The following is a 57,671-nucleotide window of genomic DNA, read 5'->3' on the forward strand; positions in this document are numbered from 1 at the left end:
ACCAATCTATCAATGAACTTTTCCCTGTTTTGCGGGGTGCAAATGTAACACCCGTTTTCAAATCTCACAAGCTTTTTTGAATCTTTTTTTGAAAAAAATTTTTCAGTATCTATTCGTATGCTTGTCAGTATTTCGAAGAACGCCTGTCGCTGTTGCGGGTGCAAAAGTAACACCTTTATTTACATTTCAAAGACTTTTTATTATAAAATTTCAACCTTTTTTAAAAGTTTTTCTTAACTCACTCATAACGCAAAACTTAGCTTTTGAAGTTTTTTATTATTTATAGGAATTTTCTGTAGTCTTATGCTTGTCTCAATTCAATCATTCTCTAAGCTGCCGTTTTTGCAGACTTCGCACAGCAAAGGTTTCTTTTATGTGAACTTTTAAATATAACTTTAAAGCTGCTCTTTGGAGTATTTAACTTCTTCTTATTGATATATTGCATAATATGTTTTGACCTCAAAGGAGCACAAAGCTTCTTTAGCAATATATATAAGAAGGAATCTCTTTTGAAAACTAATGCCATAGCCCCGATAGAAACGAAAATCCTTTTGTGCCGGCGTTCGGCGCAAAAGATTGAAGTGTATAGCGGGAATAAGCTCCTCATTATTCTTTGATAAAAACTACTCTTATATATTATAGTGGAATCTCTACTTATTATATAATGGGTAAAAAAACAGACCCGACAGTTGTTAATCTGTCGGGTTTAAGATAGTATATTATTTATTCGCTTATTTCTTAACCGGAAACTTCCAATCAAATTCATCTTTATCATTAATGATGGCTCCAATTTCAAATTTTACCACTTCATCAAATTCAGTTTGCAAAATAAACCAATTATCTTCATTAAAGTAGTTTTCGAAAGTATCAAAAGTTTCCTGAGTAAATTTGGTCAATCCTTTAGTTACTAAATCTTTTTTTACATCTGCAATTTTTCTCCCGATTAGTTTGAATCCGAAAACTTCTAAATCATTGCTTGAAGCTACTGCATAACCTAACTTTAAATCTTCTTCCTGGTAAAAAGTCAATCTGATTTTTTGTGCATTATAAACAAAAATCACATTGTCATCTTCGTCTGTATAATTTTTATCAGGTTTACCCAAAACTGCTGTGACATCTTTTTGCTTCATTCCAAAAAGCAATTTATCAATTCCCGATTTTAAATTTATTTTCATGTGTGTTTCGATATTATTTATGAGGCAAATTTCGTGAAGTTTTTGTAAACTCCATTAGATTTGCAGTTTTATTACTGCTGATAATTCTTTTCATTAGGTTTTCTGCTCATGTAAAAAGTAATTTTTCCGCCATTTATCAAATCCGAATGCTTCAGGAAAGGTTTGTTCAATTGTTTTCCGTTTAAAAATACTTTACTCACAAATACATTTTTATCAGATTGATTTATTGTTTCTACTACAAATTTCTTTCCGTTTTCTAAATTAAAAACGGCATTTTTTACTAACGGACTTCCTAAAGCATATTCTTCTGAACCTGGTGCAACGGGATAAAAGCCTAAACTGCTAAAAATATACCAGGCACTCATTTGTCCAAAATCATCGTTACCACCTAAGCCATCGGCACCGTTTTGGTACATTTTTTTCAAAATCATTCTAATTTTATCCTGTGCTTTAGAAGGCGAATTTGTCCAATCATACAAATATACTATGTGATGTGACGGTTCGTTTCCGTGTACATAGTTGCCTATGATTCCTTCTCTGGTAATATCTTCAGTGTTTTCAAAATATTTATCCGGTAAGTGCATACTGAATAACGAATCTAAACGAACATTAAATTTGTCATTACCTCCCATTATTTTAATCATTTCTGCAGGATCCTGAGGTACATATAAACTGTAATTCCATGAATTTCCTTCAATAAAACCTTGCCCATGCGTGTCTAAAGGGTCAAATTCTTTTTTGAAAGTTCCATCATTTAATTTTGGACGCATAAAACCTGTTTTGGCATCATAAACGTTTTTATAATTTTTAGATCTTTCAAGGAATTCATTATAAATATCGGTTTTACCTAATTTCTTAGCAGCCTGAGCAATTGCCCAATCATCATAAGCGTATTCTAAAGTTTTTGAAACAGAAGCACCATTTTTATCTTCAGGAACATAGCCCTTTTTCATATAATATTCCAATCCGTCATAATAAGGTACTTTTGCAGTATTGACACAAGCCTGCAGCGCTTTTTCGGGATCGAAATTGGTGTTTCCTTTTACTATCGCATCTGCAATTACAGAAACCGAATGGTACCCAATCATGCACCAATTTTCATTGGCATAATGTGCCCAGACAGGTAGCATTTTATGCACACTTTGATCAGAATGTGCCAACATTGAATTAATCATATCTGAGTTTCGTTTTGGCTGTACAATATTAAAAAACGGATGTAAAGCTCTGTAAGTATCCCATAAAGAATAACTGGTGTAATTTGTGAAATTTTCAGCTTTATGCGTGTTCATATCTAAACCTTTGTAATTGCCATCTAAATCCATGTATTCTGTTGGACCTAAAAAAGCGTGATACATTGAGGTATAAAAATTCACCAAATCTTCTTTCTGAATAGTTTCGACCTGAATTTTATTCAATTCGTTGTTCCAAACTTCCTGACTTTGCTTTTTTACTTTTTCAAAATCCCAACCCGGAATTTCTTTCTTCATATTCGCTAAAGCTCCGGCAGAACTTACTGGTGATAAAGCCATTTTAATTTTGATTTTTTCTCCTTCTTCAGTATTAAAATCAAAAAATAATTTCAAGTTTTGACCTGCCATTTCTGGGAAGTTTTTCGTTTGATCGAATTTTCCCCAAAAACCTCGGTACACACTTTTTTCCTGTGCTGCTTGTCCGTAATTTTTAATAGGTTTACTGAATGTCATTGCAAAATAAACCGTTCTTGTTCTTGCCCAGCCATTTGTCTGACGATAACCCGTAATCAAAGTATCGTTTTCTACTCTTACAAATGTCCATATATTTTTTTTATCATAATTGTAAATTCCAGAAGTTAAATCAAGAATTATATGAGCCTCATCTGACTTTGGAAAAGTATATTGATGCATTCCAACCCGAGTTGTTGCTGTCAGTTCTGCTTTGATATTATGATCTTCCAAAAGAACACTATAATACGCTGGTTCTGCTTTTTCTGTCGAATGAGAAAATGCTGATCTATATCCTAATAATGGTTTTGAAGCTACACCAGGATTCAATTGTACTTTCCCGGTTGTTGGCATGATCAAAAAATCTCCTAAATCGGAATGTCCAGTTCCACTAAAATGTGTATGACTAAAACCTACAATTGTTTTGTCTTCGTATTGGTATCCGGCACAATATTTATAAACGTCACCATTGTATTTTCCGTTAGAACTATAAGCAATCGTGTCAGTTTCCGGGCTTAATTGCACGCTTCCAAAAGGCACAGTGGCGCCAGGATAAGTATGCCCCATTTTGGAAGTACCAATCATAGGATCTACGTATTGAATTAAGTCTCGTTTTTCAGATTTTGTCTTTTTTTGTTGCGCCTGACTTGTAAGTCCAAAGGCAAAAATCAAAATAAATAAAGGCTCTTTTTTGTAATATGTTTTTTTCAAAATGATATTTATTTTATAATAATTTATTTTTAAGGTTCGTTTTTATTTCATCAAACCATTCGTTTCTTAGAATACTTAGCACAATAGAGTCACGGCGTAAGTCACCTTCTCCATTTGGCATATTACTTCTTAAAATACCTTCGACTTTGCAGCCGATACTTTTCATAGCAGCAATACTTCGTTCATTATTACTATCGGCGCGAAATTCTACACGTTCCATTCCGAGCGTTTCAAAAGCAAATTGAAGTAATAAAAATTTACAATGCTTATTCAGTCCTGTTCCTCTAAAAACTGAGCCGTACCATGTAAAACCCAATTGCAAGGTTTTAAATTCGAGATTCATATCATAAAAACGAGTTGAACCTGCATACTTTTGTAATTTTTTATCAAAAACGATAAATGGAAATTCTTTGTGATTTTCTCTCGCTTTTATAGCCGATTGAATATACTTTATCAAATTTTCTTTTCCATCTGCACCAACCAAAGAATATTTCCATGTGTCAGGTTCATTTATAGAAATTTCAAGTAAATTTTCAACGTCTGATTCTTGTAGATTACGTAGTACTACAACCTCATCTTCGAGAATTATATCAGATGAAAAGTGAAATGACATTGGATAGGTTTTAGAGAATCATTTTGTGATACAAATACGAATATAAAATCGCCACGGTTATCGATATAAAATTACCAAATAAGTAAAAATCATTATACAAGGATTCTTTTGCTTTATCACCTTCACTGTCTCGTTTTAATCGGGTTGCTAATTTTAAAGTTCCAAACAAAGTCAAAGCATGCGGGTAATCGTGAATCAGGGAAATTAAAAGAAACATTCGTTCTACAAAGCCTTTTAGAAGGGATTTATAATCGATAATTTTATCTTTTCGAATAGATTTTGGAGTGATAAAATAATAAAAAATACCTAAAAGACATTCGCTGACAATTAACAATACTATAAATTTTAAGTAGTCCATGCTTGCTTATTTTTCAGTTATTAATTGAATTATATTTTTTGTAGCGTTATATGACTCTATGTTTAATGTTTTTTCGCGTTTCCAGATTTGCGATCTAGTTTTACCCAATTTTTCTGCGACTATTTTGTAATCATCAAATTGTATAAAATTCGAAACCAATTCATAATCACTTTCTAAATTCCACTTTTGAGTAATGTTTTCAAAAATTTTAAAAGCGTTGCTTAAAATACTATTTTTTAATTTATTCTCTATTGAAATTGCAAATTTTGACTTTTCAGTTTTTAAATTATTCAGTTTTTGCCTGGCTTTAGTCAATCCTGAACCGAGCATTTCGTAGGCAATATCAGCATTTATAGGCGTATCTATTTCACCTTGATGCAAACTATAACGTAACTGAAAATTAAGTTTTTCATGAATAATATTTTCTTCTAAAGATAAAATAATATTAATTGCAGTTGGTAAATCTTTTGGAATACCTTGAAATTCATCACCTAAAGTAATGGTCAAAGGAGAGAGGATATCGCTTTGATATGATTGATTTATTTCATGTACAATATTTTTAAAATCAAGCATAAGCTGATTTTGTTTTTTTTTGCCACTCGAAATAATATCTGCCATCAGAATAAATTGTTTCATTTTTAGTGAAATTATTTAATTTATTTCAAATATACTGAAACAATTTTAATAATTTCACTTTTTATGAAATAAATTTCACTCACTCATTTCATCATAGCGTTCTGGAACTTGTGGATCGTAAAGGGGGCATTTAAATTCTGCCAGCAAATCTACTAGCTTGTCCATAGTTTTACCTTCAGTTCCGTAGCAATCGATTTTGATACTTTGTGGTGTAGTAATAACTTGAAAAGCACCTTTTCCAGTAGTATTTTGCCAACTGTTGTCGTCTACTTTTTCCCATTTTGAGAAAACAGAAGTAATTCTGTTCATAATTACCGAAACTGGTAAAACTTCTAAACCTTCCACTTCTTCTTTTTCAAGAACTGCTTCGTAAACTTCATGGTGGTTTAGGTATACTTCCTCTATATATTTCCAAAAAAGTAATTCGTACATAGTTGGTCATTTTTTAGCCCCGATAGAAGCGACATCCTTTTGTGGCGGTGTTCGCCACAAAAGATATAGCGGATAGCGGGATTAGCTCCTGAAAAAGCTAATTATTAATAAAAAAGGTTCTGGTAAACTCCAGCATAAAAACCTTTGTAACTCAGAACCCTTGAAATTTTATCACTCAAAAAATTAATATTCGAAAGTACCGTATTTGCTAGTGATTGTAAGCTTTTTTGAATCTGCAGCTTCTACCCTACCAATTATTTGTGCCTCCACATTGAATGATTTTGAAATCTCGATAATATCCTGAGCAATATTTTCAGGAACATAAATTTCCATGCGGTGGCCACAGTTGAAAACCTGATACATTTCTTTCCAATCGGTTTTTGATTGCACCTGAATCAGTTTGAACAATGGCGGAACCGGGAATAAATTGTCTTTTATAATGTGTAAATTCTGAACGAAATGTAAAATTTTAGTCTGCGCTCCTCCACTGCAATGCACCATTCCGTGAATTTCGTTTGGTGTATAGGTATCTAAAATTTTCTTGATAATTGGCGCATACGTTCTCGTTGGAGAAAGTACCAACTGACCTGCGTTTATTGGACTGTTTTCTACGGCATCGGTTAAATTAACCTGGCCTGAGTAAATTAATTCTTCAGGAACGGCTGCATCAAAACTTTCAGGATATTTTTTAGCCAAATATTTCCCGAAAACATCGTGACGGGCAGAAGTTAAGCCGTTACTTCCCATTCCGCCGTTGTAGCCTTTTTCGTAAGTTGCCTGACCGAAAGAAGCCAAACCAACAATTACATCGCCAGCTTTAATGTTTGCATTATCTACAACATCAGAGCGTTTCATTCGAGCGGTTACAGTTGAATCAACAATTATAGTACGAACTACATCTCCCACATCGGCAGTTTCTCCACCTGTTGAATGAATCGTTACTCCAAAAGATTTTAATTCGTTGATTAATTCTTCGGTTCCGTTAATGATTGCTGAAATAACTTCGGCCGGGATTAGGTTTTTATTTCTTCCAATTGTGGATGAAAGCAAGATGTTATCGGTTGCACCAACACATAATAAATCGTCAATATTCATGATTAAAGCATCTTGAGCAATTCCTTTCCAAACTGAAATATCGCCAGTTTCTTTCCAGTACATATATGCTAAAGAAGATTTTGTACCTGCTCCGTCAGCATGCATAATCAGGCAATAATCTTCATCCTGAGTTAAATAATCAGGAACAATTTTGCAGAATGCCTGAGGAAATAAACCTTTATCAATATTTTTTATGGCGTTGTGTACGTCTTCCTTTGATGCCGAAACACCTCTTTGTGCGTACCTTTTGCTAGAATCTGAACTCATGAAACTTAGTTTGTGTTGATGTAGTGCAAAGATAATCGGTTTTTTTAATTCTTTGGTGATTCATAAGTTTGATTCACAAAAAAAAATCTAATCTAACTTAAATTTATTACCACTCAATTTTTTTAAGTCCTTTTGATTTCAGGAAAGCATTAGTCTGACTAAAATGTTTATTTCCGAACCAAAATCCTCTGTTGGCACTTAAAGGAGAAGGATGCCCTGATTTTAAAATATGGTGTTTTGAAGCATCAATTAATACCGCTTTTTTTTGGGCGAAACCTCCCCAAAGTAAAAAGACAACATTTTCTTTTTCAGCTGAAATTTGCTTTATGACTGCGTCTGTAAATTTTTCCCAGCCTTTTCCCTGATGGCTTCCTGCTTCAGATTGTCGGACTGTTAATGTAGCATTTAAAAGAAACACACCCTGATCTGCCCAACGCTCCAGATTTCCTGTTTTTGGTAACGGTATATTTAAATCGGTTTCGATTTCTTTAAAAATATTCTGCAGCGATGGCGGGAACGGAATTCCGTCATTGACAGAAAAACACAAACCATTTGCCTGATTAGGTCCGTGGTATGGATCCTGCCCGATAATCACAACTTTTACCTGATCGAAATGACTGTGGTCAAAAGCCGAAAAAATCTGGCTTCCTTTTGGGTAACAAACTTTGGCAGTATATTCAGATTTTACAAAATCAATTAATTCCCTGAAATATGGTTTTTCAAATTCTTCATTTAAAACGGGTTTCCACGAAGAATGCATTTTTACGTCCATAATTTTTTTATGCGAATTTCAGAAATTTTTAAGTAAAATCATATTTACCCACTCATAAAATTTAGATTAGAAGTTAGTAGAATTCAATGCTACTATTTTCGTACTTTTGCGTGTACTTTTTTAAAGAAATTAAATGATTAGCATTACCGAAAAAACATTACAAGATTTACAATTTCCAACAGTGCTCGAAACCATTTCGGCTGGCTGCAACACAGATATAGGAAAAGAAAAAGCTTTACACATAACACCATTTAGAGATAAAGAAACTTTGATGCAGGCTTTGAGGCAGACATCGGAATATGTTTCGTCTTTTGAAAATAACAACGCCATTCCGAATCACGGATTTGACGCTATCACGCATGAAATTAAGTTTTTAGCAATAGAAGATAGTTTTCTGGAGGTTGGGAGTTTTAGAAAAATTGCTACGCTTTCGTCAACATCAAATTTCTTGTTGAATTTCCTGAAAAAGTTCGATGATTATTATCCGAATTTAAATGCAAGGGCTTCAAGAGTTGAATATACCAAAGATATTGTTACGACCATTGATGCCATTGTAGATAAATATGGAGAGATAAAAGACAATGCTTCTCCTGCTCTTTTGAGTATTCGTCAGAATATGAATATTGTTCGCGGCAAAGTCAATCAAAGTTTTGGAGTTGCCCTAACACACAATAACAGTCTTGGATATTTAGATGATATCAAGGAAAGTTTTGTTCAAAATCGTCGTGTTTTGGCAGTTTTAGCCATGTATCGCAGAAAAGTAAAAGGTTCTATTTTGGGAAGTTCCAAAACCGGAAGCATCGCCTACATTGAACCTGAAGCAACTTTACAATATTCCAGAGAACTGGCTAATTTAGAATATGAAGAAAAAGAGGAAATTACCCGAATTTTAAAGCAATTATCAAATCAGATTCGGCCGTATTTGCCTTTGCTAATTGAATATCAGGAATTTTTAAGTGATATTGATCTGGTTGCCGGAAAAGCAAAATACGCCAACAGAATCAACGGAATTCTTCCAACTATTACAGAAGAAAGAAGATTGTTTTTCAGAGAAGCGTATCATCCGATTTTATATTTGAACAACAAGCAAAAAAACGAGATTACGCATCCTCAAACCATTGAATTAAAACAGGACAACAGAATTATTGTCATTTCCGGACCCAATGCGGGAGGAAAAACAATTTCGCTTAAAACGGTTGGTTTATTGCAATTGATGCTGCAATCAGGAATGCTGATTCCGGTTCACGAACGCAGTGAAACTTTCTTGTTTGACAGAATCTTAACGGATATTGGTGATAATCAGTCTATCGAGAATCATTTGAGTACTTATAGTTATCGTCTAAAAAACATGAATTATTTCCTGAAAAAGTGTAATAAGAAAACCATGTTTTTGATTGATGAATTTGGTACGGGTTCTGATCCGGAATTAGGCGGTGCTTTGGCGGAGATTTTTCTGGAAGAATTTTACCATCGTGAAGCTTTCGGAATTATTACAACGCATTATTCGAATTTGAAAATTCTGGCGAACGAATTGCCTTTTGCTACGAACGCCAATATGATGTTTGACGAAAAATCATTGGAGCCGATGTACAAACTGGCTTTAGGTCAGGCCGGAAGTTCGTTTACTTTTGAAGTTGCCTTGAAAAATGGAATTCCGTTTGGATTGATTAATCGTGCTAAAAAGAAAATAGAAGTTGGCAAAGTACGTTTTGATAAAACCATTGCTACACTTCAGAAAGAACGTTCGAAACTGGAAAAAACTTCTATTAATTTAAAAGAAGAAGAAACCAGAGCGCGTGAAGAGAGTAAAAAGATGGAAAATATCAATGTAAAAATCAAGCAAAAACTGGAAAGCTATCAGGAATTATACGACAGCAACCAAAAGACGATTTACATTGGACACAAAATAGAAGATATCTCGGAGAAATATTTCAACAATAAAAACAAAAAAGAACTTATTGGAGAGTTTTTGAAAATCATAGAAATAGAAAATTCAAAGCGTAAAAAAGCAACTCCAAAAGAAGCCAAGGCTATAATCGAAAAGAAAAAAGAAGTGATTGCCGAAGTTTCTGTTCAGGTGGAAGAAATCCGGAAGGAGAAAAAAGAGAAAAAACTGAAACCGGTTGTAGAAAAACCAAAGCCTGTTTTGAAAGTTGGTGACCGGGTAAGAATGCTGGACGGAAGGTCTGTGGGAAGTATTGATTCTATTGAAAAAAATAAAGCCACAGTGAATTACGGGATTTTTACTTCGAAGGTGAGTTTGGATGAACTGGAATTGGTTGAGGCAGCGAAGAAATAATTTTTTATACAATCAAAGTCATTGCGATGAACGAAGCAAACACGTTTTCTATTTAAATTGCTGGACTTGCTAATGTTAGTGTGATTGCTTAGTTCCTCGCAATGACAGAACAATTAAAAAAACTAAAATATGAAACCAGGATTTGTTTACATCATTACTAATAAATATCAAACAGTAGTTTATACTGGTGTAACTTCAAATCTTCCACAAAGAATTTTAGAGCATAAAGAGAAAAAATATCCAAATTCATTCTCAGCAAAATATAATCTACATATTTTAGTTTATTATGAGCAATTTCAATTTATTGGAGATGCAATAACTAGAGAAAAACAAATTAAGGCTGGTTCAAGAAATACGAAAAATGAATTAATTCGTTCAGTAAATCCAATTTGGAAAGATTTGTTTGAAGAAATTGAAAATATAATGATTGAGTAATATCTAAATTGAGGATTAACTGGATGTGATTGCTTCGTTCCTCGCAAGACTAACAAGATGGAAATACATAGTGAGATTGCTTCGTTCCTCGCAATGACAGGGCAAAATAAAAAAATAATTCTCTTTGACGGGGTTTGCAATTTATGCGATAGTTCTGTTCAGTTTATTATAAAACATGATAAAAAAGATATATTTAGATTTGTGGCTCTGCAAACGGAATTGGGAATTGAAATTTGTAATTATATTGGTGTAGACCGAACAAAAATTGATAGTATTATTTTGTACAATCCCGGAGTTGCTTATTATAATAAATCTTCTGCAGTTTTGGAAATTGGTGCTGAATTAGGCGGGATTTATAGTTTGGTCTCTGTTTTTAAAATTCTTCCGGAGAAACTTCGAAATTATATCTACGATTACATTGCCAAAAATCGTTACAAATGGTACGGTAAAAAAGAAAGCTGTATGATTCCTACTCCGGAATTGAAAGCTAAGTTTTTGTAAATCCCAAATACCAATCTAGAAAGCTTGTTAATTCTACAAACTTCATTCCGAGGAACGAGGAGTCACACTAATAATTCCGTTGCTAAAAGTTCCAATCTTTGTCGAGTTTCGAATGCGATTTCTCCTCCGTCGAAATGACAAAAAAAATCCCAAATTCCACTATAATTGGAATTTGGAATTTTATAAATTGGAATTTCGAAAAGAAATTATCTAATCAATTTCTTGTATTTCAAACGTTTTGGCGTTAAATCACCCCCTAAACGTTTCTTTTTATTTTCTTCGTAGTCAGAGAATCCACCTTCGAAATAATACACTTCTGAATCTCCTTCGAAAGCAAGGATGTGTGTACAAATTCTGTCTAAGAACCATCTGTCGTGCGAAATCACTACAGCACAACCTGCAAAGTTTTCCAAACCTTCCTCAAGTGCACGAAGCGTATTTACGTCCAAATCATTCGTTGGCTCATCCAGTAAAAGAACATTTCCTTCCTCTTTCAATGTCATGGCTAAGTGCAAACGGTTACGTTCTCCACCCGAAAGCATGGATACTTTTTTGTTTTGTTCGCCGCCTCCAAAGTTGAAACGGGACAAATAAGCTCTTGAGTTTACCTGTTTTCCGCCCATCATGATCAATTCCTGACCATCTGCAAAGTTTTCCCAGATGGATTTATTCGGATCAATATTCGAGTGCGACTGATCTACGTAAGCGATTTTTACAGTTTCTCCAACAGAAAATTCTCCACTGTCGGTTTTTTGCTCGCCCATGATCATTTTGAAAATGGTCGATTTACCCGCCCCGTTTGGTCCGATGATTCCAACAATTCCGGCTTGAGGTAAAGTAAAGTTTAAGTTATCATACAATAATTTATCTCCAAAAGCTTTGGCTACATTTTTAGCCTCGATAACATTGGTTCCTAAACGTGGACCGTTCGGGATATAGATTTCAAGATTTTCATCCAGCTGTTTTTGGTCTTCGTTTAATAATTTATCGTAGTTCTGCAAACGTGCTTTTTGTTTCGTTTGACGGCCTTTAGCTCCCTGACGAACCCAGTCCAGCTCACGCTCTAAGTTTTTACGGCGTTTAGAAGCTACTTTTTCTTCAAGAGCCATTCTGCTTGATTTTTGGTCTAACCATGAAGAATAATTCCCTTTCCACGGAATACCTTCTCCTCTATCCAACTCTAAAATCCAACCAGCAACATTATCAAGGAAATATCTGTCGTGCGTTACCGCAATTACAGTTCCTGCATATTGTGCCAAATGCTGTTCTAACCAAAGTACTGATTCAGCATCCAAGTGGTTGGTAGGCTCATCCAAAAGCAAAACGTCTGGCTGTTGCAACAACAAACGACATAATGCTACACGACGGCGTTCTCCTCCTGAAAGGTTTTTAATTGGCGTATCACCATCAGGCGTACGCAAAGCGTCCATTGCTATTTCTAACTTAGTATCGATTTCCCAGGCACCAAGAGCATCAATTTTGTCTTGCAAAGCAGCCTGACGATCCATCAACTTGTCCATTTTGTCTGGATCAGAGTAGTTTTCTTCAAGACCAAACAAATCGTTGATTTGGTTGTACTCTTCTAAAACGGCCATTGTTTCAGCGGCTCCTTCACGAACAATTTCTAAAACCGTTTTCGAATCATCAAGAATTGGCTCTTGTTCTAAATAACCTACAGTGTAACCTGGCTGAAAAACAACATCTCCCTGGTAGTTTTTATCAACTCCTGCAATAATCTTTAAAAGTGAAGATTTTCCCGAACCATTAAGACCCAAAATACCAATTTTAGCTCCATAGAAGAAACTCAAATAAATATTTTTAAGTACTGGTTTGTCTGCTCCCTGATAGGTTTTACTCAATTTTTGCATTGAGAAAATTACTTTCTTATCGTCTGACATTTGTTATATTTTTATTTATTATTTTTTAATTATTTATTGAAATTTGATATTAATATTGAGTTTTGCAATTGTTATTGATTTTGTTAAACCCTACCTTTCAAAGCATTAAAAACCCAGGCATTGGCTAAAAAACCAACGCCTGTAGCTGCAAAACCATATCCTGAAACGTCACTATATCTAAAAGCGCCAAGACCTATAAGTAACAATCCCATAAGTGACATTATAAAAGTAGCCCATCCTAAAACGGTGTTTTTATTCATTCCCATAATTGTGTAATTAATTTAAAGTGGTATTATTTTAGAAGTGCAAATATCGTGAATTTTCACGGCTTAATTAAAAATTTTGTACAGCATTTCTTTTAACAAATCAGATTGTGGTAATGCATTTGCTCCAACACCTTTACTTTTTACGTCAACATCCCTTAATGCTCCGACAATCTGACTCACTTTTCGCATTGGATAATTCTTAACCGCTAAATCATATTCTTTTAAAAAATAAGGATTTACACCAATCGCTGCTGCAACATTCTTTGGGTTTTTATCTTTAAGTCCATGGTATTTTAAAAGCTGAACAAAAAACCCAAAAACTAATCCGGTAGTCATCACTAATGGATATTCTTTTGGATTATGAGCGAAGTTTTCAGCAATTTTATAAGCTCTCAGTTGGTTGCGTTCACCAATAGCTTTACGAAGTTCAAAAACATTATAATCTTTACTGAAACCAATATTTTCTTCAATATGCTGTGGCGTAATCAAAGTTCCCTGAGGCAAAATAATCTGCAGTTTTTCCAACTCATTATTGATTTTACTCAAATCTGTTCCTAAAAATTCAACCAGCATAGCATTTGCTTTAGGGTCAATGGTGTATTTTTTTCCGGCAAGTACACGTTTTATCCAATCCCCAACCTGATTTTCGTATAGTTTTTTACTTTCGTAAACGATTCCGTTTTGAGCTAATAATTTAGTTACTTTTTTACGTTTATCAAGTGTTTTATATTTATAACAAAAGACCAGAACTGTTGTTTCCATAGGATTATTAACGTAAGATTCTATTTTATCAATAGTTCTTGATAAATCTTGCGCTTCCTTAACAATGACCACCTGACGATCAGCCATCATTGGATAACGCTTTGCTGTTGAAACAATATCCTCTACAGAAACATCCCTTCCGTATAAAACCGTTTGATTGAATCCTTTTTCTTCTTCCGAAAGGACATTTTGCTCAATATATTCCGATAATTTATCAATATAATAAGGTTCTTCTCCCATTAAAAAATAAATTGGTTTTATATTTCCTGCTTTGATATCGTTAACAATTTTTACAACTTCGTCCATTCAAAATTTTGTTTCAAGTTTAAAGTTTCAAGTTTAAACCTGAAACCTGAAACTATTTTATATTTTTGCTTTATGCAGCGATTAAATTTCCCAATCTATAATTTCCGATTCAAAAATAGCGAAAATAAAGTGTCTATTTTTGATGAAATTAGAAAAAAATTTATAATTCTTACCCCCGAAGAATGGGTTCGTCAACATGTTGTTCATTATTTAATTAATGAAAAAAAATATCCAAAATCGCTCATAAATGTAGAGAAAGTTTTAACGGTCAACGGTTTACGAAAGCGTTATGATATTGTAGTGTTCAATTCGGATGGTTCTATCCATATATTGGTAGAATGCAAGGCACCGGAAGTAAAAATATCGCAGGCAACTTTTGATCAGATTGCACGTTACAATATGACAATGCAGGCACGGTTTTTGAAAGTAACAAATGGTCTGAATCATTTTTATTGTCAGATGGATTTTGAAAACGAAAAATATGAGTTTTTAAAATCGTTGCCAGATTATAAAGAGATTTATTAAATAATAAAAAGATTACTTTTGGATAAAATTGCAGTTGTCATTTTAAATTGGAATGGAATAAAATTGTTAGAGCAATTTTTGCCATCTGTAATTCAATTTTCTCAAGATGCTACTATATATGTAGCAGATAATGCTTCAACAGATGATTCTGTAAATTTCGTTCAGCAGAACTTCCCAACAGTTAAAATCATCAAAAATACTGGCAACCATGGTTTCGCAAAAGGTTACAATGATGCTTTAAAAGGTGTTAATACTGAAATTTATGCGTTAATCAATTCGGATATTGAAGTAACAGAGAATTGGCTAAAACCGATTATTGAAAATTTTGAGAGCGAAAAGAACACAGGAATAATTCAGCCTAAAATTCTTAATTTCAAAAATAAAGAATATTTTGAATATGCTGGTGCTGCGGGTGGATTTATAGATAAATATGGTTATCCGTTTTGCAGAGGCAGAATTTTTGATACTATAGAAAAAGACAAAGGCCAATATGATGACAATTGTGAAATATTCTGGGCATCAGGTGCCTGTTTTTTTATCAGAAAAGAAATTTACGATGAATTAGAAGGATTTGATGAGTCTTTTTTTGCACATCAGGAAGAAATTGATTTGTGCTGGCGTGCGTTGAACGATGGACATACTATAAAATATAATTCGCAGTCAGTTGTTTATCATGTGGGAGGCGCAACTCTGCAACAAGGGAATCCTAAAAAGACTTATCTGAATTTTAGAAATTCATTATTGATGATGGTTAAAAATCTTCCAAAAAAAGGACTGTTTTTTATTATATTCTTCAGAATGATCTTGGATGGTATTGCGGCAATCCGGTTTTGTATACAAGGAAAATGGAAACATACCTTTGCTGTATTACATGCCCATTTTTCATTTTATTGTATCTCAATAGTCTATCTAAGAAAGAGAAAAAATTTTCAAATGCAAAAATACTATACCCTAAAAAGTATCGTTTTCACATATTATATAAAGAAATTGAGTCTTTTTAAAGAAATCTTTAACACTAATCAAAATATTAAAAACTAAATTTGTAAACAACCTTTAATTAAATTTAACATTTATGAGAAAAATAGTAATCGCACTATCAGTATTAATGGCTTTAACATCATGTGTATCTAAAAAACAATACGCTGAATTAGAAGCTAAAAACAAAGAAACTCAAGATTTATTAAATTCTTGTACTGTAAAATTAAATGCTTGTCTGGAAGAAAAAGCTGGATTAGCCGCTACAGCAGCAAGTTATAAAGAGCACAATCAAGACTTAATAAACAGTTCTAAAGATCTAACAGTATTAACTACTAAAGGAGCTGAAAACCTTGAAAAATCTTTAGAAAGCTTAAAAGAGAAAGATTTAAAAATATCAAGACTTCAAGACGCCCTTACTAAAAAAGACAGTGTAACATTAGCTTTAGTTACAAGTTTAAAAGGTGCAGTTGGAATCAATGATCCGGATATCGAAATCAACGTTGAAAAAGGAGTTGTATTTATTTCTATCGCTGACAAATTATTATTTAAAAGTGGCAGCTATGATGTAAGTGATAAAGCAAAATCTGTTTTAGCAAAAGTAGCAAAAGTAGTTAACGACAAGCCTGATTTTGAATGTATGGTTGAAGGTCACACAGATGACGTACCTTACAAAAGTAATGGTGTAATTTTAGACAACTGGGATTTAAGTGTTAAACGCTCAACATCAATTGTTCGTGTTTTAACAAACGATCTTGGTGTTAATCCTGCAAAATTAATTGCTGCCGGTAGAAGTTCTTATGTACCATTAGTACCTAATGATTCTGCAGAAAACAAATCCCGTAACAGAAGAACTCGTATTGTTGTTATGCCAAAAATCGATCAGTTCTATGATATGATTGAAAAAGAAATGAAAAAACAAGCGAAGTAATCAAGTTTTTAAAGCTTAAATATAAAAAGCAGGTCAATTGACCTGCTTTTTATTATCCTAATAAAAAAGGATAACTATTTTATAACTAACTAAACTTAACTAATATTAAAGTTAGGTAATATTTTTTTAAAAATTACGATGTTTAAGTATTTTTTTACAAAATATCCACATTACCCTTTCCTTCTCTTACAATTACGGGTTCATGTTCAGAAAGATCTATAATAGTCGAACCTACATTATCGCCATAACCACCATCAATTACCATATCAACAAGATTTTGCCATTTTTCAAAAATCAATTCGGGATCTGTGGTATATTCAATTACATCATCTTCATCACGAATAGAAGTTGATACAATAGGATTTCCTAGTTGTCGAACAATTTCTAATGCAATACTGTTATCAGGTATACGAATACCAACTGTAGTTTTCTTTTTAAACTCTTTTGGTAAATTATTATTACCAGGTAAAATAAAGGTATATGGTCCTGGGAGTGCTCTTTTTAAAATTTTAAAAGTAGAAGTATCAATCTGGCGTACATAATCGGAAAGGTTACTTAAATCATGACAGATAAACGAAAAGTTTGCTTTTTCTAGCTTTACGCCCTTAATTTTAGCTATTTTTTCTAAAGCACGTGAATTTGTAATATCACAACCCAAACCATATACAGTATCTGTTGGATAAATGACTAAACCTCCACTCTTAAGTACTTTCACAACCTTGGCAATTGCAGCTTCACTTGGTTTATCAGGATATATTTTTATGAACTCAGCCATTTCTTTTTGAATAAAGATATTAGATTACAGAGAATAAAGACTACTCTTTAATTCTTTTAAATTTTATTATATCACGACAATAAAGCAACTTTATTATTTAATCGTAAAGTTCTAATAATTTGACGTGAACTGAAACTATTTTTTAACCAATAACGTCCAGTTTCGCAAATCGAAGCAAGAGCTTTTTAATTCCACCAACTTCAAATTTTATTTCGGCCTTTTTATCAGCTCCTACGCCTTCTAAATTGATAACTTCCCCTTTTCCAAAACGTTCATGCATTACTACATTCCCAATAGTTAGTTTACTGTCAAATAAGTTAGGTGCGGCAGCATTTGGATTTGTACCTGCAACAGGCTTCAATTTACGAATGTTTAAGTCCGGTTTTGGCTCATTATCCGTACTATATTTTGGAGGCGTTGATCCTACCGGTTTTGCCAAACGTAATTTTGATTTATCGACATCTCCAAAAATATCACTGTCAATTGTTGGTTTGTAACGATAATTACTTTCTGAAGGAGTCAAATATTCTAAATACTGTGGATCAATTTCTTCAATAAAACGAGATGGTTCACCGTCTGTCAATTTTCCCCAACGGTAACGTGATTGTGCGTATGTTAAATATGCCTGATGTTCTGCACGGGTAAGAGCTACATAAAATAAACGACGTTCTTCTTCCAGTTCACTTCGGGTACTCATACTCATCGCACTCGGAAACAAATCTTCTTCCATTCCCACCACAAAAACATGAGGGAACTCAAGTCCTTTTGCCAGATGAATCGTCATTAAGGCAACACGATCTTCATCTGATGTGTCTTTGTCTAAATCCGTCGCCAAAGCAACATCTTCCATAAATTCTGACAAAGCTCCTCTTGCTCCGTCAATTTCTTTCTGGCCTTCGGTAAAATCTTTGATACCGTTCAAAAGTTCTTCTATATTCTGAATTTTAGCCATTCCTTCCGGTGTGGCATCTTTCTTTAATTCCTGAACCAAACCTGTTTTTTTGGCAACATGATCTGTAATATAAAAAGCGTCCTGATTTTCGTTAATAACCTGAAAACTCTGAATCATAGTCACAAAATCATTCAACTTATTTTTTGTTCCGGCATTTAGTTTCAAATCTATTTTTTCAATATTAACCATTACTTCCCAAATAGAACGTTTGTAATGATTGGCTGCTATTGTCAATTTTTCAACAGTTGTATCTCCAATTCCACGTGCCGGATAGTTGATGACGCGAATCAGTGCTTCTTCATCTTTTGGGTTAATCACTAAACGCAAATAACACAAAACATCTTTGATTTCTTTACGTTGATAAAATGAAAGTCCTCCATAAATTCGATACGGAATATCACGTTTTCTCAAAGCATCCTCCATCGCACGAGATTGTGCATTAGTACGATATAAAATAGCAAAAGAACCATTATGCAATTGATTCTGCATTTTTTGTTCGAAAATGGTACTCGCTACAAAACGTCCTTCTTCGGCATCCGTTAAACTCCGGTGTACTTTAATTTTCGGACCAAAATCATTCGCTGTCCAAACAATTTTATCAAGTTTGGTTTTATTATGTTCCATTATCGTATTAGCCGCTTCTACAATATTTCGGGTAGAACGGTAATTTTGTTCTAAACGAAACATTTTTACGCCTTCATAATCCTTTTGAAAATTCAGGATATTGTTGATGTTCGCACCACGAAAAGCATAAATACTCTGTGCATCATCCCCAACCACACAAATATTCTGAAATCTATCTGACAGAGCCCTAACAATTAAATACTGAGAGTGATTTGTATCCTGATACTCATCAACTAAAATATAGCGAAAACGATCTTGATACTTTGCCAAAACTTCCGGAAAACGAGTCAATAATTCATTAGTTTTAAGCAATAAATCATCAAAATCCATTGCCCCGGCTTTAAAACAGCGCTCTACATATTGCTGATAAATCTCTCCCAAGCGAGGCTTTTTTGCCATTGCATCAGCTTCCATCAATTCAGGATTATTGAAATAGGCTTTTACCGTAATCAAACTATTTTTATAACTCGAGATTCTTCCTAAAACCTGTTTTGGTTTATAAATATCACGGTCTAATTGCATTTCTTTAATAATCGAAGAAATTAATCGCTGTGAATCCTGTGAATCGTAAATAGTAAAATTAGAAGGGTATCCTAAATGTTCTGATTCTGAACGAAGAATACGTGCAAAAACAGAGTGAAAAGTCCCCATCCACAAGTTTTTTGCTTCACTGGCACCCACAATTGCAGAAATCCTGTGCTTCATTTCACGGGCAGCTTTGTTGGTAAAAGTAAGCGATAGAATATTGAAAGCATCAATTCCCTGATGCATCAAATAAGCAATCCTGATTGTTAAAACACGGGTTTTACCTGAACCTGCACCAGCAATAATAATCATGGGCCCATCTTTTTGTAAAACAGGTTCTCGTTGTGCTTCGTTGAGCTGGTCAATATATTTATGCATGAAATTGGTCTCCTTTTATGCAAAAATAAGAATTAATCAATTAATAAGCTACTACGTTTGTGAGGTTCTAAGTCACTAAGTTTTCTTTAAAGCTCGACAATCGGCTTTTTATTAAATATTGTTCCTGCTTTCGGCTTTATCTCTTCATTTCATTACGAGGATATCGCCTCTATCAGGGCTAAATTCAAACAATTCGTTTCTTTTGAACATTTTAAAAATAGAATTAATATAAAAAATTCAGGCCGCTTGATAGGATATAATAGTACATTATCAAACTCAAGCCCATAATTTCTTATATCCCTTTATGGTTAAAAAAACTTTTTATATAAAACATCATAAGCAAATCGGATAAGGGTTCCGATTACTACGATTAGAAAAAAGATCCTGATAAAACCATTCCCTTTATTAATAGCCATTTTTGCTCCAAGCCATCCGCCAAAAGCATTGCTAACCGCCATTGGAATTGCAATTACCCAGATAATTTTACCTTTGCTTATAAACAGACAAATCGAACCAAAATTAGTCGCCAAATTGACCATTTTAGCATTTGCGGAAGCCTGTAGAAAATCAAAACCTAATAAAGTAATAAAAGCCACAACGAAAAAACTTCCCGTTCCAGGTCCGATAAAACCATCATAAAAACCAATGATTATACTAATTACAACTGCATAAAAAATTTGAGTTTTTACAGAGTGACTTTTGGCGGCATGCTGACCGAAATTTTTCTTAGCATACGTGTAAATAAACAATAAGGATAAAACCACCAATAAAAGCGGTTTCATAAAATCATTACTGACCAAAGTCAATAAAGCAGAACCCAGAAATGCTGAAGGAACAGCTAAACACATCATGATCAATAATAACTTCCATTGAATAACCACTTTTTTAAGATATTGGAAAGCAGCAAAAGCCGTTCCACTAAAAGCAGGAATTTTTAAAGTTCCAACTACCGTAGATACCGGAAGATTTGGTAATAAAATTAGTCCCATTGGAGTTTGTACTAATCCGCCGCCACCTACAATTGCATCAATAAAACCAGCCGCAAATGCAGCCAAACAAAGTAACATTATTATATATGAATCCATCAAAAAAGTGTGTTCCAAAAAGTTATAAAACCTTGCTCAAAAATAAGGTTTCCATTTAGTTTTATTACATAATTTAAAGTGAATTTCTCAGCAAAAAGTATATTTTTGTTGAAAATATTTTTAAAATGGATTTTACAAGAATTATAGAATTAGCAAGTTATACTTTACCTGCCGTTGTTACCGGATTTGTGGCTTACCGTTTTTTTGAACTGCACATTAAAAATAATGATAAAAAACGTACTTTTTTACTAAACAGAGAATATCAAAAGCAGTCTTTGCCAATACGTTTACAGGCATACGAGCGCATGACTTTATATTTGGAACGTATTAACCTGACGAAATTATTAATTCGAGTTGCACCGATTTCAAATCAAAAACACGATTATGAAAACTTTGTAATCGACCAAATAGAGCAGGAATTTGAGCATAATTTAACGCAGCAAATTTATATGTCAGATGAATGCTGGACGATTATTACAACTGCCAAAAATTCTACGATTCAAATCATTCGTAAAGCTGCCATGAGCGATCGTGTTGACAGCGCTGATAAATTACGTGAAGTGATTTTGAATGATTTATTAGAAAAACAGTCACCAAGTAATGCTGCTTTGGGATATATTAAGAATGAAGTTGCGGAATTGTGGTAAAACAGTAAAAAAAATTTCCTTAAATTAATCAATTCTACTTAGGATTGCATTTAACCAATTGTCATCTTTTTCAGAAATTATTATTGTTTTAAAACCATATTTTTCTCCTTCCATTTCAACTCCAAATGAATCATCAACATGAATATCTATATCATACACCGGAGGGAATTTTGAACGATTGACATGAAGTCTTCTGATTCTCTTTTGATGTTTCTGTTGATTTATAATAAAATTAACAGAAATTCCATAAGAATAAAACATCTCCTTTATACTTGATTCGCTTCTGTAAGAAGTTGTATAGATATTAATTTTATGCTTCCGTTTCTTTATCTCTTTAAATAATCCAATTGTTCCTTTTCTTAAACCTTCAATACCAAAAAAATGCTGAAATAAATTTACATTTTCTAGTTGAAATTTATTTTTTGAAACTAAAGTATCATCCAGATCAAAAGAAATTATCATATTTAATGCATTAAAAACTCTGCCTATTATCACTCATAATCTCAGACTTATTCTGGGCGTATTCATATCCCTGCTCCCACCATATTTTCATCATTTCTTTATTAAAAATCAAGGCGTTATTTGTGAGCTTTGTAGGAGTATAATATAAATTAAGTTTTACATTTTTATTGTTTGCTATCAGTTTTCCTATGGCAATATCGTGTTTTTCAACCTGATCTAATGCGATTCTAAATAAGTCAATCATTAGTGAAAAAGGGTTTTTACCAATAACCATTTTTTCCATATTGACTTCGGTCTCCAGAATGATAACGTCAATTTCAGTAGCGCCACGATTGATAGCTTCGCGAATAGGCACCAGACTCGAAAATCCACCATCACCATATTCAAAATTATTTTTTTCGACCAGACTCATAAAGGGTACATAATTACTGGAAATCCAGGACCATTCACAGAATTCATCATAGGTACAATCTTTAACCGATTTATACTCTGCCTCATTAGTTGTAAAATTAGTTACTGTAATAACAACGTCTTTTTTTAACTTTTTTAATTGATTAAAATCTGATAAGGAAAAATTACTTTTTATGTATTTTTTCAAGCCTTTGCTTTCTCCAAAAGTTCTTTTTCCCTTCATAAACTGACGTAAAACGTTGAAGTGATTTATCGTAACAATATCAACTCCGTCTTTCACTTTGACAACAAAAGGGCAAATATTGAATATTTTGGACATGCTCACATTGGTATAAACCGAGTGAATTTTTTCGATATTTCCGAGAGCCAAATGCGGAATAAGCAAGCTTCCGGTAGATGTTCCTAAAAGTAAATCGTATTCATGTTTTTTAACTTGTAATAAATATTGGGCAACACCGCCGGCAAATGCGCCTTTACTACCGCCACCGGAAATAACCAATGCTCTCATATTATTTGGGGTTATGAGTTATGAGTTATACGTTTTATGATCTATATAACACATTACTGAAATACTATAATTTTATTTTCTTTAATTTATCATTTATAAACTGTACACTCAACATACTTTTATAGATTCTAATAACATCTGACTTCTAACTTTTTTCTCCAAGCAAGCGATTCAGTTGGAATTGTTCATCGGGGGTCAAATTAGGCAAAATTCTTTCAAATTCGATACGCATTTCAGTATTTTTTAACAATAATCTAATCGTATCTCTTCCAAATTTCGAAAATTGCCACATATGATGTGTTGTAGCATTAACTAAATTACTCAAAACCTGATCGTTAATAATTTTAAATGCAATTAGCTTTTCAAGTGCATTTTGTCTTGTAGTTGCTTCATACTTTGTAGAAGAAAAAGCAATTAACTCTGAAACAAATATTTCCGGATTATCACTGTAATTGGGTGTAGATAATGCTAAAGAAAGCCATAAAGTACGTAAATTATAATCATTGAAACCAATCCAGTTTTTAGATTTATCGAGATATGCCGGACGATTTTTTGGGAAATTTTTCCACAAAAAATACAGAGCCATTTCTCGTGTCTGATAAGATTTATCGTCAAGTAAGGTTTCGTATTCTTTTCTGAAATCTTCCGGAATTTTTGAAAAATTTTCGGCCACAGCCTGATGAATCTTACTGTTATTGGTTTTTAAAGCCAATCTTAACAGTGCTTTTTTAGCTTCATATTTTTCAGATTCAATTTGATCTATAATAGATACTTTAACAGATGGAAAAACATCTGAATCTAAAATTTTAAAAAAATAATTCTGCTTTTCTGCTAATGATACTTTTTTTAATCTATCAACTTCCAAACGCTCCTGAATCATTTTATTTTTACTCAATAATGCATTGGCAGTTGGAGTATCAAATGCTGTAGTTTCCAGCCAGGTCCTCTGAAATTTTTCTAAATCAAAATTGGACACTTTTTTAATCTCATCAAAGAAATTCTGTGTATTGACAGTTTGATAGGCATATTTCTTCAAATAATTTTTTATAGCTTTTTTAAATGCTTTATCTCCAATCGATTCGTTTAAAACAAATAATGCCCATGCACCTTTTTCGTAAAAGGTGAGTGAACTGGCTTTCGCATTCAAAACCGGAATTGAATCGGTTCTGGAAGCAAATTTAATTTGTTGTGCTGTATCGTATAATTTCGAATAAAAATGATCATCTCCATAAATTTCTCTTTCGGCAAGTAATGCATAATAAGTTGCAAAACCCTCCTGAAGCCAGTGATGCGTACTACTTTCGGCAGTAACAAGATCTCCAAACCAATGGTGAGCCAATTCATGTCCATCAACATTAGTGTAATTTCGATCTTCAAAACCAATGGAATCAACCACATAACGAGTTGCAAAAAGTGTTGTTGTGGTATTTTCCATTCCAGCATACAAAAAATCCCGAACCGGAATTTGTCTGTAGATTTCCCAAGGGTATTTCACTCCTATTTCTTTTTCCAAAAAATCAAAAATGCGCTTAGAATAACGATAAGTGGTTTCAAAACGACTTGTATCTTTAGTTTCTAAATAATATTCTAATGGGATTTTAGATTTTGATCTGAATTCTTTTTTATCGAACTTTCCAATAGAAAGCATCAATAAATAAGAACTCATTGGGTTTTCCATTTTATATTGCCAGTGAAATTGATTATTCTCCTGCGTTTTTTCTTTTAAAGTTCCGTTCGAAACAACCTGATAGTTTTTATCATAAGTAATGCCTAAGTTAAAAATTACTTTTTCATTTACATCATCAAAACTTGGAAACCAATTACTGGTATACCTACCCTGACCCTGTGTCCAGATTTGTACTTCAGAATTTTCAATATCTACAAAATACAAAGCTTGTTTAGGCTTTACTTTATATTCAAAAGTTAACTGATTTTTTCCTATCTGAAAATGTTGTACTATTTGCAATTGTTTCCCTGTATTTATAAAAACAGCTTCTTTTTGATTGACTTTTACTTTTGAAAATTCCATGTTTTTGGCATCAATTTTAATCGTGTCAACAGGTTTTAAAACCTCAAACTGATAATCGACAGAACCTAAAACCGATTTTTCATTGGTAGCAAATTTCAATTGGCCAGAAACCGTTTTAAAATCGACAAATTGGGTTTGTTGCGAAAAAACAAAGCTGGTAATAAATAATAGGATGTATTTCATTTAAATAAATTTGAAGGCAAAAATCCAAAGTTACAAAGGTTTCATCAACAAATCGAATGAAATTTGTATGTTTACAATAGAAAATTATACAATCGTGCAAAGAACTAAAAAAGCCTTATTTAACTGGAGCAGTGGAAAAGATTCTGCACTCGCTTTATACAAGATACTTCAAAATCCTGATTTTAAAATAGCATGTTTATTGACAAGTGTCAACAAGCAATATCAACGAATTTCAATGCACGGTATCCGGACAGAATTGCTCGAAGCTCAGTGCAAAAGTATTGGTTTACCTCTAAAAATAATGCAGATCCCGGAGATGCCTACGATGGAAGTTTATGAAAATGTAATGACTGAAACGCTGTCCCAATTAAAAAAAGAAGACATTACACATTCCGTTTTTGGAGATATTTTTCTGGAAGATTTGCGAAAATACCGTGAAGATAAATTAGCCGAAATTGGCTTTGAAGCCGAATTTCCTTTATGGAAAACTCCAACAAAAGATTTGATTCAGGAATTTATTACTTTAGGTTTTAAAACGATTGTAGTTTGTGTAAACGAGCGCTATCTTGACAAAAGTTTTGTTGGCAGGATCATAGATCAGGATTTTATTGATGATTTACCTGAAAATGTAGATGTATGCGGTGAAAACGGAGAATTTCATACTTTTACTTTTGATGGTCCTATTTTTTCTGAAGCTATTAATTTTGAAATTGGCGAAACCGTATATCGTAAATACGAAAAACCTAAAAATCAGGAAGAATCAAATACAGCTTGTGATACAAATGTTTCTGATGCTTTTGATTATGGATTCTGGTATACAGATCTGATTCCTAATTAATTTATTTAATCATGACAATAAAAAATCTAAGTCCTGAATTAGAAAAAATCCTGTCGTTCTTAAGCGAGATTAGAATTGAGGTAGTTGAAAAAGAACTGGAAACCTCTTTTTTGCCTGGTTTAAGTTTAGGTCCAAATTGCCTTTATATTGATTTTGAAAAATTATTGTATCCTGGTGATATTCTGCATGAAGCCGGGCATTTGGCTGTAACAACTTCTGCTGAAAGAAAAGTTGCAGGCACTGATGAAATGGCTTCGGACTGGCCTACACAAGGTGAAGAAATGGGCGCCATCCTTTGGTCTTTTGCAGCTGCAAAACATTTAGAATTACCTGTTGCATTTGTATTTCATCCTGATGGATACAAAAATGAATCGGAATGGCTGATTTCAAATTTCACTAATGAAACATATATTGGATTGCCTTTTCTGGAATGGACAGGACTTACTTTATCAAAAGAACGTGCCGTAAAAGAAGGCAAAGAAGCATTCCCAAAAATGTTAAAATGGCTAAGAGATTAAATTATGGATAAATTAGTACGTTACATAAAATTTCCACTGCTTTTTGATACTGAAAAACTTAAATATGATGTTCATAAAATCATTCATATAAAATGGACAAATCATTATAATACAAATGATTATTCCGGAAATTGGACCTCAATTGCCTTAATGTCACAAAATGGAAAATCAGATTCAATTTTCGCATTACCAAATGGCGATGAAAAACTCGTTCCTACCGAAATTTTGGATTCGTGTACTTACTTCAAAGAAATTCTGGATAGCTTTTTATTTGAAAAAACAGCAGTCCGTTTGTTAAAATTAGATGTTGGTGCAGAAGTTAAACCACATAGCGACAATTGTCTGGGATACGAAGATGGCTGTTTTAGATTACACATTCCAATTATTACAAATTGTAAAGTTGAGTTTATTTTAGATGGAAATCGTTTGATTATGAATGAAGGTGAATGCTGGTATATTGATGCTAATTTCATACATTCGGTAGCAAATCGAGGGAATGAAGACCGAATTCATCTTGTTATTGACGGACTTCGAAATGAATGGACAGATAATCTGTTTTTTAAAAAATACCACCAAAATGATTTTGTGCGACCTGCCAATAAAGTTTCTGAAGAAGAAAAAAAACTTATGATTGCTGAATTACAACGTATGAATCTTCCAATTGCCAATCAGATTTTGAAAGATTTGGAGTAAATTAAGATTACTTTTCGATTACGTAATTTTCTATAACCAAAATATCCAAAGCCGTTATTTCAAATAAATGAATCGCTTCATCAGGCGTTTCAACAATTGGCATTCCTTTTTTGTTTAAGCTGGTATTTAGTAAAACTGCGATTCCGCTTTGCTTATTAAATGCTTCGAGCAACTTGGCAAACTTCGGATTCCAATTTTCTTCAACAGTTTGTACACGTGCAGAACCATCATGATGCGTTACATTTTTAAGCTTTTCTATATACTCCGGTCGTGTTTTATCCACCAAAATCATATAGGGACTATCTCTTCCATACAAAAAATATTCCCCAACTTTTTCTTTTAATACCGCTGGTGCAAACGGACGAAAATCTTCCCTGAATTTAATATTCCGATTGATATGATCTTTCATATTGTCGATTCCCGGATGTGCCAAAATACTTCTTCGTCCCAACGAGCGTGGCCCAAATTCTGATCCCGATTGAAACCATGCAATTGTTTTTTCCTGATTTAATTTTTCTGCACAATAATTTACCAAATCATTGTCATCAGAAAACTTTTTAAAAGCGTGTTTTTTGTTTTCGTCTTTATTAAATGTAGCTTCAATTTCGGAGTTTCTATACGTTTTACCAAAACAGGTACTTCCATCATGGGGAACTTTTGGCATTTTTAAATATTCTAACCAGCCATAAAAAGCACAGCCCAAAGCCAGGCCATTATCTGCGGCAGCAGCTTCAAAATAAATGTTTTCAACTATTTTGCTGTCCTGAAGTTTTGCATTTGCTACAGCATTTAATGCTACACCACCTGAATAACATAAATTTTTATGAGGAAATTTATCCAATCGGCTGTGAATGCATTTTAATACTGCTTTTTCGACCTGTTCCTGTGCCCACTTTGCCACATTGGCGTAATAATCAAAATTATTTTTTAAATAATCATAATCTTTTGATGGATTCGTAAAATGATTTTTCCAGTCTTCATTCACAAACAGTTTTCCAGATCTGAATTCAAAAGCTTCAAAATTGTAAATTCGGGAATTTCCAAATGGTGCAAGTCCCATTAATTTACCCACATCATCCATATCTCCAAAAACATAATGGCTTACAGACGCATAAAATCCTCCAATAGAATGCTGAGTGGTGGGAAGTGAAAATAAGCTCTCCGATTTCTTTGCCATTATACTAAAATCCTTAATTAAAGGAGTTAGTTTTTGTCCGTCAAAATGATAAAAACTGTCTTTTTCGCAGACCATCTGAATTTCATTTCGCATTTCAGGGCTTATAAATTGTTCTTGTTCCGGATGTAATTTGAGAAATTGGTCAAGCGGACTTCCACAGCCATCAATAACCATTACCGCACATTCAGAAAAAGAACAAGTTCCGACAGCACTGTACGCATGAGCCAAATGATGTGAAATATCAACAATTTTTAAATCTTTTTCGGCTGTAAAAAGTCTTGTACCCTTGTATTTATTTCGATCCGGGATATCAAAATTGGCGCACTGCACAACAAGAGAAATATCTTTTAGCCCTATTCCTTCTGCATCAAGACAATACTGAATTGCCAGATTATCATTACCACCATCATGTTTAATTCGGCTTAACCTTTCTTTTTCGATAGCTACACAAACACGTCCATCTTTTAGTAATACAGCTGATCCGTTATGCGAAAGTCCGGTACCAAGAACATAAACAGGTGAATTCATTAATAGAAACTTTATATAAATTACTTTTCTTTTTTATAAAACGATTGCAAATTAACATTTCTGTCTCATAAATGCATGAAAAATCTGAAATTATATAAATCAAAAACTGCAAATAGATTTTAAAAAACTTAATTATCCAGTGAAAGGATAAAATGAAGTATTTCCTGAATATTTAAAACAAGATCTGGTGTTGTGCTTTGTATAGCGCTATTGGGCATAAAAGGCATTTCGGCAGATTCAGGATCCTGAACAACAATAGTGCCTCCCTCTTTTTTTATAGCTTTTAACCCCTCAGTACCGTCTGCATTAGATCCAGACAACAAGATTCCGATTAATCTGTTTTTATATACCTCAGCTGCAGACTCAAAGGACACATCAATACTTGGTCTGCTGTAATTTATTTTTTCTGAAGTGTCAAGCGAAAGTGTATTATTTTTTTCAAATAATAAATGATAATTTGATGGGGCAATATAAACAGATCCAGGCAAAAAAGATACTTTGTCTTCAACTGGTTTCACATTAGTGCTCACTTTTAATTTTATAAGTTCTTCTAAAGTCAGTTCATCTGTACTTTTCCGATGGAGTACAATTACCATAGCAAAAGATTTTATTACAGGCAATTGCGGTAAAATTTGCATTAGTACATTTAAACTTCCGGCTGAACCACCGATAATTACTACTTTAAAATCTGGAATTAATTGATTTTTCTCCATATTTTTTCCCTATCTAATTGTTTGTATTTGCTTTGAGATATTGAATATTTTATGGTTTCCTTTGTTCCCAAAGCCAAAAAACCTAAGGTAGCCAGGCTTTCATCGAATAATTTTATAGCTCTTTTTTGTAAATCGTTATCGAAATAGATCAAAACATTTCGGCAAAAAATCATATCAAATTCATTGAATGAAGTATCAGAAACTAAATTATGCTGAGAAAAAACCATTTTTTGAGAGAGTTCTTCATTAAATTTTGCTATTCCATAATTCGCTGTATAATAGTTGGAAAAATCTTCTTTTCCTCCAGAATCCCTGTAATTTTCAGAATACTCCTTCATCATTCTCAATGGAAAAATTCCTTTTTTTGCTGTTTCCAGAACCTTGGCATTTATATCTGTGCCATAAATTAAAGACTTATGCAGTAGTCCTGCTTCTTTTAATAAAATTGCCATAGAATAAACTTCCTCGCCTGTAGAACATCCTGCATGCCACAAACGAATAAAGGGTTTAGGGCCTAATAAAGGAAGGATTTGATTTCGAATTACAGTATAAAAAGAGGGGTCACGAAACATTTCAGTAACATTTACTGTAATTTCATCAACCATATGTCTAAAATAATCCGAATCATATCTCACTTTTGATAAAAATTCACCAAAATCAGTAAATCCGTCCAATTGATATATTCTGTTTACACGTCTTTTTAAAGATGCTCTTGAATAACTACCAAAATCAAAACCATAATATTCATATACTTCATTAATAAGGGTTTCTAGTTCGATATCTTCTATCATAAAAATTTCAAATTCTGCTTAACACTAAAAGCAATTTATCTACATCGACGGGTTTAGAAATATAATCATCTGCACCAGCCTCCAAACATTTTTCTTTGTCTCCTGTCATTGCCTGAGCCGTTACCGCAATAATAAAGGTCGATGAATGTGACGGAATATTTTTTATTAACGGAATTGCTTCATACCCATCCATTTCAGGCATCATCATATCAATTAAAACCGCATCTATTCCTGCATCCGCATTTAATATTTTTAAAGCCTCCTCTGCACTTAGACATGATAAACAATCGAATGATTTAGCGCGAAGCGTATTCTCTAAAGCAAAAATATTTCGGTTGTCGTCATCTATAATTAAAAGTCTTTTTTTGTTCATTTTTACTACATTAATTAAACTTTATCATATAACCACACACGCAACAAGGACAGTAACTGATCAATATCTACAGGTTTTGTGATATAATCTGAAGCTCCTGCTTTGATACATTTTTCGCGATCCCCGGTCATTGCTTTTGCTGTAACCGCTATTAAAGGAAGTGATAAATGTTTTGGATTACTTCTTATTTTCTCAGCGGTTTCATATCCATCCATATTTGGCATCATCATGTCTAATAAAACAATATCTGTGTTTGGATTTTCTTCTAAAATTTTTATTGCTTCTTTACCGTCAAAAGCAGTAATTACATTCATTTTAAAAACTTCTAATGCTTTAGTCAATGAATAAATATTACGAACATCATCATCAACCACAAGAACCGTTTTATCAAATAAAATATTATTTAGCAGATTAAGTTTTTTGTAACTTTCTTTTTTACCTTTTTCATCTTTATTTTCTTCAACCAAATGCAGAAAAAGTGAAACTTCATCCAACATTCTTTGATATGAATGTGCCGTTTTTACAATGATAGAATCGGCGTATTTTTTAATTTTCACTTCTTCTTTCAGAGATAAACTTTTTCCTGTAAATACAATAACCGGGAGATTTTCTAAACCTGGACTCTTTTTTACACCATCCAAAATTTGATAGGCATGTTTATCTGGAATTCCCATATCTAAAATCACACAATCTACCTCCGTTTTGTTTAACGATTTTAATCCATCAGAAACTTCACTTTTAATTTCAGAATTGATGTTGTACGTTTCTAAAAAATAAGCCAGCGCCTTAGCGTGTTTGGGATTGTCTTCAATAATTAAAACTTTTTGTGCTTCTTTATTAATGATATGTTCTATTCTCCTAAAAACATCCGGAATTTTCTCAAAAGCAACAGGTTTGTCCAGAAAATCAACTGCTCCTTTTAACAAGCTTTCCTGTTTCAATTTATGTGATGACATAATATGTACGGGTATGTGCTTGGTTTGGGAATTACTTTTCAATTCCTCCAGAACTTCCCAGCCGCTTTTTATTGGCAATTCGATATCAAGCAAAATACCAACAGGTTTATGCAATAATGCAAAATTTAAGGCATAATCACCACGTACCGAAACAATACCTTTGTATCCGCTTTTGCGAGTGAAAGTAAGTAATGATTTTGCAAAATTCATATCATCTTCTACAATCAGAATAACTTTATCATCTTCTAAAATAGAATTTCTGTCATCTTCAATTTCATCTGGAATAAGCGTACTGATGTATTTCTTTTTTTGAATTTCTTCTGCTGTTTCAATTGGTTCAATTTGTATTGGAGGTAATTTTTCGACAATAACTTTTTTAATTGATGAACCATAAATTGGCAAACAAAGTGTAAAACTGCTTCCTTCGTTTTCTTTACTATGCAAAATGATTTCGCCATTAAGCAATTTTGCTAATTCCCTACTGATGGATAGTCCTAAACCAGTTCCTCCATATTTACGTTTTGTAGAACCATCCGCCTGCTGAAAAGCTTCAAAAATTAAAGGCTGTTTGTCTAGTGGGATTCCGATTCCCGTATCTTTTACGATAAAACAAATAATTTTATCATCATCATCGTTAATTTTGATTTCTAAACTTACGGATCCTTTTTCGGTAAATTTAATTGCGTTCGAAAGCAGATTTTTAAGAATTTGCTCTAAACGCATTCTATCGGTTTTAATAACAAGAGGTGCTTCTTTTGAAATGATTTCAAAACCTATATTTTTTTCTTTTGCAACTTGTGTAAATAAGCTTCCTAAATTATCTGTAATTTCTTTCGTTGGAACTTCTAGAAATTCAAGTTCCATTTTACCTGCTTCAATTTTGGATAAATCCAGAATCTCATCAATTAAGCCTAAAAGACTATTACCCGAACTCATAATAACCCTTGCAAACTCAATTTCTTCTTTATTCATGCTTTGATTGTTATTTTCAGATAACAATCTGCTTAATAGCAAAATAGAGTTTAGTGGTGTTCTAAGCTCATGCGACATATTTGCTAAAAACTCCGATTTATAACGCGTTGTAAGCTCAAGAGCTTCAGATTTTTTTTGAATTTCTGTGTTCTTTTCTTCCAGTAAAACACTTCGTTCAGACAATTCTTCATTGGTTTGCTCAAGTTCTTCCTGCTGTACTCTCAGTTCTTCTTCTGAAGCCTGAAGTTTTTCAGTTTGAGCTTCTAATTCTGCGTTTATACCTTCTAATTCATTGTGTTGCAATTGCAATTCTTCAGATTGTGCCTGAGTTTCTTCTAATAATTCAAAAACACGCTTACGGTTTTGAGTTGATTTGAATGCAATAGCTATATTGCTTGAAACAGCTTGTAAAAATTCTAAATCAATCTCAGTAAAGTTGTTAAGGCTGGCCAATTCAAAAGCACCTTCTATTTTTGTATCAATTAAAGGAACTGCTACAATGTGTTTTGGTTTGATTTCTCCCAAAGCATAGGTAATCTGAACATCGCTCTCTGAAAATGATCTTAATTCCAGAATTTTTCCTGAAATAACACTTTGACCTATTAATCCCTGGCCTCTTTTAATATGTTCTCTATTTTTATTAGGGAGATAACTATAACCTGAAGTTGCATAAAGTTCATCACCCTCCATGGCATATATAACTCCTGCACTGCTTTTGGTATATTGACATATAAATTCTATAACATCTTTGGATAAATCTTCCAGTTCTTTATCTCCTAACATTACATTGTTTAGTTTGGCAATTCCGGTTTGCATCCACTCTTTTTGAGATAATAAATCGAATGAAGATTTTAAGGAAACCCCCATATTGTTTAGTGATACTCCCACACTTCCAAGTGCATCTGCTTTGTTGTCGTCTACCCTAATATCATAATTTCCATTAGATATATTTTGCGCAATGGTACTTATGGCTTCAATTCTTTGTGCCGTTTCAAGATCTTTTCGCTCTAATTCACTTTGTAAAAAGGCACGTTCGTTATAATCTTTTAAAATTCTAATAAAAAATACAACTGATATTAAAAAGGCAATGATAAAAGCAATAATAATTAAAGCAGTGCTGTATACTCCGTAACGTTCAGAATTTGCGTTTCTTTCTTTTAAAAGCTGCTGTTCGTCATTTTCAATTTTTTTAATTAAATTTCTTAATTTGTTTATCATTTTTCTGCCTTCATTCAGATCAAATGAGACATTTTCTTTTCCAAATTGCTTTTTTACCACCTGATTGTGGAGGTATTTGTAAAAATTTACCCTAAGTATTTTTAATTCACTTAATTGCTTTTGCTGTTTTGGATTATCAACTGTAAGTTCCTGAAGTTTATCAAAATAATAATCCGATTTAATTTGAGATTCCTTATAACTCTTTATAAAATTTTCATCACCACTTATCAGATAGCCACGCATATTGGTTTGAGCTTCGGTAATAATAGCTGAACCCTCGTTTAAATTATAAATAACAGACTGCGTATGATTTACCCAATAAATACTGTTTAATAAACTTCTTATACTTAAAAATGAGGCTGTAGAACTGATCATTAATACCAGTAATGAAACCATTGAACTTACTAGTAAGTTTCTTTTAAAGTTGTTATCTTTCATAAAAAAAAATTATTTTAATTCTTCGTAGTGCAAGGGTAAAATTATTATAAAACTAGCTCCTTTACCAATTTGACTTTTAGCGGTAATTAAACCGTTATGTTTTTCGATTATTTTTTTTGCAATTGCCAGTCCAATACCTGTTCCTTCATAGCTCTGACGATCATTAAGACTTTGGAAAATAATAAAAATCCTGTCCAGATAAATTTCATCAAACCCAATTCCATTATCTTTTACAATAATACGGCAATATTTGCCTTCAGGAGAAACCTCTCCATCAAAATTTTTAGTTGTAATTAATTCCGAAGTAATTTGTATAAAGGGCGTATCTACATTGTTTGAAAACTTAAGTGCGTTTCCAATTAGATTCTGAAAAACCTGTCGTAACTGACTAGGAATACTGTCAATAGTTGGTAGTACAGTTGTTTTTATTGTGGCTTTTTTACTTTCAATCAGATAATCAAAATCAGAGAGAACTTCTTGTAAAACTTCATTTAAGTCGGTTTTTTCAGGCTGTACTTTTGATGACAATCTCGAATAAGCGAGCAAATCTGTAATTAAAGTCTGCATCCTTTCTGCTGATTTAATTGTCCGGTTAACATAATCAACCGCTTTATCATCTTCGGCTAAATAAAGATCTTTGATTATTTTAATAAAAATCTGAATCTTTCTTATGGGTTCATTCAAATCATGCGAAACCACCCATGCAAACTGTTGCAATTCATGGTTTTTAAGCTCCAGCTCTTCGTTTTTCAAGACCAATTCTTTTGTCCTTTCTGAGATTTTTACTTCCAGATTATCCTGAGCTTCTTTTCGAATTTTAATTTCTTTCGAAAGCAGATCCTTCATTTCTTTTAATTGATTCTGCTGTTCGTAAATCTTCAGGAAAGTCTTTACTTTTAAAATAAGCAAATCAGTATCAACAGGTTTGGTAATATATTCTACTGCCCCTGTTTCGTATCCTTTAAAAATATATTTTTTTTCAATATTAAGTGCTGAAAGAAAAATAACAGGAATGTCTTTTGTTTTTTTATTTCCGGATAAGATTTTTACAACTTCAAAGCCATCGAGTCCCGGCATCTGAACGTCCATTATAATAAGGCAATAATTTGTCTGTAAAATTTTTTTTAAGGCTTCTTCACCAGATTCTGCTGTATCTACATCGATGTTATGTAATTCCAATGTCTTTTTTAAGGCAATTATATTTGCCCTTATATCGTCTACAATTAATATCATCTATTTATAGCCTAAAGCGTTACAATTAAAATTATTTTGAATATGTTTCCTTTTTAGTTAGCATTAACCAAACTCTCAAATTTATAAAAAAAATATAAATTCACTATTTTATAAGAAATTAAATTAATTACATAATTCCCATGTTTGATCTTGAGAAATTAACTTTTTACGACAATCTTTATATCATTTAAGTCAAACTTTGTGATTAAATCAAATTATTTTTAGCTAGTATTTACTCTAAAAAGACAAAAGATGAAAAAATTAAAAACACTCCCGGAACAAAAACAAAATTTGCCCGGACATGAATATTTAATGAATCCTGAGCCTGAAATTATTAAAGAAAACTATACGGGAAGCGGAAAACTATTGGGTAAAGTAGCTTTTATAACGGGTGGTGACAGCGGAATTGGCCGAAGTGTAGCTGTACATTTTGCAAGAGAAGGGGCGAATATTGCAATTGTTTATCTTAAAGAAGATAAAGATGCGCATATGACCAAAGAACTTGTTGAAAAAGAAGGTCAGCAGTGTCTATTAATAAGCGGAGATTTAAAAGATGAAAAAAATTGCAAAAGTGCTGTAAAAAACTGTCTTAAAATATTTAATAAAATTAATATAATTGTCAATAATGCAGCTGTTCAGTTTCCTCAAAATGAATTGGAAAAAATTACGGCAGCACAACTTCAAAAAACATTTGAAACCAATATCTATCCCTACTTTTATATTACAAAAGCAGCATTACCTTTTTTAAATAAAGGTGACAGCATTATTAATACAAGTTCTGTTACTGCTTATCGCGGAAGTGAACACCTGCTTGATTATTCGAGTACAAAAGGAGCAATTTTGAGTTTTACCAGATCATTATCAACTATGCTGGCAAAAAAACAAATCAGAGTTAATGGAGTAGCTCCAGGACCAATATGGACTCCGTTGATTGTTGCAACATTTGATAAAATTTCAGATTTTGGAAAAGATAATCCAATGGGCAGACCAGGTCAGCCATCAGAAGTTGGCCCTGCTTATGTTTTTTTAGCTTCTGAAGACAGTAGTTATATTACCGGACAATTTATTCATATAAACGGAGGTGAACTTATAGGAGGATAAAAAAATGACTATGAATTTTATCGACATTTTGGGTCTTTTGGCAGGAATTTGTGTAACGATTTCAGTTGTTCCTCAAATTATAAAAGTCTGGAAGACAAAAAAAGTAAAACAAATTTCCCTCTTGACTTTTAGCGTCCTGACTTTTGGAATTGCAATGTGGATTGTTTACGGGATTTTAAAAAATGATTTCCCTATCATTATAACCAATAGTATTTCGCTGTTCTTAAATTTAATTATGGTTTATTTTCTTATTTACTACGAAAAAGACTAAATATTCAAAAAAAAAAAAACAGCCCGGGAAAGGCTGTTTTTTTTTCAATATGTGGGGCTCTGCTAGCTAACTAATTTTTGAATGTATGATTTATTGATAGATAAATGATATTTTTCCTTAATTAATCGTGGAAAATAATTTCTGCCTGCTAAACTAACTCCTGAAAATACATCAAGAACGTTCAAACTCGAAATTCTTTTCAATTCTTCTATCTGCTTATTTGCGATTACTATAATTGGTTTTATATTTTTAGCATATCCATAGGTATGCTGATCAAGTTCGATTTCTAAAATACTTTCTAAGATTCTGTTTTTTAGTAAGTTTTTAACGATTCCCTTTTGTGGAACTTCATTAAACTCTTTAAGTTTTTCAGCAATTTTCAAGTTTTGCTGACCTATGTGAATGTAATTCCCCCACTTACTATTAAATACTTTGTTCAGATCAGAAAACAACGTGGTGTTTTCAGCCATTTCTAAATTATAAGTATTTGTGCAAATCATAGAAAAATGCACCTTTTTGTAACCTTCAAAACACAAAACACTATTAATATTTGATGTATTTCTTATAATACCGGCCTGATTGGGTTTTATGTTTTTTCTTTCGCCATTAATTCCAAAACTATGACTTAAAGTACCTTCAAAACAGTATGTAAATAAAATAGGCGAATTAGCAAAAGATTCCATACTTAATTCAACATCATCATTAAATACAATATCAAATTGTATATGACAAATTTGTTTGTTCAGTGCTATCCCGCTTATTATTCCATTTGCATATTTGGATTTAACTGCTAAATTATATTGATTGTTTTCTAAAGTCAAAGTCCCATTGAGACTATCTTTAAGATTATTAAAAATTGCATTAATTCCGCCTGTATTTATGTAAAGTTTTTTCATCTGTTAACAATTAAAAGAGTTCTATAATTAAAGCGTTCAAATTCTTAAACTACAACCATAATTTCTTCTTCTTTTGAACTATTCAAATTTCGTAATATCGCAAACGTTTCATGTTATATAATTTTTCTTACGTCTTTCATAATTAATACTTTATAAATAGCTAAAAATAAAAACAGCTGCTCCAAACCTAATGTTTGAAACAGCTGTTTTTTCAGCAAAATAAAAAAATCCTCAACCTATGTAACCATGAATTTAAATTAAGTTTTTAAGTAAGTTTGTTAATATCGGCGTTATTAGTATAATTTTTTTCAGGTATGTCTTTAAAAAACTCAGCTGCTTCCAAATCAGCAGACGGGCCATATCCTAATAAATAAGTTCCTTTTTTACTGTCTGCCGTTTCGATCACATACAAAATTGACATATCGTCAGGATTGCTCATACCTTCGTATCGATGATGGGCGACAATAAAAATTTCGTCAGGCTGATAGGAATATTTTGATTCTGTCTCTAAAAGGGTTCCCTTCTGAAATAAAAAATTACAGCAAAATCCATTTTTTTGATATTCCTCTATATAATCTACTTCGTTTTTTGAAAGTTCTTTTTTCATGATAATTTGTATTATATAACTAATTTTAAGTCTTTTAAAACTTTTTTATTAAACAAAATTCGATCATTTAAGCTGCATTTTTTAACTCAATAAATATTTTTTTTATCTCATTAAAAATAATGGTGCTAATTAAAAAACGATGACTGAAAATCTCTTTTATTTTTAAAAATATCTTTATATTTATTCACTCTAAAGGACTTTATCCTATTTGATATACTACAATATACTTTTATAAAAAATGACCCAAATAAATCAGGATTTCTTAGCTAAAGGAGGAGAAATGGGAGAATTAACCCGAGTTAAAGACTGGAGCAAAACTTTAGTCGGTTCAGTAGAAACGTGGCCACAAAGCTTACGAACAACATTAGGGCTTCTTTTAAATTCAAAATTTCCAATGTTTTTATTTTGGGGACCTGAACATATTTGTTTTTATAATGATGCTTATCGCCCTAGTCTTGGAAATGACGGAAAACACCCAGCCATTTTAGGAGAGAAAGCTGCTGATTATTGGCCGGAAATATGGGATTTTATAAAACCACTTCTCGATCAGGTTCTTACTGAAGGTGAAGCTACATGGCACGAAGATCAATTATTACCGATCTACCGTAATGGAAAAATGGAAGATGTATATTGGACCTTTAGTTATAGTCCGGTTAACAATGAATCCGGTAAAGTAACTGGCGTTTTAGTTATTTGTAATGAAACTACAGATAAAGTAAAAATGGTCAAAAAATTAGAAGACAGCAATAAACGTTATCTTAACAATATTCTTCAGACACCTAACGCTATGTGTATTTTTAGGGGCAAAGACTATGTTGTTGAAATAGCTAATGAACGTATGCTCGAAATTTGGGAAAAAGACGAATATCAAGTAATAAACAAACCCATTTTTGAAGCACTTCCTGAAGCCACAGGTCAAGGATTGGAAGGTATTTTAGACAATGTCTATTCTACCGGCGAAACCTTTAAGGCTTATGAACTTCCTGTAAAATTAACCCGAAATGGTAAAATTGAGAATACTTATATCAATGTAGTTTATGAACCTTTAAAGGAATCTGACGGTCGTATTTCAGGCATTGTGGCTATTGCCAATGATGTAACTTTACAGGTAATTGCCCGAAATTCTGTAGAGGAAAGTGAGAAAAAATTTAGAAGTATAGTAAAACAAGTACCCTTGGGAATTGCTATATTAAAAGGAGAAGATCTGATTGTCGAATTGGCAAACAATACTTATCTTGAAATTTTTGATAAGACTGAGGAAGATATTTTAGGAACACCTCTTTTTACAGCTATTCCGGAAGCCAAAGAAACTGTTTATCCTTTGCTTTCAAAAGTATATCACGACGGGATTCCGTATTACACAGATGAACTTTCAGTTACTATAAACCGACATGGCAAACAAAAGGTTGGTTATTTTAATTTGGTGTTTTATCCCTTGAAGGAAGAAAACAATACAACTGGTGTTATTATTGTTGCATTTGAAGTGACGAAAGCGATTAATGACCGTCATTTATTATCAGAAAGTGAAAAAGCGTTCCGAAAAATTGTGATGGAATCACCTATTGCGATGGCTATTTTCAGAGGTAAAGATCTGGTTATCGAAATGGCTAATACCACCATGATGAAAACCATTTGGCAAAGAAAAAAGAAAGAAACCATTGGCAGGTCACTAATTGAAGCGTTTCCTGAACTTTTAGACCAAAAATATCCCCAGTTATTAAAAGATGTAATTATAAAAGGTAAAAAAGTTCGTGAAAATGATGCTATTGCTTACGTTTACCGAAATAAGAAACTGGAAAAACTGTATGTTGATTACCAATATACTCCCCTTTTTGAAAAAGAAGGTCAAGCAAACGGTGTAATGGTTACTGTTAATGATGTAACAAATAAATTTGAAACAAGAAAAAAGGTTGAAAATGCTGAACAAAGAACGCGCCTTGCTACAGAGATTGCAGAAATCGCAACTTGGGATCTGGATATTATAAATCAGGAAATAATTTATTCTGAAAACCTGCTTACTACATTTGGCCACGAAAAAAACACAATACTGACCCGCAAGCAAATGCAGGATCAAATACATCCAGACGATAAGCCAATTTTAGAGAAAGCATACAAAATAGCTTTAAAAACCAGTATCTATAAATATGAGTCCCGCATTAATAAACCAGATGGTTCAATCTGTTGGATTAGGGTTCATGGTAAAATATATTTTAATGAAAAACATATCCCTGCAAAAATGCTGGGTACTATTTTAGATATTACTGATGAGAAAAACAGTCAGGAGATTTTAATGAAAAGCGAGGAAAAATTTCGGCTTTTAGCCGATACAATGCCTCAATTTGTGTGGACAGGAGACACGCTTGGAAATCTGAATTATTTCAACAAATCCGTTTATACTTTTTCAGGTTTGAGTAAAGATGAAATTGATAATAACGGCTTGCTTCAAATTCTTGATCCTGAAGACCGGGAAGAAAATAGAAATGCATGGCTAGAAGCCATAAAAACTGGGCATGATTTTTTACTAGAACATCGCTTTATACGCTATGATGGTGAAAAAAGATGGCATCTAAGCCGTGCTACTGCTCAAAAAGATGCTGAAGGGAATATACAAATGTGGGTTGGAACCAGTACTGATATTCAGGAGCAGAAAAATTTTACTGAAAAACTTGAAAAAGAAGTATCCGAACGTACACTCCAATTAGAACTGAAAAATCGGGATTTGATTAATATGAATATTGAATTACAGTCTTTTGCCTATATTTCTAGTCATGATTTGCAGGAACCATTACGAAAAATTCAGACTTTTGCCAGCCGATTAGCTGAACTGGACGAGCAGAATATTTCGGCGAAAGCCAAAACCTATTTAGGCCGCATTGAATTTTCTGCCAAAAGAATGCAGACTTTAATTCAGGATCTCCTAACCTATTCCAGAACCAATTCGGCTGAAAGAATATTTGTAAAAGTAAAATTAGATGAAATTGCCGAAGAAATAAAAAGTGATTTTTATGAACGTATTGAGGAAAAACATGCAATGGTTAATTTTTCTCCTTTAGGGGAAGCTATCGTTATTCCTTTTCAATTCAGACAATTACTTCATAATCTTATTGGAAATGCGCTAAAATTCACAAGAAAAGACATACCGCCTATTATTGAAATTAAAGCGGAAAGAATTAAAAGCAATAAAATAGAACATCCCGTTGATTTTCCGGATAAAATGTACTATCATCTTCAAATCTCTGATAATGGGATCGGTTTTGACCCTGAATACAAAAACCGAATTTTTGAGGTTTTTCAACGTCTAAATACAGAAAGCGAATTTGCCGGAACCGGAATTGGTCTGGCAATTGTGAAAAAAATTGTTGAAAACCATAAAGGAATCATAACTGCTAATGGAGAGAAAGATAAAGGTGCTACTTTTGATATTTACCTTCCTGAATTACAGTAATTTATTTTATGATTTATAAACAAAATTATTGACTGTTGGAACAAAATTTTCCCAGTCGATACCTAAAGCATGTTCAATAGACTTTGTAATGTCCCTCATTAAAACAGGCTTTGTTATAAACAAATTAGCTCCTAAAGCAAGGCATTTTTCAATAATTCCAGGTTCATTTGAAGTAGAAAAAATAATAATAGGTATATTTATTTTTTCTTCATTATTACGTAATTCTTCCAAAACATCAAAACCATTTTTTCCGGGCATATTCAAATCCAAAAAAACTACATTGGGCTTTGGAGGTGAATTAAAAATTGCATTTAATAATTTTTCGCCTCCAGTATAAGTTTGAAGTTTTATTTTTTTTTTCAATGATTCTACAGCATCAGCAAAAATACTCAAATCATCCTCGTCATCATCAGTGTAGAATATAGTTATATCAGTCATAGGAATTTTTTATAATAAATCCACGCCAAAGATATATAATTAAATAGAATTATCAGTAAAAGAGTACTTTCTAATATATTAAAAAATAGAAATATCATAATCCTAAAAATGAATTATATAACTATAAAAAAGTAAAAAAACTGATCTTTATTTTCATGAAAATTTAAAAAAATAATTAAAAATAAAAACATGGGAGATCAAAAAGACCTTAAAGACATTTCAGCAACACAAAAGATAAAAGATTTAGCTGAAGATATAAAAACGTGTATGTTCTGTACTTACAAAAACGGAAAGTTACAATCTCGCCCGATGTCGTTTCAGGAGATTGATGAGGATGGAAACATTTTTTTCTTATCAGATAAAAACAGTAATAAAAACATAGAAATTACTGATAACTCAAAAGTCGAAATCATTTTTTCGCAGCCTCACGATAAATTTCTTTTCCTGCATGGGAATGCCTCGATTTCATATGACCGTAGAAGAATTAAAGAATTATGGAATCCAATTATTAAAATCTGGATGACCGGCGGAGAGGATGATCCAAACCTGAGTATTATAAAAGTTGTTCCAGAGGATGGTTATTATTGGAACAACAAGCATGGAAAAATGGTCGCAATCGCTAAAATGACTGTGGCATTTGTTACAGGAAAAACAATGGATGATGGAATTGAAGGAAATTTAAAATTGTAAAAAAACAATGGCAATATTAGTTATGTTGCCATTGTTTTTTGACTTTCTTTTGGAGTTCTAAAGCATTTATAATTCCTGCTTCACTTGCTGTATTATTAAAATAAACAAATGCAGATTTATTAGAAATTTGTTCTTTTATCAAATTTAATTCCTCGTTAGAGTAAGATGAATAAAACATTTTTGGTGTGCCGTGGAGCCTGATAAAAGTTAAACAAAATTCTGTAAAAATTGTTTTGGGCAATTCCGGGTGACTTACACTGCAAAAAGTAATATTATTTTCTAAAAAAGCATTCCACACTTCTGGAATCCACCAGCTTTCATGCCGAAATTCCACTACATTTTTAAATTTCGGATTGAGATTTTTGATTATTTGGTTTAATCTTTCAGAGTTAAAATGATAACTGGGAGGAAACTGAAATAATATCGCTCCAAGTTTTTCTTTTAACCCATTATCGCATACAGTATAAAAATCTTTAAGCAGGTTTTCGCAATCAATAAATTTTCGCGTATGCGTTATTTCTTTATGAGCTTTTATAGAAAAAATAAAATCCTGAGGTGTTTTTTTATACCAGTTTTCCAAAATTTTCAAAGTTGGAAATTTATAAAAACTGCCATTAAATTCATAAGTATCAAAATGTTCGCAATAATATTCGAACCATTTAGAAACTGGAAGGTTTTCAGGATAAAAAATACCTTTCCAAAATCGGTTATTAAAACTGGAACAGCCTATTAAAACTTCGTTTTTCATAGATATAAATTTTGACAGTTGGTACAAAAAAAACTTTTTCTTTTTTTTATTCCTGTGTATTTCTTTATAATTGGCAGATCGCATCTTACACAACTACTTTTTGTATAAGCTAGCCAATGTTTTTTTAATTCATAATTTTTCTTCCAATCGAGAAATTGAAAACTATAGATGACACTCTCATTGATTAGATTTTGAATATCCTCAGACGGAATTTTTGTTACTAAGGATTCGGGATGAATTTTACATCGGTATAAAACTTCATTTTTTATGATATTCCCTACTCCTGAAAATATATCCTGATCTAGCAAGGCATCACAAATCATCTGCTTTGGAATTTTTTCCAAACTTTGTCTCGCCATTATTTGATCCCAATTTTCATTCATCACATCTACTTTCCAATTGTAATAAAGATTGATATCCCCTTCTAAAATTTTAATAGAACAGGTATAAAAATTGACTTCTCCATTTGCAAAGACCAGACTTAATCTTGGCATTGTCTCTTTTCTTTCATTAATTCGGTAAGTACCATACATCAGCAAATGTATTTTTACGGTAAAATCATCAAAACAAATTAAAAAATGTTTTCCCCAGCTTTTAAATTTGCGTATTGTTTTACCTTGCAATCTTGCAATCTCAATACTGCTGTTTCCGGAAACATCAATAATTTTTTGTCCTGAAAATTCCTGAACTTCTTCTTTCAATATTACTATGGATGGACCTTCTGGCATACTATTATTTTTTAAACTAAAAAAGCACAGTATAAACTGCGCTTTTTAGTGTTTTAAAAAAAAAGTTAATCTGCTTCAGCAGCTTCAACATTTATTGCATCTACTGCTACAATTGTTAATTTTTTATCAGCTTCTTTTTCTTCTTCAAGTGTTTGTTCTAAGAGGTCAGCAGCTTCTGAAAGTCCTAAAGTCTCAGCAAACTGTCTAAGTGTTCCATAAGTAGCAATTTCATAATGTTCAATTTTTTGACTTGCTGCAATGATTCCTGCATCACGAACTACCCCCACTTCTGTTTCTTCAATAATTCCTTTTCCTTCTTCGATTAATCCTGACATTGCATCGCATTTTTTAGCTGTTGCTTTTTTGCCAATCAATTCAAATACTTTTTCCAGACGGGCAACATGTTCCTCTGTTTCGGTTAAATGAGAATTTAATGCCTCTATCAAATCAGCTGATGTTGCGTTTTTAGCCATTGTTGGAAGTGCTTTGGTTAAAGCTTTCTCTGCCCAATAAATGTCTTTAAGTCCGTCCTCAAATAATTCTGTTAAACCTGATGCAGCATCTGATTTTGGTTTTATAACTCCACTTTTTTTAGCAGCCTGTTTAGGTGCAGTTGTTTTTTTACTATCAGTAGTTTTCATGATATATATTTTTATGTGATTAATAATTCCAAATTTAGACTGTTTATCAGGGATTTACTTATACTATTAAACTTCAAAGTTTCAATATAATCACCTGTATATTATGAAAAGAGATTACCAAATTCTGTAAAGTTTTTTTTTGAATCATAGATAGCTTTGTAATGTAGAATTATTAAAAATAAACACAATGAAAACTCATATTATATATCATACAAATAAGTATAACGATTACGAAAATGCGCAGCTTTACTTTGAGCAAAAATTCCAGGGCGGATTTCTGGATCCTGATACTGCATTTTTAATAGAAAATGCAATTGATACACTTCTAAAAAAAGATAATATTTTCCGAAATGAAAATATTCCAAATGATGGAGAAACAATCAGTGAAGAAGAGTATGTAAAAAAACATCAGCAAGACGATGAATTTTACAAACCAGAAACTGAAGAGGAAGAAGAAGGAATACAAAACGATGAAAATCTTGATTATGATGAATTAGAGCAGCGAAACGATTAATCATAAAAGATTAGTAATTGTAAATCATTAATTTATAACCACTAAAAACTATTATTATGAAAACTATAGATCAAAAAAATAGCGTTAAAACAAATACAGACAACAAAAATCAAAATAGTACAGATCAAAATGTACTGATGAATGAAGAATTGTACAACATTGATGAATTTAAAGATGTTAACCAAAGCAAAAAGGAAATTGCAGAACAAGGATTTACGGTTCGAAATGGTCATGATCCAAATAAACCAAATCCTGATGAAATCACAAATGATGAAGATGATTTAGACGACCTCAATGATGATTTTCATACGGACAAAGATCTGGAAAACGACGACAATTTAGATGATTTAGATGAAGAAATTGACATTGATGGTGAGGAAAGAATCGTGAATGACGAATTTGACAATCCTTCAGATAACTTCAATAATACCTTTAACGAAACTGAAGAAGATTTAGAAATTATAGATGATGAAATAGAAGAAGAGGATAATATGGAATACAGAGAAGATGATATTCAGGAGGAAGACACTGAAAAAGACTACCCTGCAAACGATCCCAGAAGATTCTAAGCAATTTAAATCAGAGTACAAAAAAACAACCGTTAGGACTTTCTAATGGTTGTTTTTTTGTAGTATATTAACTACAAAATACAGAAAGGTTAGGATAAAAGGTAATTAATTAATCACCGATTTTTTCCAGGACAGGAATATCGTCCATCTTTTCTAGTCTTTCGGCTAAACCGGATCTTGCATCTGTCAGTTCCTCTTCAGCCTTAATTAATTCCTTGTACCATTTATCTTTTTCTGTTGTGTCTGCTTTTTCAATTTTACGCATTATTTCATAAATTTCGCCTTCGGCCTCCATCACTTTTAGTCTTTTGTAATAAGTCAAACTTTCTGTCATATGTGCAAGTGCAATCATGGCTGTTAAAAAAGGGTGATTATTGGTCACATTTACATCTTTAATTTTACCATGCTCCAGTTCAACTTTCAGGGCAAAAGCAAATTCTTCCATATTAAATGCCTCATATTTGCTTTTTGGATTTAAATACGCCTTAATTGCTTCAACATTGTTCATTGTCGAAAGATCAACGTCAGTCTGCTTTTCAATTAAATCTTTAAATATCACATTCCCAATAGCCCTAGCCTCATCAATGGTTGGATCATTCTCCGGATTTTCGAAATCCCGAACCGACCAGTCCCAATTATCAGGGTGAACGGGCTTAATATATTTTTCACAAAAATCTGTTACATCGTTTTTTAAGCTTACCAGTTCATCTTTCCTTTTTATATATACATCCTGATAAGCACCGTTTTTCGTTCCCATGATTTTGTTTTTTTTTAAAATTGGAAACGACACATTTACCGAAATATATGTGCCGTTTTTTTGTTTTATTTTCTGAAGTTCTATTCTAAATTTTTGTTCTGCCGCTAATTAATGACAATAGAAATAATACTATAAATATAAAGAATAAAACTTTTGCTATACCTGCTGCCCCAGCAGCTATTCCACCGAAACCGAATATTCCGGCCACTATGGCTAGAATAATAAAAATGACTGTCCATCGTAACATAATATTGATTTTTTAATTAATACTGATTTTGTTTGTCATATCAAATTTCTATATTTAACAGGGACTTAATTAACTCAAAACATTATTTTTTTATCTCAATCGAATCGGTAATCTTAATCTGGATTAAGTTGATTTTAGCTTATATACGCTATTTTTGTAAAGTAAAAATATTTCATCATGGAAAAATACGAATTTTTGATACTTGGTAAAAATCAGTCTATTCTGGAAATTTTGCTTCGACTTGTAAATGGCAATGAAAATTGGAATGCCATTGGTTTCAATGATGAAAAATTAGCTCAGAATTACTTTTTACTGAACAATATAGATTTTGTTTTATTGAGTTCCGGAATTGAAGATGCAATTGAAAAAGAATTTTCAGCATTTTGTTTAAAAGCACATCCTGATGTAGAAGTTATAGAACATTTTGGTGGCGGCAGCGGTTTACTTCAGTCTGAAATTTATGATCGCCTGCATAAAAAAGGAAAATTATAAAATGGAGAAGAAATATTCTGTTGCTATTTATCCTTCGACAGATGTAATTGATGCTGTCAAAAAGATGAAGGATTTTTTGAAAAGCAAGATTGATTGGTACAACAGCTGTAATTCTGTGGCACATATCACGATTTGTGAATTTACGATTGATGAATCTCAAATAGACAAATACAAACAAAAACTCTTTAAGGTTTGTGATGCTTTTGAATCTTTTCCCGTTTATTTAGATCATTTTGGTTCTTATGAAGCCGGTGCATTTTATATGGCTCCAAATGAAGATTCTAAGATAAAACTGAAACTAATACTTAAAAAAACTCAGGATGCCTTACAGCTTTCAAATCTTAAAAAAAGCAATGATCCCCATATGTCTATCGGCAGAAGATTAACCGTCGAAAACCTTAAAATAGCTTCACAGCTTTTTACCACAATTGATATGGATTTTTTATGTAAAGAAATCGTTTTACGTGAACTTGACCCAATTAAAAAGCAGTTTTTTGTACTTGATACTTTTTATTTTAACGGAAATGTACAACCGGAATTAGTTCAGGGAAGTTTGTTTTAATTGAAAAGCTTCACACAAAGTACGTCCTTTCAATATAAGATGAAATCACATTAGAAATTTCCCACAGAATGTTGCCAATCTTTATCGAGTTACGAGTATGATTTCGCCTTGAGTAGAAATGATAAAAATTAGAATAAAAATCCATGTAAATCGATTTAAATCTGCGTTACATAAATTTCGTATATTTGAATTTTACAATTCACTGCTATGAAATCATTAGACTCTTTTTATCAGGATATTACTGAAGGTTCATCTGTCGAACCAAATTCATTGTTACCAAACGGCATTAAAAAAGAAATAGGTCATTTTAATGTATTTGATATCAAAGAACTTTATGAAAGATTAAAAGAAAAACCCGGAATGCCCTACGACAGAAGATCTTATTATAAAATTAGTTTAATTCGAGGGAAAAACCGTGCAGAATATGCTGATAAAATAATCGAAATCGAAAAACAAGGACTTTTGTTTGCCACACCAAAAATCCCCTATAATTATGTTCCTCAGGACACAAATCAATCTGGGCAATTTTGCGTTTTTACAAGCGAATTTCTATCCAAAAACAAAAGCGGAATTGATTTAGACGAACTTCCTATTTTTGCTTCTGACGGTTATCCTGTTTTTCAGCTTTCAGATGATGAAGTAAATGAAGTCGAATTGATTTTCAATAAAATACAAAAAGAAATCAACTCGGATTACGTTTACAAATATGACTTAATTCGGAATTATGTGGCCGAGTTGATTCACTTCGGACAGAAATTACAACCTATAACCGCTTTGTATTCTAAGCATAATTCGGCAGCCAGGGTTTCTTCATTATTCGCTGAATTACTGGAAAGACAATTCCCAATTGAATCTCCACATCAGCGATTGGAACTTAGAACGGCAAAAGATTTCGCAGAAAGATTATCAGTTCATGTTAATCATCTCAATAAAGTTTTAAAAGAAAATACCGGAAAAACGACCACTGAATTAATCAGTAACCGATTAACGAACGAAGCCAAAATCCTTTTAAAACAAACGGATTGGAATATCTCTGAAATTGCTTTTTCTTTAGGTTTCGAAGAATTAGCACATTTTTCGAATTTCTTTAAAAAACAAACTTCTTTCACGCCTTTAGCTTTTCGAAGTTGATTTTAGATTTAGAATGTAGTTTTTCACATTAACACTGCTATTGACTTTTTGATTTCCTGATTTGAATTTCGCAAACTTCGGTTTGATATTTACAATTGCCCAACTCTGCTTTGCTCCTACCTTTGTCTTATCAATTTAAAAGATCAAAAAGATGAACGTAGCAAACAACAAAATTTTAATAACTGGCGGTGCAAGCGGAATTGGACTTGGACTTACCCAAAGATTTATTGAGGAAAACAATGCCGTAATTATTTGTGGACGCAGAGCAGCTGTTTTAGAAGATGTGAAAGCAAAATTTCCAACTGTAATTACAAAAGTATGTGATTTATCAGATGAAAAAGAGCGCATAGCACTTTACGAATGGATTGCTGAAAATCATCCGGATTTAAATGTTTTAATTAATAATGCAGGAATTCAAAAATGGGTTTCAGTTACTGATGCCGATTTCTACAAAAGTATGAAAGCAGAACTTGCAACGAATATTGAAGCTCCTTTACATTTAACTTCATTGTTTGTGAATTTAAAATCGCTTACAACAGTGATGAATGTAACTTCCGGATTGGCTTTTTCTCCTTTTGCAAAAGTCCCGGTTTACTCGGCTACAAAAGCATTTTTTCGTTCATTTACAATTTCACTTCGATACTTATTAAAATCAAAGAATATAGAAGTAATCGAAATTATCCCTCCGGCATTGAATACTGATCTGGGCGGAATTGGACTTCATAACTCACATCCAAGTGTGTCTGATTTTATTGTTTCAATTTTCAAACAATTAAAAGACGGTAAAAACGAATTGACATTCGGAACCAGCGAAACACGATTAAACGCAAGTGTTCCCGAATTAAAAGCATCATTTGAAGCATTACATTCTAATTAATTTAAAACAAAACATAAAATGGCAGTAAATACAAAAATCGCCTTAGTTACAGGCGGCAGCAGAGGTTTAGGAAAAAACATGGCAATCGCAATTGCTAAAAAAGGACTTGATGTAATTATTACTTACAACAGTAAAAAAGATGAAGCGGATTCCGTAGTAAAAGAAATTGAAGCATTAGGTCAAAAGGCGGCTTCATTTCAATTAAATGTGGCAGAATCTGCAACTTTTGATACTTTTTTTGAAAGTATCTCAGCAACTTTAAAAAGTACTTTTAAAACGGACAAATTTGACTTTCTGGTAAATAATGCCGGAATCGGAATTCATAATTCTTTTATAGGAACAACTGAAGCCGAATTTGATCAATTGACAAATATTCAGTTTAAAGGCCCATTTTTCCTGACTCAAAAAGGACTTAATTTTATGAATGATGGTGGCGGAATTGTAAATATTTCAACAGGTCTCGCTAGATTTTCTTTTCCCGGATATGCTGCTTATGCTGCTATGAAAGGTGCAATTGAAACCTTAACTAAATATCAGGCAAAAGAGTTGGGAGCAAGAAAGATTAAGGTAAATGTGGTAGCTCCCGGCGCTATAGAAACCGATTTTGGTGGCGGAGTGGTTCGTGATAATGAGCAAATGAATCAACAAATCGCATCAATAACTGCTTTGGGAAGAGTAGGTTTACCTGATGATATTGGCGGCGTTGTTGCTTTTTTATGCACAGAAGATGCGCGTTGGGTAAATGCGCAACGTATTGAAGTTTCTGGTGGAATGATGTTGTAATTTCTTTTAATTTGAATCAAAAAAGCCTGCAGGAAATAAATCCTGGCAGGCTTCTTTTTTGAAATAATTGAATTAGTAAGCACTTATTTCTTAACTCTTATAAATTTTCTTTATTCTTAAGTCGATCACTCAATTCCCTTCTGTAAGTAATGCCAATTGGCAGTTTCTCTTTTTTTATCAATACAAAATCTTTTTCGTTTTTTTCAATTTTATCCAAAGCCACGATATATGATTTATGAATACGCATAAAGTTTTTTTCAGGCAGGCATTTTTCCATTTCTGTTGTAGTAATAGAAGCCAGATAAATTCTTTTGGCAGTGTAGATTTTTACATAATTGCCAAAACTTTGTGCGAACAAAAGCTGGTCTAATTCGATATCAATAAAGTAACCGTCTACTTTTACGCTGATTGAATTTACGGTTGCTTCTTCTTTGGCTTTTGCATTTTCTGTCGAAAAAAAACGATCAACAGCTTTTAAAAACCTCGGAAAATAAATGGGTTTCAATAGATAATCAATTACGCCATAATCATAACTTTCTAAAGCAAACTCAGAATAAGCTGTCGTTAAAATAGTTTTAGGATGTGTTGGAATAATCTTTAGCAATTCCATACCTGAAATCTCAGGCATATTAATATCCAAAAACATTAAATCGACTTTATTTTCACGCAGATAATCCATGGCTTCAATACCGTTGTATGCCTGAAAAACAAGCTCTAATTGCGGATTTTGTTTAATATAATTTGCCAAAACATAATGCGCAGCCGGCTCATCATCAACAATAATGCATTTTTTGGTTTCCCTCATTATACAAACTTTTTCAGTTGCAATTTTAAATCAACGATGTACGTATTTTTATCGTCCTGAATATCTAATTTATAATCTTTTCCGTAAATTAAATTCAGTCGTTCAATCGTATTCTTAAGACCAATTTTAGTAGAAACAACATCGGTTTTTTTTGGAATAGAATTTACAACATGCAAATGCAGCAAACCGTTTTCTACCGTCACAATAATACGGACAAAACATTTTTCGATGGCGCACGTTCCATGTTTAAATGCATTTTCAATAAATGCAATCAATAACATTGGTGAAACTTTATAGGCGTTTTCGTTGTCAATTTTACAATCGTATGTTATGTCGCAGCGATACCCTACCCGCTCTTTTTCAAGCTGCACATAACTGTTTATAAATTCCAGTTCGTCTTCAAGCGATACACATTGTTTGTTATTGCTTTCCAGCTGATAGCGCATCAATTGCGATACTTTCATAATTAAATCCGGCGTTCTTTCCGGAAATTCCAAACTGATTCCGTAAAGTGTATTAAAGGTATTAAATAAAAAATGTGGATTCAATTGTCCCTTTAATGAATTCAGTTGCATTTGGTTGAACAACAAAGTTTCATCTGTTTGTTTTTTGTGAATTCTGTAGAATTTAAATACAATTATCGGGCTCAAAATACAAACCAAAGTTCCTAAAACACTCGCCAACTGATACATATAACTTCTTTGATGCGAATTTTGATAGAGATGGCAATTGCTAAACATATCCAGCATGGTAATCTCGTACAATAATACCGAGAAGATGAATACCCCAAAAAGTGTTAGAAATACATAAGTTAAAGGGCGACGGGTTTTGAACAATATAGGAAGAAGAAAAAATCGGTTGAATTGGGCGTGCATGTACAAAATAAAGTAGAAAAAAACACCCATTAAAATAGAAGTAAAAGAACTAAATAACATCCAGTCATTCTTCAATGTGTAAATTGTAAATGAGAAGAGAACAACGGCAATTTCCTGCCACCATTTGTTGTCCAATATGTTATCAAATTTTTTATTCATTTTTAAATTTTAAATAGTTTACAAAGTAAGGACAAATATTTAATTTCTTTTTCCAATAAATGACAAATTCAATTCGTCATTTACTATCGTAGTACATCATTTAAGAAGGGTTATATCAGTTCAAGTAAAATAATTTTGTTAGATAATTTCACACTTTGAGTTTTATGTTTTTCAAAAAAATTACTTTATTATTTTTCTTGATTTTTGCCTCAGTCGGTTATTCACAAACCTTGTCATTAAAGGAAGCTGTAAAAACAGGTCTTGAAAACTTTGGTTCGATAAGAGCAAAAAACAATTACACAAATGCTTCGCGCGAGACTCTCAAACAATCCAAACGCGATTATCTTCCCAATCTTAATTTAGCTGCACAGCAGGATTACGGAACCGTAAACGGTCAAAATGGACCTCTGTATGGTTTTGGAGGCTTGGGCGTTGCTTCATCAGGATTACCGCTTCCGGATCAAAACTGGAATTCGGCATTTGGGGCACTTTACTTAGTGAATATGAATTGGGATTTTTTCACTTTCGGAAAAGCAAAAGAAAAGATCAATCTGGCAAAAGTTGATGTTCAGGCGAAAGAAAATGACCTGAAACAGGAAATGTTTCAACAGCAAATTAAAATTTCTGCAGCTTACTTAAACTTATTAGCAAGCCAAAGATTATTGATTTCTCAGCAAAAAAACCTAAGCCGTGCCGAAGTTTTCAAAAAGACAGCCGTAGCCCGTGTTAAAAACGGATTATTGGCCGGAGTCGATTCTACTTTGGCCACAGCCGAAGTTTCAAAAGCTAAAATTGCCCTCAATCTTGCCCGCAATTTTGTTAAAGAACAAAACAATAAATTAGTTGATTTGATGAGTGTACCTCCTCAGGATTTTATTACGGATACGATTTTTGTAAACCAGATACCGAAAGCACTAATACTGGAAGAAAAAACAACAGATAGTCTTCATCCGTTACTTAAATTATATAAAACCAGAATTGATTACAGTAATCAGCAGACTAAATTATACAAGCGATTTTATTATCCTACGATGAGTGCTTTTGGTATTTTGCAGACCAGAGCTTCCGGATTTGATTCTTCTTACGCAACTGATCAAAATGCTTTTAACCGTAATTATTGGGATGGTGTCAATCCGGACCGCACCAATTATTTATTAGGCGTTGGAATTACGTGGAATTTAACCACGCCTTTCCGAATGAGTAAGCAGGTAAGTGCCCAAAAATTTGTTTCGCAAGGTCTGCAGGAAGAATACAATCAGGCTGAAAGGGAACTAAAATCGCAATTGAATTTTGCGGAGGATAAAATAAAAATCACACTTGAAAATTATGCCGAAGCACCCATTCAGGTCAATGCTGCACAAAGAGCGTATTTGCAAAAATCAACTTTATACAAAAACGGTCTAACGGATCTAACAGACATCACACAAACTTTATTCACACTAAATCGTGCCGAAATCGACCGTGATATTGTCAATAATAATGTGTGGCAATCTTTTTTACTAAAAGTAGCAGCCACAGGCAATTTCGACTTATTTATAAATGAATTTTAATTATAGAGCCTAATGAATTTAATACGTTTTGCACTTCGCAAACCCATCTCCATACTAGTTTTGGTTGCAGGTCTATTTTTCTTCGGAATTGGTGCCATCAAGGATATTAAGGTAGATATTCTTCCGAAAATGAATTTACCGGTAATTTATATTGCGCATCCTTTTGGTGGTTACACGCCAGACCAGATGGAGGCTTATTTTGCAAAAAATTATGTCAACATTTTACCTTTTGCTAATGGTGTAAAATCGGTAGAAACAAAGAATATTCAAGGGTTAATGATTATGAAATTAACCTATTATGAAAACACCAATATGGCACAGGCTGCTGCCGAACTGAGTGCTTTATCCAATAGAATTCAGGCAGTATTTCCTCCGGGAACCCAGCCTCCGTTTATTATTCGTTTTGATGCTTCTTCTTTGCCTATTGGTCAATTGGTTTTAAGCAGTAAAATACGTTCTAACAACGAACTGCAGGATTTGGCCAATGTTTATGTTCGTGCTTCTTTTACTTCTATTCCCGGTTTATTATCTCCGGCTCCCTTTGGCGGAAGCCCAAGAACTGTAGAGATTAACGTAGATCCGGACTTATTACGCTCGCATAATATGACACCAGATCAAATTGTAGAAGCGATTCGTTTAAATAACCAAACTGCTCCTTCGGGAAATGTTAGAATTGGCGATAAAAACTACATTACTCCAACCAATAATACGATTAGGGATCTTAAGGATTTTGAGCAGATTCCGTTGTTTAAAGGGGGTGTTCAGAATTTAAAATTAGGCGATGTGGCGACTGTAAAAGATGGTGCCGATATTACCAATGGATATGCTCTGGTAAACGGAAAACGTTCGGTTTATATTAGCATCGCAAAAGCGGGAGATGCTTCAACCTGGGATGTTGTGAACAAATTAAAATCGGAATTGCCTAAAATACAGAGTACACTTCCCGAAGATGTACAATTATCATACGAGTTTGATCAGTCGGTTTATGTAATTAACTCGGTTAAAAGTTTAATTACAGAAGGAATTATCGGAGCAGTTTTAACCGGATTAATGGTTTTATTATTCCTTGGAGACAGACGTGCTGCTTTAATTGTAATTTTAACGATTCCTATTTCAATTATTTCGGGTGTTTTATTCCTGAAATTATTTGGACAAACAATCAATTTAATGTCGTTGAGCGGACTGGCATTGGCAATTGGAATTTTGGTGGATGAAAGTACCGTTACGATCGAAAATATCCACCAGCATCTCGACATGGGAAAACCCAAGGCACTCGCCATTTGGGATGCCTGTCAGGAAATTGCATTACCAAAATTATTGATTCTGCTTTGTATTTTAGCGGTTTTTGCGCCGGCCTTTACAATGGTTGGAATTCCGGGAGCTTTGTTTTTACCTTTGGCTTTGGCGATTGGGTTCTCAATGATTATTTCTTTTTTACTGTCTCAGACTTTTGTTCCTGTAATGGCCAACTGGTTGATGAAAGGTCATGAAAAACAAGAACATGCAGCCAATATTACAGATGATGAAGCAGAATTCAACGCTTGCGGATTAACACCGGAATCTGAAAAGCAACTGATCACACAGAAAAAAGAGTATGTTGAAAGAACAGATACTGATGGAAACGGAAAAATTGGTGTTTTCGAGCGATTCAGAATCCGTTTTATGAGAACTTTAGATCGCATGTTTCCTTACAAAAGAGCCACCAGTTTAATTTACCTAATTGTAATTACTTGCCTTGCTGCTGTCATGATTACTTTTATCGGAAAAGATGTTTTCCCAAAAGTAAATTCAAGTCAGTTTCAATTGCGAATGCGTGCTGCAGATGGAACGCGTATTGAACGCACCGAAGAAAAAGCAAAATTGATTTTAAAAGAAATCAATAAAATGGTAGGTAAAGAACATGTTGGAATAACCTCGGTTTATGTAGGGCAGCATCCTTCATTATTCTCCATTAACCCGATTTATCTTTTTACTGCCGGTCCGCACGAAGCCGTTTTTCAGGTAAGTCTGAAAGAGTATCATGTCAATATGGAGGAGTTTAAAGATGATCTTAGAGCCCGAATCAAAAAAATTCTCCCAGATGTAAAACTGACTTTTGAACCTATCGAATTAACCGACAAAGTTTTAAGTCAGGGGTCTCCTACTCCAATCGAAATTCGAATTGCAGGAAAAGACAAAAAACGAAATGAAGCTTACGCCAATCAAATTGTGGCAAAACTTCAAAAAATAAATTATTTCAGAGATGTGCAAATCGGACAGCCGATACATTATCCTGCGATGAATATTGATATTGACAGAACCCGTGCTGCCGAATTGGGTGTGGATATGAATGATATTTCGCGTTCACTGATTGCTTCTACATCCTCATCAAGATACACAGAAAAAAATACCTGGATCGACGAAAGAACTGGATTATCAGTAGCGCTTCAGGTACAAGTGCCGCTAAACCAAATGAAAAGCAAAACCGATATTGGAGAAATTCCGGTATTAAAAAATTCGCTTCGCCCTGTATTGAGCGATGTTGCCAAAATTACACCCGGTTTTGTAAGTGGCGAAAATGACAATTTAGGGGCTATGCCATATATTACCGTTACGGCAAACATTTACCAAACCGATTTAGGTACGGCATCAAAAGATGTAGCTGCAACAATTAGTTCATTGGGAGAATTACCTAGAGGGTTATTCATCAATCCAATTGGTTTAAGTAAAGTATTGGAAGAAACATTAAGCAGTTTACAATTCGGTTTGTTGGTTGCCATCATTGTAATTTTCTTAATGTTAGCCGCTAATTTTCAATCGTTCAAGGTTTCATTAGTGATTTTAACCACAGTTCCGGCCGTTGTTTTAGGCGCTTTATTAATGCTAACTATTACAGGTTCTACGTTAAACTTACAATCGTATATGGGCATCATCATGTCTGTTGGGGTTTCGATTGCGAATGCCGTTTTACTGGTAACAAATGCCGAACAATTGCGCAAAATAAACGGAAACGCCTTAGAGTCGGCTCGTGAAGCTGCTGCATTGCGCTTGCGTCCTATTATCATGACCTCTGTCGCTATGATTGCAGGAATGCTGCCAATGGCAATCGGTCATGGCGAAGG

The 57,671-nt window shown here is 32.9% G+C and carries 56 protein-coding genes (1 of these 56 running past the window's edge); 23 read left to right on the plus strand and 33 right to left on the minus strand.

The window, feature by feature from the left end:
• Positions 1-731 precede the first annotated feature (731 nt).
• From ACEN2I_RS16055 to ACEN2I_RS16090, 8 genes are all read right to left on the minus strand, one after another.
• On the minus strand, positions 732-1,175 hold the full coding sequence (locus ACEN2I_RS16055; protein WP_441767118.1) for a hypothetical protein: 444 nt from the start codon (positions 1,173-1,175) through the stop codon (positions 732-734).
• A gap of 71 nt (positions 1,176-1,246) precedes the next feature.
• Positions 1,247-3,544, minus strand: coding sequence for a GH92 family glycosyl hydrolase (locus tag ACEN2I_RS16060; RefSeq protein WP_441767181.1), 2,298 nt, complete (start codon positions 3,542-3,544; stop codon positions 1,247-1,249).
• 55 nt (positions 3,545-3,599) lie between these two features.
• A complete protein-coding gene (locus ACEN2I_RS16065; protein WP_441767119.1) occupies positions 3,600-4,199 on the minus strand; it encodes a GNAT family N-acetyltransferase in 600 nt (199 codons plus the stop codon).
• A 10-nt stretch (positions 4,200-4,209) separates the two neighbouring features.
• Positions 4,210-4,557, minus strand: a complete 348-nt coding sequence (locus ACEN2I_RS16070) for a hypothetical protein (protein ID WP_441767120.1) — start codon at positions 4,555-4,557, stop codon at positions 4,210-4,212.
• A 6-nt stretch (positions 4,558-4,563) separates the two neighbouring features.
• A complete protein-coding gene (locus tag ACEN2I_RS16075; RefSeq protein ID WP_441767121.1) occupies positions 4,564-5,193 on the minus strand; it encodes a SatD family protein in 630 nt (209 codons plus the stop codon).
• A 75-nt stretch (positions 5,194-5,268) separates the two neighbouring features.
• Positions 5,269-5,625, minus strand: coding sequence for a hypothetical protein (locus ACEN2I_RS16080; protein ID WP_441767122.1), 357 nt, complete (start codon positions 5,623-5,625; stop codon positions 5,269-5,271).
• Positions 5,626-5,808: 183 nt separating this feature from the next.
• On the minus strand, positions 5,809-6,987 hold the full coding sequence (locus ACEN2I_RS16085; RefSeq protein WP_441767123.1) for an AIR synthase related protein: 1,179 nt from the start codon (positions 6,985-6,987) through the stop codon (positions 5,809-5,811).
• Positions 6,988-7,093: 106 nt separating this feature from the next.
• Entirely contained in the window at positions 7,094-7,759 is a 666-nt protein-coding gene (locus ACEN2I_RS16090; protein WP_441767124.1) for a uracil-DNA glycosylase, read from the minus strand.
• A gap of 133 nt (positions 7,760-7,892) precedes the next feature.
• Here ACEN2I_RS16090 and ACEN2I_RS16095 point away from each other — a divergent pair, with 133 nt between their 5' ends.
• The 3 genes from ACEN2I_RS16095 (at position 7,893) to ACEN2I_RS16105 (ending at position 10,994) form a co-directional block, all read left to right on the plus strand.
• A complete protein-coding gene (locus ACEN2I_RS16095) occupies positions 7,893-10,058 on the plus strand; it encodes an endonuclease MutS2 (RefSeq protein WP_441767125.1) in 2,166 nt (721 codons plus the stop codon).
• 129 nt (positions 10,059-10,187) lie between these two features.
• Complete coding sequence (locus tag ACEN2I_RS16100; protein ID WP_441767126.1) at positions 10,188-10,493, plus strand: GIY-YIG nuclease family protein; 306 nt, start codon at positions 10,188-10,190, stop codon at positions 10,491-10,493.
• Positions 10,494-10,550: 57 nt separating this feature from the next.
• On the plus strand, positions 10,551-10,994 hold the full coding sequence (locus ACEN2I_RS16105) for a thiol-disulfide oxidoreductase DCC family protein (RefSeq protein WP_441767127.1): 444 nt from the start codon (positions 10,551-10,553) through the stop codon (positions 10,992-10,994).
• Positions 10,995-11,200: 206 nt separating this feature from the next.
• Here the strand turns inward: ACEN2I_RS16105 and ettA are convergent, their stop codons facing one another.
• From ettA to holA, 3 genes are all read right to left on the minus strand, one after another.
• Positions 11,201-12,892: an energy-dependent translational throttle protein EttA gene (ettA, locus tag ACEN2I_RS16110; protein WP_441767128.1), complete on the minus strand. Its 1,692-nt coding sequence runs from the start codon at positions 12,890-12,892 to the stop codon at positions 11,201-11,203.
• Between the two features lie 83 nt (positions 12,893-12,975).
• On the minus strand, positions 12,976-13,158 hold the full coding sequence (locus ACEN2I_RS16115) for a CAL67264 family membrane protein (protein ID WP_441767129.1): 183 nt from the start codon (positions 13,156-13,158) through the stop codon (positions 12,976-12,978).
• Positions 13,159-13,221: 63 nt separating this feature from the next.
• Positions 13,222-14,226 (minus strand): DNA polymerase III subunit delta, encoded by a 1,005-nt coding sequence (gene holA / locus ACEN2I_RS16120; RefSeq protein WP_441767130.1) that lies wholly within the window; start codon positions 14,224-14,226, stop codon positions 13,222-13,224.
• Positions 14,227-14,298: 72 nt separating this feature from the next.
• Here holA and ACEN2I_RS16125 point away from each other — a divergent pair, with 72 nt between their 5' ends.
• Genes ACEN2I_RS16125 through ACEN2I_RS16135 form a run of 3 tightly spaced genes read left to right on the plus strand, consistent with a single transcriptional unit; the run spans position 14,299 to position 16,657 of the window.
• Positions 14,299-14,751, plus strand: a complete 453-nt coding sequence (locus ACEN2I_RS16125) for a type I restriction enzyme HsdR N-terminal domain-containing protein (protein WP_441767131.1) — start codon at positions 14,299-14,301, stop codon at positions 14,749-14,751.
• A gap of 18 nt (positions 14,752-14,769) precedes the next feature.
• Positions 14,770-15,789, plus strand: coding sequence for a glycosyltransferase family 2 protein (locus tag ACEN2I_RS16130; protein ID WP_441767132.1), 1,020 nt, complete (start codon positions 14,770-14,772; stop codon positions 15,787-15,789).
• Positions 15,790-15,823: 34 nt separating this feature from the next.
• A complete protein-coding gene (locus tag ACEN2I_RS16135; protein WP_441767133.1) occupies positions 15,824-16,657 on the plus strand; it encodes an OmpA/MotB family protein in 834 nt (277 codons plus the stop codon).
• 154 nt (positions 16,658-16,811) lie between these two features.
• Here ACEN2I_RS16135 and ACEN2I_RS16140 read toward each other — a convergent pair whose 3' ends face one another.
• From ACEN2I_RS16140 to ACEN2I_RS16150, 3 genes are all read right to left on the minus strand, one after another.
• Positions 16,812-17,432: an L-threonylcarbamoyladenylate synthase gene (locus ACEN2I_RS16140; RefSeq protein ID WP_441767134.1), complete on the minus strand. Its 621-nt coding sequence runs from the start codon at positions 17,430-17,432 to the stop codon at positions 16,812-16,814.
• Positions 17,433-17,574: 142 nt separating this feature from the next.
• Complete coding sequence (locus ACEN2I_RS16145; RefSeq protein ID WP_441767135.1) at positions 17,575-19,911, minus strand: ATP-dependent helicase; 2,337 nt, start codon at positions 19,909-19,911, stop codon at positions 17,575-17,577.
• A 308-nt stretch (positions 19,912-20,219) separates the two neighbouring features.
• Positions 20,220-20,996: a sulfite exporter TauE/SafE family protein gene (locus ACEN2I_RS16150; RefSeq protein ID WP_441767136.1), complete on the minus strand. Its 777-nt coding sequence runs from the start codon at positions 20,994-20,996 to the stop codon at positions 20,220-20,222.
• A gap of 125 nt (positions 20,997-21,121) precedes the next feature.
• On the opposite strand from ACEN2I_RS16150, the gene ACEN2I_RS16155 reads away from it, so the two are divergent.
• The gene (locus tag ACEN2I_RS16155) at positions 21,122-21,643 is read left to right on the plus strand and encodes a DUF7935 family protein (RefSeq protein WP_441767137.1); all 522 of its coding nucleotides are present in this window, start codon (positions 21,122-21,124) and stop codon (positions 21,641-21,643) included.
• Positions 21,644-21,667: 24 nt separating this feature from the next.
• Here the strand turns inward: ACEN2I_RS16155 and ACEN2I_RS16160 are convergent, their stop codons facing one another.
• The 3 genes from ACEN2I_RS16160 to ACEN2I_RS16170 form a co-directional block, all read right to left on the minus strand.
• Positions 21,668-22,105 (minus strand): hypothetical protein, encoded by a 438-nt coding sequence (locus tag ACEN2I_RS16160; protein ID WP_441767138.1) that lies wholly within the window; start codon positions 22,103-22,105, stop codon positions 21,668-21,670.
• Between the two features lie 10 nt (positions 22,106-22,115).
• Positions 22,116-23,024 (minus strand): patatin-like phospholipase family protein, encoded by a 909-nt coding sequence (locus ACEN2I_RS16165; RefSeq protein WP_441767139.1) that lies wholly within the window; start codon positions 23,022-23,024, stop codon positions 22,116-22,118.
• A gap of 145 nt (positions 23,025-23,169) precedes the next feature.
• Complete coding sequence (locus ACEN2I_RS16170) at positions 23,170-25,236, minus strand: M1 family metallopeptidase (protein WP_441767140.1); 2,067 nt, start codon at positions 25,234-25,236, stop codon at positions 23,170-23,172.
• 67 nt (positions 25,237-25,303) lie between these two features.
• On the opposite strand from ACEN2I_RS16170, the gene ACEN2I_RS16175 reads away from it, so the two are divergent.
• The 3 genes from ACEN2I_RS16175 to ACEN2I_RS16185 are packed head-to-tail and all read left to right on the plus strand — an operon-like array spanning position 25,304 to position 27,285.
• Positions 25,304-26,074 (plus strand): diphthine--ammonia ligase, encoded by a 771-nt coding sequence (locus ACEN2I_RS16175; protein WP_441767141.1) that lies wholly within the window; start codon positions 25,304-25,306, stop codon positions 26,072-26,074.
• Positions 26,075-26,085: 11 nt separating this feature from the next.
• Positions 26,086-26,592, plus strand: coding sequence for a hypothetical protein (locus tag ACEN2I_RS16180; RefSeq protein WP_441767142.1), 507 nt, complete (start codon positions 26,086-26,088; stop codon positions 26,590-26,592).
• Positions 26,593-26,595: 3 nt separating this feature from the next.
• The gene (locus ACEN2I_RS16185; protein ID WP_441767143.1) at positions 26,596-27,285 is read left to right on the plus strand and encodes an aspartyl/asparaginyl beta-hydroxylase domain-containing protein; all 690 of its coding nucleotides are present in this window, start codon (positions 26,596-26,598) and stop codon (positions 27,283-27,285) included.
• A 7-nt stretch (positions 27,286-27,292) separates the two neighbouring features.
• Here ACEN2I_RS16185 and ACEN2I_RS16190 read toward each other — a convergent pair whose 3' ends face one another.
• The 6 genes from ACEN2I_RS16190 to ACEN2I_RS16215 all read right to left on the minus strand — a co-directional run bounded on the left by ACEN2I_RS16190 (position 27,293) and on the right by ACEN2I_RS16215 (position 35,684).
• Positions 27,293-28,990 (minus strand): carbamoyltransferase family protein, encoded by a 1,698-nt coding sequence (locus ACEN2I_RS16190; protein ID WP_441767144.1) that lies wholly within the window; start codon positions 28,988-28,990, stop codon positions 27,293-27,295.
• A gap of 128 nt (positions 28,991-29,118) precedes the next feature.
• Positions 29,119-29,703 carry a chemotaxis protein CheB gene (locus ACEN2I_RS16195; protein ID WP_441767145.1) on the minus strand — a complete coding sequence of 195 codons (585 nt, stop codon included), beginning with the start codon at positions 29,701-29,703 and terminating at the stop codon, positions 29,119-29,121.
• Entirely contained in the window at positions 29,685-30,494 is an 810-nt protein-coding gene (locus tag ACEN2I_RS16200) for a CheR family methyltransferase (protein WP_441767146.1), read from the minus strand. The genes ACEN2I_RS16195 and ACEN2I_RS16200 overlap by 19 nt, the downstream gene beginning before the upstream one ends.
• Before the next feature lie 7 nt (positions 30,495-30,501).
• Complete coding sequence (locus tag ACEN2I_RS16205) at positions 30,502-30,867, minus strand: response regulator (protein ID WP_441767147.1); 366 nt, start codon at positions 30,865-30,867, stop codon at positions 30,502-30,504.
• Positions 30,868-30,881: 14 nt separating this feature from the next.
• Entirely contained in the window at positions 30,882-34,451 is a 3,570-nt protein-coding gene (locus tag ACEN2I_RS16210; protein WP_441767148.1) for a response regulator, read from the minus strand.
• A gap of 9 nt (positions 34,452-34,460) precedes the next feature.
• Positions 34,461-35,684, minus strand: coding sequence for a hybrid sensor histidine kinase/response regulator (locus tag ACEN2I_RS16215; RefSeq protein ID WP_441767149.1), 1,224 nt, complete (start codon positions 35,682-35,684; stop codon positions 34,461-34,463).
• Positions 35,685-35,936: 252 nt separating this feature from the next.
• Between ACEN2I_RS16215 and ACEN2I_RS16220 the strand changes: the two genes are divergently transcribed.
• Both ACEN2I_RS16220 and ACEN2I_RS16225 read left to right on the plus strand, forming a co-directional pair.
• Entirely contained in the window at positions 35,937-36,785 is an 849-nt protein-coding gene (locus ACEN2I_RS16220) for an SDR family oxidoreductase (protein WP_441767150.1), read from the plus strand.
• 10 nt (positions 36,786-36,795) lie between these two features.
• Positions 36,796-37,056 carry a SemiSWEET family sugar transporter gene (locus ACEN2I_RS16225; protein ID WP_441767151.1) on the plus strand — a complete coding sequence of 87 codons (261 nt, stop codon included), beginning with the start codon at positions 36,796-36,798 and terminating at the stop codon, positions 37,054-37,056.
• Between the two features lie 62 nt (positions 37,057-37,118).
• On the opposite strand, the gene ACEN2I_RS16230 is transcribed toward ACEN2I_RS16225, so the two are convergent.
• Positions 37,119-37,952, minus strand: coding sequence for a hypothetical protein (locus ACEN2I_RS16230; protein WP_441767152.1), 834 nt, complete (start codon positions 37,950-37,952; stop codon positions 37,119-37,121).
• A 265-nt stretch (positions 37,953-38,217) separates the two neighbouring features.
• On the minus strand, positions 38,218-38,559 hold the full coding sequence (locus ACEN2I_RS16235) for a hypothetical protein (protein ID WP_441767153.1): 342 nt from the start codon (positions 38,557-38,559) through the stop codon (positions 38,218-38,220).
• A 238-nt stretch (positions 38,560-38,797) separates the two neighbouring features.
• On the opposite strand from ACEN2I_RS16235, the gene ACEN2I_RS16240 reads away from it, so the two are divergent.
• Positions 38,798-42,004: a PAS domain S-box protein gene (locus tag ACEN2I_RS16240; protein WP_441767154.1), complete on the plus strand. Its 3,207-nt coding sequence runs from the start codon at positions 38,798-38,800 to the stop codon at positions 42,002-42,004.
• Positions 42,005-42,010: 6 nt separating this feature from the next.
• Here ACEN2I_RS16240 and ACEN2I_RS16245 read toward each other — a convergent pair whose 3' ends face one another.
• The gene (locus ACEN2I_RS16245) at positions 42,011-42,442 is read right to left on the minus strand and encodes a response regulator (protein WP_441767155.1); all 432 of its coding nucleotides are present in this window, start codon (positions 42,440-42,442) and stop codon (positions 42,011-42,013) included.
• A 189-nt stretch (positions 42,443-42,631) separates the two neighbouring features.
• On the opposite strand from ACEN2I_RS16245, the gene ACEN2I_RS16250 reads away from it, so the two are divergent.
• Complete coding sequence (locus tag ACEN2I_RS16250) at positions 42,632-43,132, plus strand: pyridoxamine 5'-phosphate oxidase family protein (RefSeq protein WP_441767156.1); 501 nt, start codon at positions 42,632-42,634, stop codon at positions 43,130-43,132.
• A gap of 16 nt (positions 43,133-43,148) precedes the next feature.
• On the opposite strand, the gene ACEN2I_RS16255 is transcribed toward ACEN2I_RS16250, so the two are convergent.
• The 3 genes from ACEN2I_RS16255 to ACEN2I_RS16265 all read right to left on the minus strand — a co-directional run bounded on the left by ACEN2I_RS16255 (position 43,149) and on the right by ACEN2I_RS16265 (position 45,249).
• Positions 43,149-43,880, minus strand: a complete 732-nt coding sequence (locus tag ACEN2I_RS16255) for a DUF72 domain-containing protein (protein WP_441767157.1) — start codon at positions 43,878-43,880, stop codon at positions 43,149-43,151.
• Positions 43,877-44,608, minus strand: a complete 732-nt coding sequence (locus ACEN2I_RS16260) for a DNA-formamidopyrimidine glycosylase family protein (RefSeq protein WP_441767158.1) — start codon at positions 44,606-44,608, stop codon at positions 43,877-43,879. Before ACEN2I_RS16260 ends, ACEN2I_RS16255 begins: the two co-directional genes overlap by 4 nt.
• A 65-nt stretch (positions 44,609-44,673) precedes the next feature.
• The gene (locus ACEN2I_RS16265) at positions 44,674-45,249 is read right to left on the minus strand and encodes a YciE/YciF ferroxidase family protein (protein ID WP_441767159.1); all 576 of its coding nucleotides are present in this window, start codon (positions 45,247-45,249) and stop codon (positions 44,674-44,676) included.
• 187 nt (positions 45,250-45,436) lie between these two features.
• On the opposite strand from ACEN2I_RS16265, the gene ACEN2I_RS16270 reads away from it, so the two are divergent.
• Entirely contained in the window at positions 45,437-45,763 is a 327-nt protein-coding gene (locus ACEN2I_RS16270) for a hypothetical protein (RefSeq protein ID WP_441767160.1), read from the plus strand.
• A 56-nt stretch (positions 45,764-45,819) separates the two neighbouring features.
• Entirely contained in the window at positions 45,820-46,332 is a 513-nt protein-coding gene (locus tag ACEN2I_RS16275) for a hypothetical protein (protein ID WP_441767161.1), read from the plus strand.
• 109 nt (positions 46,333-46,441) lie between these two features.
• Here ACEN2I_RS16275 and ACEN2I_RS16280 read toward each other — a convergent pair whose 3' ends face one another.
• Both ACEN2I_RS16280 and ACEN2I_RS16285 read right to left on the minus strand, forming a co-directional pair.
• Positions 46,442-47,089 carry a DUF5661 family protein gene (locus ACEN2I_RS16280; protein WP_441767162.1) on the minus strand — a complete coding sequence of 216 codons (648 nt, stop codon included), beginning with the start codon at positions 47,087-47,089 and terminating at the stop codon, positions 46,442-46,444.
• Positions 47,090-47,174: 85 nt separating this feature from the next.
• Entirely contained in the window at positions 47,175-47,336 is a 162-nt protein-coding gene (locus tag ACEN2I_RS16285) for a DUF1328 family protein (protein WP_441767163.1), read from the minus strand.
• A gap of 177 nt (positions 47,337-47,513) precedes the next feature.
• On the opposite strand from ACEN2I_RS16285, the gene ACEN2I_RS16290 reads away from it, so the two are divergent.
• From ACEN2I_RS16290 to ACEN2I_RS16310, 5 genes are all read left to right on the plus strand, one after another.
• Positions 47,514-47,828 carry a hypothetical protein gene (locus ACEN2I_RS16290; RefSeq protein ID WP_441767164.1) on the plus strand — a complete coding sequence of 105 codons (315 nt, stop codon included), beginning with the start codon at positions 47,514-47,516 and terminating at the stop codon, positions 47,826-47,828.
• A 1-nt stretch (position 47,829) separates the two neighbouring features.
• The gene (locus ACEN2I_RS16295; protein WP_441767165.1) at positions 47,830-48,390 is read left to right on the plus strand and encodes a 2'-5' RNA ligase family protein; all 561 of its coding nucleotides are present in this window, start codon (positions 47,830-47,832) and stop codon (positions 48,388-48,390) included.
• Between the two features lie 207 nt (positions 48,391-48,597).
• The gene (locus ACEN2I_RS16300) at positions 48,598-49,521 is read left to right on the plus strand and encodes a helix-turn-helix domain-containing protein (protein ID WP_441767166.1); all 924 of its coding nucleotides are present in this window, start codon (positions 48,598-48,600) and stop codon (positions 49,519-49,521) included.
• Positions 49,522-49,672: 151 nt separating this feature from the next.
• On the plus strand, positions 49,673-50,398 hold the full coding sequence (locus ACEN2I_RS16305; protein WP_441767167.1) for an SDR family oxidoreductase: 726 nt from the start codon (positions 49,673-49,675) through the stop codon (positions 50,396-50,398).
• Positions 50,399-50,416: 18 nt separating this feature from the next.
• Entirely contained in the window at positions 50,417-51,181 is a 765-nt protein-coding gene (locus ACEN2I_RS16310; RefSeq protein ID WP_441767168.1) for an SDR family oxidoreductase, read from the plus strand.
• 97 nt (positions 51,182-51,278) lie between these two features.
• On the opposite strand, the gene ACEN2I_RS16315 is transcribed toward ACEN2I_RS16310, so the two are convergent.
• Both ACEN2I_RS16315 and ACEN2I_RS16320 read right to left on the minus strand, forming a co-directional pair.
• Positions 51,279-51,986, minus strand: a complete 708-nt coding sequence (locus ACEN2I_RS16315) for a LytR/AlgR family response regulator transcription factor (RefSeq protein ID WP_441767169.1) — start codon at positions 51,984-51,986, stop codon at positions 51,279-51,281.
• The gene (locus ACEN2I_RS16320) at positions 51,986-53,020 is read right to left on the minus strand and encodes a sensor histidine kinase (RefSeq protein ID WP_441767170.1); all 1,035 of its coding nucleotides are present in this window, start codon (positions 53,018-53,020) and stop codon (positions 51,986-51,988) included. The genes ACEN2I_RS16315 and ACEN2I_RS16320 overlap by 1 nt, the downstream gene beginning before the upstream one ends.
• A gap of 164 nt (positions 53,021-53,184) precedes the next feature.
• Between ACEN2I_RS16320 and ACEN2I_RS16325 the strand changes: the two genes are divergently transcribed.
• Complete coding sequence (locus ACEN2I_RS16325; RefSeq protein ID WP_441767171.1) at positions 53,185-54,570, plus strand: TolC family protein; 1,386 nt, start codon at positions 53,185-53,187, stop codon at positions 54,568-54,570.
• A gap of 12 nt (positions 54,571-54,582) precedes the next feature.
• Positions 54,583-57,671 carry the 5' portion of an efflux RND transporter permease subunit gene (locus tag ACEN2I_RS16330; protein ID WP_441767172.1) on the plus strand. 193 nt of this gene lie beyond the right edge of the window, so only the first 3,089 of its 3,282 coding nucleotides appear in the window; its start codon is at positions 54,583-54,585; its stop codon lies off the right edge, out of view.

It is taken from the genome of Flavobacterium sp. W22_SRS_FK3 (assembly GCF_052113665.1).
Taxonomy (GTDB): Bacteria; Bacteroidota; Bacteroidia; order Flavobacteriales; family Flavobacteriaceae; genus Flavobacterium.

Bases quoted from the DNA above. Each gene is read 5' to 3' on its own strand.
- ACEN2I_RS16055 (WP_441767118.1), bottom strand. From the start codon at position 1,175: ATGAAAATAAATTTAAAATCGGGAATTGATAAATTGCTTTTTGGAATG.
- ACEN2I_RS16065 (WP_441767119.1), bottom strand. From the start codon at position 4,199: ATGTCATTTCACTTTTCATCTGATATAATTCTCGAAGATGAGGTTGTA.
- ACEN2I_RS16070 (WP_441767120.1), bottom strand. From the start codon at position 4,557: ATGGACTACTTAAAATTTATAGTATTGTTAATTGTCAGCGAATGTCTT.
- ACEN2I_RS16075 (WP_441767121.1), bottom strand. From the start codon at position 5,193: ATGAAACAATTTATTCTGATGGCAGATATTATTTCGAGTGGCAAAAAA.
- ACEN2I_RS16080 (WP_441767122.1), bottom strand. From the start codon at position 5,625: ATGTACGAATTACTTTTTTGGAAATATATAGAGGAAGTATACCTAAAC.
- ACEN2I_RS16085 (WP_441767123.1), bottom strand. From the start codon at position 6,987: ATGAGTTCAGATTCTAGCAAAAGGTACGCACAAAGAGGTGTTTCGGCA.
- ACEN2I_RS16090 (WP_441767124.1), bottom strand. From the start codon at position 7,759: ATGGACGTAAAAATGCATTCTTCGTGGAAACCCGTTTTAAATGAAGAA.
- ACEN2I_RS16095 (WP_441767125.1), top strand. From the start codon at position 7,893: ATGATTAGCATTACCGAAAAAACATTACAAGATTTACAATTTCCAACA.
- ACEN2I_RS16100 (WP_441767126.1), top strand. From the start codon at position 10,188: ATGAAACCAGGATTTGTTTACATCATTACTAATAAATATCAAACAGTA.
- ACEN2I_RS16105 (WP_441767127.1), top strand. From the start codon at position 10,551: ATGGAAATACATAGTGAGATTGCTTCGTTCCTCGCAATGACAGGGCAA.
- ettA (WP_441767128.1), bottom strand. From the start codon at position 12,892: ATGTCAGACGATAAGAAAGTAATTTTCTCAATGCAAAAATTGAGTAAA.
- ACEN2I_RS16115 (WP_441767129.1), bottom strand. From the start codon at position 13,158: ATGGGAATGAATAAAAACACCGTTTTAGGATGGGCTACTTTTATAATG.
- holA (WP_441767130.1), bottom strand. From the start codon at position 14,226: ATGGACGAAGTTGTAAAAATTGTTAACGATATCAAAGCAGGAAATATA.
- ACEN2I_RS16125 (WP_441767131.1), top strand. From the start codon at position 14,299: ATGCAGCGATTAAATTTCCCAATCTATAATTTCCGATTCAAAAATAGC.
- ACEN2I_RS16135 (WP_441767133.1), top strand. From the start codon at position 15,824: ATGAGAAAAATAGTAATCGCACTATCAGTATTAATGGCTTTAACATCA.
- ACEN2I_RS16140 (WP_441767134.1), bottom strand. From the start codon at position 17,432: ATGGCTGAGTTCATAAAAATATATCCTGATAAACCAAGTGAAGCTGCA.
- ACEN2I_RS16145 (WP_441767135.1), bottom strand. From the start codon at position 19,911: ATGCATAAATATATTGACCAGCTCAACGAAGCACAACGAGAACCTGTT.
- ACEN2I_RS16150 (WP_441767136.1), bottom strand. From the start codon at position 20,996: ATGGATTCATATATAATAATGTTACTTTGTTTGGCTGCATTTGCGGCT.
- ACEN2I_RS16155 (WP_441767137.1), top strand. From the start codon at position 21,122: ATGGATTTTACAAGAATTATAGAATTAGCAAGTTATACTTTACCTGCC.
- ACEN2I_RS16160 (WP_441767138.1), bottom strand. From the start codon at position 22,105: ATGATAATTTCTTTTGATCTGGATGATACTTTAGTTTCAAAAAATAAA.
- ACEN2I_RS16165 (WP_441767139.1), bottom strand. From the start codon at position 23,024: ATGAGAGCATTGGTTATTTCCGGTGGCGGTAGTAAAGGCGCATTTGCC.
- ACEN2I_RS16170 (WP_441767140.1), bottom strand. From the start codon at position 25,236: ATGAAATACATCCTATTATTTATTACCAGCTTTGTTTTTTCGCAACAA.
- ACEN2I_RS16175 (WP_441767141.1), top strand. From the start codon at position 25,304: ATGTTTACAATAGAAAATTATACAATCGTGCAAAGAACTAAAAAAGCC.
- ACEN2I_RS16180 (WP_441767142.1), top strand. From the start codon at position 26,086: ATGACAATAAAAAATCTAAGTCCTGAATTAGAAAAAATCCTGTCGTTC.
- ACEN2I_RS16185 (WP_441767143.1), top strand. From the start codon at position 26,596: ATGGATAAATTAGTACGTTACATAAAATTTCCACTGCTTTTTGATACT.
- ACEN2I_RS16190 (WP_441767144.1), bottom strand. From the start codon at position 28,990: ATGAATTCACCTGTTTATGTTCTTGGTACCGGACTTTCGCATAACGGA.
- ACEN2I_RS16195 (WP_441767145.1), bottom strand. From the start codon at position 29,703: ATGGAGAAAAATCAATTAATTCCAGATTTTAAAGTAGTAATTATCGGT.
- ACEN2I_RS16200 (WP_441767146.1), bottom strand. From the start codon at position 30,494: ATGATAGAAGATATCGAACTAGAAACCCTTATTAATGAAGTATATGAA.
- ACEN2I_RS16205 (WP_441767147.1), bottom strand. From the start codon at position 30,867: ATGAACAAAAAAAGACTTTTAATTATAGATGACGACAACCGAAATATT.
- ACEN2I_RS16210 (WP_441767148.1), bottom strand. From the start codon at position 34,451: ATGAAAGATAACAACTTTAAAAGAAACTTACTAGTAAGTTCAATGGTT.
- ACEN2I_RS16215 (WP_441767149.1), bottom strand. From the start codon at position 35,684: ATGATATTAATTGTAGACGATATAAGGGCAAATATAATTGCCTTAAAA.
- ACEN2I_RS16220 (WP_441767150.1), top strand. From the start codon at position 35,937: ATGAAAAAATTAAAAACACTCCCGGAACAAAAACAAAATTTGCCCGGA.
- ACEN2I_RS16225 (WP_441767151.1), top strand. From the start codon at position 36,796: ATGAATTTTATCGACATTTTGGGTCTTTTGGCAGGAATTTGTGTAACG.
- ACEN2I_RS16230 (WP_441767152.1), bottom strand. From the start codon at position 37,952: ATGAAAAAACTTTACATAAATACAGGCGGAATTAATGCAATTTTTAAT.
- ACEN2I_RS16235 (WP_441767153.1), bottom strand. From the start codon at position 38,559: ATGAAAAAAGAACTTTCAAAAAACGAAGTAGATTATATAGAGGAATAT.
- ACEN2I_RS16240 (WP_441767154.1), top strand. From the start codon at position 38,798: ATGACCCAAATAAATCAGGATTTCTTAGCTAAAGGAGGAGAAATGGGA.
- ACEN2I_RS16245 (WP_441767155.1), bottom strand. From the start codon at position 42,442: ATGACTGATATAACTATATTCTACACTGATGATGACGAGGATGATTTG.
- ACEN2I_RS16250 (WP_441767156.1), top strand. From the start codon at position 42,632: ATGGGAGATCAAAAAGACCTTAAAGACATTTCAGCAACACAAAAGATA.
- ACEN2I_RS16255 (WP_441767157.1), bottom strand. From the start codon at position 43,880: ATGAAAAACGAAGTTTTAATAGGCTGTTCCAGTTTTAATAACCGATTT.
- ACEN2I_RS16260 (WP_441767158.1), bottom strand. From the start codon at position 44,608: ATGCCAGAAGGTCCATCCATAGTAATATTGAAAGAAGAAGTTCAGGAA.
- ACEN2I_RS16265 (WP_441767159.1), bottom strand. From the start codon at position 45,249: ATGAAAACTACTGATAGTAAAAAAACAACTGCACCTAAACAGGCTGCT.
- ACEN2I_RS16270 (WP_441767160.1), top strand. From the start codon at position 45,437: ATGAAAACTCATATTATATATCATACAAATAAGTATAACGATTACGAA.
- ACEN2I_RS16275 (WP_441767161.1), top strand. From the start codon at position 45,820: ATGAAAACTATAGATCAAAAAAATAGCGTTAAAACAAATACAGACAAC.
- ACEN2I_RS16280 (WP_441767162.1), bottom strand. From the start codon at position 47,089: ATGGGAACGAAAAACGGTGCTTATCAGGATGTATATATAAAAAGGAAA.
- ACEN2I_RS16285 (WP_441767163.1), bottom strand. From the start codon at position 47,336: ATGTTACGATGGACAGTCATTTTTATTATTCTAGCCATAGTGGCCGGA.
- ACEN2I_RS16290 (WP_441767164.1), top strand. From the start codon at position 47,514: ATGGAAAAATACGAATTTTTGATACTTGGTAAAAATCAGTCTATTCTG.
- ACEN2I_RS16295 (WP_441767165.1), top strand. From the start codon at position 47,830: ATGGAGAAGAAATATTCTGTTGCTATTTATCCTTCGACAGATGTAATT.
- ACEN2I_RS16300 (WP_441767166.1), top strand. From the start codon at position 48,598: ATGAAATCATTAGACTCTTTTTATCAGGATATTACTGAAGGTTCATCT.
- ACEN2I_RS16305 (WP_441767167.1), top strand. From the start codon at position 49,673: ATGAACGTAGCAAACAACAAAATTTTAATAACTGGCGGTGCAAGCGGA.
- ACEN2I_RS16310 (WP_441767168.1), top strand. From the start codon at position 50,417: ATGGCAGTAAATACAAAAATCGCCTTAGTTACAGGCGGCAGCAGAGGT.
- ACEN2I_RS16315 (WP_441767169.1), bottom strand. From the start codon at position 51,986: ATGAGGGAAACCAAAAAATGCATTATTGTTGATGATGAGCCGGCTGCG.
- ACEN2I_RS16320 (WP_441767170.1), bottom strand. From the start codon at position 53,020: ATGAATAAAAAATTTGATAACATATTGGACAACAAATGGTGGCAGGAA.
- ACEN2I_RS16325 (WP_441767171.1), top strand. From the start codon at position 53,185: ATGTTTTTCAAAAAAATTACTTTATTATTTTTCTTGATTTTTGCCTCA.